The sequence below is a fragment of the Streptococcus sp. Marseille-Q6379 genome, assembly GCF_965119505.1.
Window position 1 is genome coordinate 230686 of sequence record NZ_CBCPLV010000002.1, and the last position, 57671, is coordinate 288356.

General features: G+C 38.5%; 60 protein-coding genes and 1 pseudogene (1 of these 61 running past the window's edge). 10 read left to right on the top strand and 51 right to left on the bottom strand.

Annotation, left to right across the window (positions count from 1 at the left end; translation table 11 throughout):
* Positions 1 to 157 precede the first annotated feature (157 nt).
* The 10 genes from dprA to ACWPVZ_RS07840 all read right to left on the bottom strand — a co-directional run bounded on the left by dprA (position 158) and on the right by ACWPVZ_RS07840 (position 8386).
* Positions 158 to 997: a DNA-processing protein DprA gene (dprA, locus tag ACWPVZ_RS07795; protein ID WP_454381754.1), complete on the bottom strand. Its 840-nt coding sequence runs from the start codon at positions 995 to 997 to the stop codon at positions 158 to 160.
* 68 nt (positions 998 to 1065) lie between these two features.
* On the bottom strand, positions 1066 to 1986 hold the full coding sequence (locus ACWPVZ_RS07800) for an ROK family protein (protein ID WP_454381756.1): 921 nt from the start codon (positions 1984 to 1986) through the stop codon (positions 1066 to 1068).
* A 10-nt stretch (positions 1987 to 1996) separates the two neighbouring features.
* On the bottom strand, positions 1997 to 2764 hold the full coding sequence (locus tag ACWPVZ_RS07805; RefSeq protein ID WP_454381758.1) for a ribonuclease HII: 768 nt from the start codon (positions 2762 to 2764) through the stop codon (positions 1997 to 1999).
* Entirely contained in the window at positions 2751 to 3605 is an 855-nt protein-coding gene (gene ylqF, locus ACWPVZ_RS07810) for a ribosome biogenesis GTPase YlqF (protein WP_014634567.1), read from the bottom strand. The genes ACWPVZ_RS07805 and ylqF overlap by 14 nt, the downstream gene beginning before the upstream one ends.
* A gap of 128 nt (positions 3606 to 3733) precedes the next feature.
* Positions 3734 to 4423: an XRE family transcriptional regulator gene (locus tag ACWPVZ_RS07815; RefSeq protein ID WP_064524338.1), complete on the bottom strand. Its 690-nt coding sequence runs from the start codon at positions 4421 to 4423 to the stop codon at positions 3734 to 3736.
* A gap of 94 nt (positions 4424 to 4517) precedes the next feature.
* The gene (locus tag ACWPVZ_RS07820) at positions 4518 to 5033 is read right to left on the bottom strand and encodes a 3H domain-containing protein (RefSeq protein ID WP_454381760.1); all 516 of its coding nucleotides are present in this window, start codon (positions 5031 to 5033) and stop codon (positions 4518 to 4520) included.
* Positions 5034 to 5055: 22 nt separating this feature from the next.
* Positions 5056 to 5583, bottom strand: coding sequence for an ECF transporter S component (locus tag ACWPVZ_RS07825; RefSeq protein ID WP_107373125.1), 528 nt, complete (start codon positions 5581 to 5583; stop codon positions 5056 to 5058).
* 111 nt (positions 5584 to 5694) lie between these two features.
* Positions 5695 to 7257 carry a signal recognition particle protein gene (gene ffh, locus ACWPVZ_RS07830; RefSeq protein WP_037603167.1) on the bottom strand — a complete coding sequence of 521 codons (1563 nt, stop codon included), beginning with the start codon at positions 7255 to 7257 and terminating at the stop codon, positions 5695 to 5697.
* 32 nt (positions 7258 to 7289) lie between these two features.
* Entirely contained in the window at positions 7290 to 7622 is a 333-nt protein-coding gene (locus tag ACWPVZ_RS07835; protein ID WP_002883908.1) for a putative DNA-binding protein, read from the bottom strand.
* A gap of 65 nt (positions 7623 to 7687) precedes the next feature.
* The gene (locus tag ACWPVZ_RS07840; protein WP_454381763.1) at positions 7688 to 8386 is read right to left on the bottom strand and encodes a GntR family transcriptional regulator; all 699 of its coding nucleotides are present in this window, start codon (positions 8384 to 8386) and stop codon (positions 7688 to 7690) included.
* Positions 8387 to 8554: 168 nt separating this feature from the next.
* Between ACWPVZ_RS07840 and guaA the strand changes: the two genes are divergently transcribed.
* Entirely contained in the window at positions 8555 to 10117 is a 1563-nt protein-coding gene (guaA, locus tag ACWPVZ_RS07845) for a glutamine-hydrolyzing GMP synthase (RefSeq protein ID WP_070577341.1), read from the top strand.
* 289 nt (positions 10118 to 10406) lie between these two features.
* Here guaA and ACWPVZ_RS07850 read toward each other — a convergent pair whose 3' ends face one another.
* The 10 genes and pseudogenes from ACWPVZ_RS07850 to glmS all read right to left on the bottom strand — a co-directional run bounded on the left by ACWPVZ_RS07850 (position 10407) and on the right by glmS (position 18566).
* On the bottom strand, positions 10407 to 10991 hold the full coding sequence (locus tag ACWPVZ_RS07850) for a GNAT family N-acetyltransferase (RefSeq protein ID WP_073689976.1): 585 nt from the start codon (positions 10989 to 10991) through the stop codon (positions 10407 to 10409).
* Positions 10992 to 11273: 282 nt separating this feature from the next.
* Positions 11274 to 11744 (bottom strand): annotated as a pseudogene (locus ACWPVZ_RS07855) (zinc-binding dehydrogenase); the annotation flags it as partial.
* 57 nt (positions 11745 to 11801) lie between these two features.
* Positions 11802 to 12083, bottom strand: a complete 282-nt coding sequence (locus tag ACWPVZ_RS07860; protein WP_037600001.1) for a DUF5960 family protein — start codon at positions 12081 to 12083, stop codon at positions 11802 to 11804.
* A complete protein-coding gene (locus ACWPVZ_RS07865; protein WP_048675615.1) occupies positions 12061 to 12438 on the bottom strand; it encodes a hypothetical protein in 378 nt (125 codons plus the stop codon). Before ACWPVZ_RS07865 ends, ACWPVZ_RS07860 begins: the two co-directional genes overlap by 23 nt.
* Positions 12435 to 13850 carry a Y-family DNA polymerase gene (locus ACWPVZ_RS07870; protein WP_454381767.1) on the bottom strand — a complete coding sequence of 472 codons (1416 nt, stop codon included), beginning with the start codon at positions 13848 to 13850 and terminating at the stop codon, positions 12435 to 12437. Before ACWPVZ_RS07870 ends, ACWPVZ_RS07865 begins: the two co-directional genes overlap by 4 nt.
* A 113-nt stretch (positions 13851 to 13963) precedes the next feature.
* On the bottom strand, positions 13964 to 14815 hold the full coding sequence (locus tag ACWPVZ_RS07875; protein WP_145516822.1) for an amino acid ABC transporter substrate-binding protein: 852 nt from the start codon (positions 14813 to 14815) through the stop codon (positions 13964 to 13966).
* Positions 14816 to 14827: 12 nt separating this feature from the next.
* A complete protein-coding gene (locus ACWPVZ_RS07880; protein ID WP_087009873.1) occupies positions 14828 to 15457 on the bottom strand; it encodes an amino acid ABC transporter ATP-binding protein in 630 nt (209 codons plus the stop codon).
* A gap of 8 nt (positions 15458 to 15465) precedes the next feature.
* Positions 15466 to 16107, bottom strand: a complete 642-nt coding sequence (locus ACWPVZ_RS07885; protein WP_014634576.1) for an amino acid ABC transporter permease — start codon at positions 16105 to 16107, stop codon at positions 15466 to 15468.
* 200 nt (positions 16108 to 16307) lie between these two features.
* A complete protein-coding gene (locus tag ACWPVZ_RS07890; RefSeq protein ID WP_002891088.1) occupies positions 16308 to 16640 on the bottom strand; it encodes a zinc ribbon domain-containing protein YjdM in 333 nt (110 codons plus the stop codon).
* A gap of 117 nt (positions 16641 to 16757) precedes the next feature.
* Complete coding sequence (gene glmS, locus ACWPVZ_RS07895; protein WP_060972995.1) at positions 16758 to 18566, bottom strand: glutamine--fructose-6-phosphate transaminase (isomerizing); 1809 nt, start codon at positions 18564 to 18566, stop codon at positions 16758 to 16760.
* Between the two features lie 207 nt (positions 18567 to 18773).
* Between glmS and ACWPVZ_RS07900 the strand changes: the two genes are divergently transcribed.
* Positions 18774 to 19682, top strand: coding sequence for a LysR family transcriptional regulator (locus ACWPVZ_RS07900; RefSeq protein ID WP_004182422.1), 909 nt, complete (start codon positions 18774 to 18776; stop codon positions 19680 to 19682).
* Positions 19683 to 19775: 93 nt separating this feature from the next.
* Here the strand turns inward: ACWPVZ_RS07900 and ACWPVZ_RS07905 are convergent, their stop codons facing one another.
* Positions 19776 to 20489, bottom strand: a complete 714-nt coding sequence (locus ACWPVZ_RS07905) for a glucosaminidase domain-containing protein (RefSeq protein ID WP_454381768.1) — start codon at positions 20487 to 20489, stop codon at positions 19776 to 19778.
* Positions 20490 to 20661: 172 nt separating this feature from the next.
* On the opposite strand from ACWPVZ_RS07905, the gene ACWPVZ_RS07910 reads away from it, so the two are divergent.
* Complete coding sequence (locus ACWPVZ_RS07910; RefSeq protein WP_454381769.1) at positions 20662 to 21669, top strand: YeiH family protein; 1008 nt, start codon at positions 20662 to 20664, stop codon at positions 21667 to 21669.
* Positions 21670 to 21723: 54 nt separating this feature from the next.
* On the opposite strand, the gene ACWPVZ_RS07915 is transcribed toward ACWPVZ_RS07910, so the two are convergent.
* From ACWPVZ_RS07915 to ACWPVZ_RS07925, 3 genes are all read right to left on the bottom strand, one after another.
* A complete protein-coding gene (locus ACWPVZ_RS07915; protein WP_195413583.1) occupies positions 21724 to 22035 on the bottom strand; it encodes a hypothetical protein in 312 nt (103 codons plus the stop codon).
* Between the two features lie 144 nt (positions 22036 to 22179).
* Positions 22180 to 22578 carry a hypothetical protein gene (locus tag ACWPVZ_RS07920; protein WP_004182418.1) on the bottom strand — a complete coding sequence of 133 codons (399 nt, stop codon included), beginning with the start codon at positions 22576 to 22578 and terminating at the stop codon, positions 22180 to 22182.
* A gap of 219 nt (positions 22579 to 22797) precedes the next feature.
* The gene (locus ACWPVZ_RS07925) at positions 22798 to 24342 is read right to left on the bottom strand and encodes a zinc ABC transporter substrate-binding protein AdcA (RefSeq protein ID WP_347100034.1); all 1545 of its coding nucleotides are present in this window, start codon (positions 24340 to 24342) and stop codon (positions 22798 to 22800) included.
* Positions 24343 to 24499: 157 nt separating this feature from the next.
* Here ACWPVZ_RS07925 and ACWPVZ_RS07930 point away from each other — a divergent pair, with 157 nt between their 5' ends.
* Positions 24500 to 25321 (top strand): PrsW family intramembrane metalloprotease, encoded by an 822-nt coding sequence (locus ACWPVZ_RS07930; protein ID WP_073686288.1) that lies wholly within the window; start codon positions 24500 to 24502, stop codon positions 25319 to 25321.
* Between the two features lie 55 nt (positions 25322 to 25376).
* Here ACWPVZ_RS07930 and ACWPVZ_RS07935 read toward each other — a convergent pair whose 3' ends face one another.
* The 16 genes from ACWPVZ_RS07935 to ACWPVZ_RS08010 form a co-directional block, all read right to left on the bottom strand.
* The gene (locus ACWPVZ_RS07935; protein WP_454381770.1) at positions 25377 to 26774 is read right to left on the bottom strand and encodes a C69 family dipeptidase; all 1398 of its coding nucleotides are present in this window, start codon (positions 26772 to 26774) and stop codon (positions 25377 to 25379) included.
* Positions 26775 to 26791: 17 nt separating this feature from the next.
* Positions 26792 to 27703 carry a DNA-binding protein WhiA gene (gene whiA, locus ACWPVZ_RS07940; protein WP_004182012.1) on the bottom strand — a complete coding sequence of 304 codons (912 nt, stop codon included), beginning with the start codon at positions 27701 to 27703 and terminating at the stop codon, positions 26792 to 26794.
* Positions 27700 to 28674, bottom strand: coding sequence for a YvcK family protein (locus ACWPVZ_RS07945; protein ID WP_145516815.1), 975 nt, complete (start codon positions 28672 to 28674; stop codon positions 27700 to 27702). The genes whiA and ACWPVZ_RS07945 overlap by 4 nt, the downstream gene beginning before the upstream one ends.
* Complete coding sequence (gene rapZ, locus ACWPVZ_RS07950) at positions 28671 to 29561, bottom strand: RNase adapter RapZ (RefSeq protein WP_060971235.1); 891 nt, start codon at positions 29559 to 29561, stop codon at positions 28671 to 28673. The genes ACWPVZ_RS07945 and rapZ overlap by 4 nt, the downstream gene beginning before the upstream one ends.
* Complete coding sequence (locus ACWPVZ_RS07955) at positions 29542 to 30312, bottom strand: DUF1003 domain-containing protein (RefSeq protein WP_037600718.1); 771 nt, start codon at positions 30310 to 30312, stop codon at positions 29542 to 29544. Before ACWPVZ_RS07955 ends, rapZ begins: the two co-directional genes overlap by 20 nt.
* Before the next feature lie 125 nt (positions 30313 to 30437).
* On the bottom strand, positions 30438 to 32417 hold the full coding sequence (locus ACWPVZ_RS07960) for a CAP domain-containing protein (RefSeq protein WP_454381771.1): 1980 nt from the start codon (positions 32415 to 32417) through the stop codon (positions 30438 to 30440).
* 263 nt (positions 32418 to 32680) lie between these two features.
* Positions 32681 to 33172, bottom strand: a complete 492-nt coding sequence (gene queF / locus ACWPVZ_RS07965) for a preQ(1) synthase (RefSeq protein ID WP_003097375.1) — start codon at positions 33170 to 33172, stop codon at positions 32681 to 32683.
* A gap of 122 nt (positions 33173 to 33294) precedes the next feature.
* Entirely contained in the window at positions 33295 to 34011 is a 717-nt protein-coding gene (gene queE / locus ACWPVZ_RS07970; RefSeq protein WP_454381772.1) for a 7-carboxy-7-deazaguanine synthase QueE, read from the bottom strand.
* Positions 34004 to 34447, bottom strand: a complete 444-nt coding sequence (queD, locus tag ACWPVZ_RS07975; RefSeq protein WP_022496684.1) for a 6-carboxytetrahydropterin synthase QueD — start codon at positions 34445 to 34447, stop codon at positions 34004 to 34006. The genes queE and queD overlap by 8 nt, the downstream gene beginning before the upstream one ends.
* On the bottom strand, positions 34447 to 35100 hold the full coding sequence (queC, locus tag ACWPVZ_RS07980; protein ID WP_004182407.1) for a 7-cyano-7-deazaguanine synthase QueC: 654 nt from the start codon (positions 35098 to 35100) through the stop codon (positions 34447 to 34449). The genes queD and queC overlap by 1 nt, the downstream gene beginning before the upstream one ends.
* 176 nt (positions 35101 to 35276) lie before the next feature.
* Entirely contained in the window at positions 35277 to 35657 is a 381-nt protein-coding gene (locus ACWPVZ_RS07985; protein ID WP_002891112.1) for a RidA family protein, read from the bottom strand.
* Between the two features lie 108 nt (positions 35658 to 35765).
* A complete protein-coding gene (locus ACWPVZ_RS07990; RefSeq protein WP_201709711.1) occupies positions 35766 to 36173 on the bottom strand; it encodes a hypothetical protein in 408 nt (135 codons plus the stop codon).
* A 26-nt stretch (positions 36174 to 36199) separates the two neighbouring features.
* Positions 36200 to 37546 (bottom strand): asparagine--tRNA ligase, encoded by a 1347-nt coding sequence (gene asnS, locus ACWPVZ_RS07995; protein ID WP_107373141.1) that lies wholly within the window; start codon positions 37544 to 37546, stop codon positions 36200 to 36202.
* 36 nt (positions 37547 to 37582) lie between these two features.
* The gene (locus tag ACWPVZ_RS08000) at positions 37583 to 38764 is read right to left on the bottom strand and encodes a pyridoxal phosphate-dependent aminotransferase (protein ID WP_201709710.1); all 1182 of its coding nucleotides are present in this window, start codon (positions 38762 to 38764) and stop codon (positions 37583 to 37585) included.
* A 4-nt stretch (positions 38765 to 38768) separates the two neighbouring features.
* A complete protein-coding gene (locus ACWPVZ_RS08005; protein ID WP_201709709.1) occupies positions 38769 to 39251 on the bottom strand; it encodes a cell wall elongation regulator TseB-like domain-containing protein in 483 nt (160 codons plus the stop codon).
* 157 nt (positions 39252 to 39408) lie between these two features.
* Positions 39409 to 41895 (bottom strand): bifunctional DnaQ family exonuclease/ATP-dependent helicase, encoded by a 2487-nt coding sequence (locus tag ACWPVZ_RS08010; RefSeq protein WP_454381773.1) that lies wholly within the window; start codon positions 41893 to 41895, stop codon positions 39409 to 39411.
* Positions 41896 to 41990: 95 nt separating this feature from the next.
* Between ACWPVZ_RS08010 and ACWPVZ_RS08015 the strand changes: the two genes are divergently transcribed.
* Positions 41991 to 42626 (top strand): MBL fold metallo-hydrolase, encoded by a 636-nt coding sequence (locus tag ACWPVZ_RS08015; RefSeq protein ID WP_201709707.1) that lies wholly within the window; start codon positions 41991 to 41993, stop codon positions 42624 to 42626.
* 105 nt (positions 42627 to 42731) lie between these two features.
* Here the strand turns inward: ACWPVZ_RS08015 and ACWPVZ_RS08020 are convergent, their stop codons facing one another.
* The 8 genes from ACWPVZ_RS08020 to ACWPVZ_RS08055 form a co-directional block, all read right to left on the bottom strand.
* Positions 42732 to 43688 carry an ABC transporter permease gene (locus ACWPVZ_RS08020; protein ID WP_060971361.1) on the bottom strand — a complete coding sequence of 319 codons (957 nt, stop codon included), beginning with the start codon at positions 43686 to 43688 and terminating at the stop codon, positions 42732 to 42734.
* Position 43689: 1 nt separating this feature from the next.
* Positions 43690 to 44757 carry an ABC transporter permease gene (locus ACWPVZ_RS08025; RefSeq protein WP_004184109.1) on the bottom strand — a complete coding sequence of 356 codons (1068 nt, stop codon included), beginning with the start codon at positions 44755 to 44757 and terminating at the stop codon, positions 43690 to 43692.
* Positions 44750 to 46288, bottom strand: coding sequence for an ABC transporter ATP-binding protein (locus tag ACWPVZ_RS08030; protein ID WP_454381774.1), 1539 nt, complete (start codon positions 46286 to 46288; stop codon positions 44750 to 44752). The genes ACWPVZ_RS08025 and ACWPVZ_RS08030 overlap by 8 nt, the downstream gene beginning before the upstream one ends.
* 115 nt (positions 46289 to 46403) lie before the next feature.
* Positions 46404 to 47468 (bottom strand): BMP family lipoprotein, encoded by a 1065-nt coding sequence (locus ACWPVZ_RS08035; protein WP_338390383.1) that lies wholly within the window; start codon positions 47466 to 47468, stop codon positions 46404 to 46406.
* Between the two features lie 67 nt (positions 47469 to 47535).
* Positions 47536 to 47934, bottom strand: coding sequence for a cytidine deaminase (locus tag ACWPVZ_RS08040; protein ID WP_004184113.1), 399 nt, complete (start codon positions 47932 to 47934; stop codon positions 47536 to 47538).
* On the bottom strand, positions 47921 to 48583 hold the full coding sequence (gene deoC, locus ACWPVZ_RS08045) for a deoxyribose-phosphate aldolase (RefSeq protein WP_048790410.1): 663 nt from the start codon (positions 48581 to 48583) through the stop codon (positions 47921 to 47923). The genes ACWPVZ_RS08040 and deoC overlap by 14 nt, the downstream gene beginning before the upstream one ends.
* A gap of 34 nt (positions 48584 to 48617) precedes the next feature.
* A complete protein-coding gene (locus ACWPVZ_RS08050; protein WP_454381775.1) occupies positions 48618 to 49895 on the bottom strand; it encodes a pyrimidine-nucleoside phosphorylase in 1278 nt (425 codons plus the stop codon).
* Positions 49892 to 50482 (bottom strand): class I SAM-dependent methyltransferase, encoded by a 591-nt coding sequence (locus ACWPVZ_RS08055; protein WP_048790412.1) that lies wholly within the window; start codon positions 50480 to 50482, stop codon positions 49892 to 49894. Before ACWPVZ_RS08055 ends, ACWPVZ_RS08050 begins: the two co-directional genes overlap by 4 nt.
* 112 nt (positions 50483 to 50594) lie before the next feature.
* On the opposite strand from ACWPVZ_RS08055, the gene coaA reads away from it, so the two are divergent.
* Together coaA and rpsT are read left to right on the top strand one after the other, a co-directional pair.
* Positions 50595 to 51515 carry a type I pantothenate kinase gene (gene coaA / locus ACWPVZ_RS08060; protein ID WP_037597889.1) on the top strand — a complete coding sequence of 307 codons (921 nt, stop codon included), beginning with the start codon at positions 50595 to 50597 and terminating at the stop codon, positions 51513 to 51515.
* 69 nt (positions 51516 to 51584) lie between these two features.
* The gene (gene rpsT / locus ACWPVZ_RS08065; protein WP_037597891.1) at positions 51585 to 51821 is read left to right on the top strand and encodes a 30S ribosomal protein S20; all 237 of its coding nucleotides are present in this window, start codon (positions 51585 to 51587) and stop codon (positions 51819 to 51821) included.
* Between the two features lie 85 nt (positions 51822 to 51906).
* Here rpsT and ACWPVZ_RS08070 read toward each other — a convergent pair whose 3' ends face one another.
* The 3 genes from ACWPVZ_RS08070 to ACWPVZ_RS08080 all read right to left on the bottom strand — a co-directional run bounded on the left by ACWPVZ_RS08070 (position 51907) and on the right by ACWPVZ_RS08080 (position 55855).
* Entirely contained in the window at positions 51907 to 53322 is a 1416-nt protein-coding gene (locus ACWPVZ_RS08070; RefSeq protein WP_454381776.1) for a sensor histidine kinase, read from the bottom strand.
* Complete coding sequence (locus ACWPVZ_RS08075) at positions 53312 to 53986, bottom strand: response regulator transcription factor (protein ID WP_049546057.1); 675 nt, start codon at positions 53984 to 53986, stop codon at positions 53312 to 53314. The genes ACWPVZ_RS08070 and ACWPVZ_RS08075 overlap by 11 nt, the downstream gene beginning before the upstream one ends.
* A gap of 198 nt (positions 53987 to 54184) precedes the next feature.
* Positions 54185 to 55855 carry a formate--tetrahydrofolate ligase gene (locus ACWPVZ_RS08080; RefSeq protein WP_247924893.1) on the bottom strand — a complete coding sequence of 557 codons (1671 nt, stop codon included), beginning with the start codon at positions 55853 to 55855 and terminating at the stop codon, positions 54185 to 54187.
* 195 nt (positions 55856 to 56050) lie between these two features.
* Here ACWPVZ_RS08080 and ACWPVZ_RS08085 point away from each other — a divergent pair, with 195 nt between their 5' ends.
* The 3 genes in view from ACWPVZ_RS08085 to ACWPVZ_RS08095 are tightly spaced (at most 28 nt apart) and all read left to right on the top strand, a layout consistent with a single transcriptional unit that may run on beyond the window.
* Positions 56051 to 56734 (top strand): phosphopantothenate--cysteine ligase, encoded by a 684-nt coding sequence (locus tag ACWPVZ_RS08085; RefSeq protein ID WP_037600832.1) that lies wholly within the window; start codon positions 56051 to 56053, stop codon positions 56732 to 56734.
* A complete protein-coding gene (gene coaC, locus ACWPVZ_RS08090; RefSeq protein ID WP_037600829.1) occupies positions 56727 to 57272 on the top strand; it encodes a phosphopantothenoylcysteine decarboxylase in 546 nt (181 codons plus the stop codon). The genes ACWPVZ_RS08085 and coaC overlap by 8 nt, the downstream gene beginning before the upstream one ends.
* A 28-nt stretch (positions 57273 to 57300) precedes the next feature.
* Positions 57301 to 57671, top strand: partial view of an ECF transporter S component gene (locus tag ACWPVZ_RS08095; RefSeq protein WP_084914458.1) — the 5' portion only. It continues 202 nt past the right edge of the window; the window shows 371 of its 573 coding nt (coding positions 1-371); the start codon lies at positions 57301 to 57303; its stop codon lies off the right edge, out of view.

The window sequence follows — 57671 nt, forward strand, 5'->3', positions numbered from 1 at the left end:
CTTATAATGTTATAAACTGGCTGCGCCACTAATCTGTCTAAAATCTAGTCACAAGACATTAAAAAATGTAACATCTTGGACCGAGCAACTAACATAATACCGTCCTTTTCTTTAACTGTCAATAAAAAACTTTTTCCCTATAGGAGAACTTTGATTTTCAAGAAAACTCTGAAAGGATGTCAAACCCTGTCATGATGCACTTTGCGCCCTCTTGAATTAAGTGATGGCATCCGTCTGACTTTCCATCTAAAATATTTCCTGGAATAGCAAAAACATCTCTACCTTCTTCCATGGCACGCTCACAAGTAATAAGACTTCCCGAGCGAAGCTTAGCTTCAACCACCATAACTCCTTGACACAATCCAGAAATTATCCGATTTCGTTCAGGGAAATGGTATTTAAGTGGCTGTTCACCCGGTCCATATTCTGAAAGAACTAAATGATTTTTGGACATATAGTCCTGCAAAGCTTTATTTTCTTTTGGATAATAAACATCAAGTCCTGTCCCGATAACTGCAATGGTGTTTCCTTTATTTTTCAAGGCCTCCATATGTGCACAAGTATCAATCCCACGCGCCAAACCACTCACAATAGTAAAGTGATTCCCAAGTTCACTAACAATTTTTCGAACAGACTGTTTGCCTATTTCGGAGCACTTTCTTGCCCCAACAACAGCTAGCTTTGGTTTACTTAGCAAATCAATATTCCCTTGATAAAAGAGGAGGACAGGTGGATTATAGCTATGCTTCAGCTCAATGGGATACTCCTTATCAAAAATTGATAAGGTCGGAAAACGTTGAAATTCTTCCTTAAGCTGCTTAATATCTAAATTCTTGTATTTTTCCATAAAGAGAACGGCATTTTTAGACTTAGATACCACTGCCATATCACGTAAGCTCAGTTTTTTATCTTGATTTTTTTGATAGTCTAAAATATTAAGAATATTTAAATTTGTCAATCCAGCTGCTTTTAGTTTAAAAAGTTCAAAGTTATTCATGTAACTACCTCCATTTCATTATTCGCAAGAGAAATAGAAAAAAAGCCCCTTCATGGAACTTTTGTTAATTATAAGGCATTTTCAGAAGTAAAATATGATGCCGCTCCTAAGAGGTTACTGTCGTTATGGAAATGACAAGCTTGAATTGTTATCGGCTCAAAACCTAATTCTGGCTTTTCATTAAATAACTCTTCATAAGCATTAACAATACCTTCTATCAAAGCATTTTGGCTGCTGATACCTCCACCGATAACAACTTTCTCCAACCTGAAGAAGCTCTGCAAATTTAGCACAAGAACGGCAATTTCATAACAATAGTCTTTAAATAAAAGATTTAGATCTTCCGATTGATTTTCCCCTATAGCTGAGAATACGGCTGGACCATCATCTTGAATCAATCCAAGTAATTGACTGGCTTCATGAACAAAGCCTACTGCAGACCCCTTATTATCGACAAGGCTTACTAAGCCATGCATAAATAATTCCCACTGGAAAGGTAGAGAGGTTTGACTCTTGCTTTGGGGACTTGGAGAACGCAAATATCGGGTAACCGACAGAGGAGTTAACAAATCCCCCTGTGAGACAATGCCTAAGCCAACACCGGTACCTAAAACCAAGGCAGCACCACAATCCAAATCCTGTAAGCTACCATATCTTGCTTCAGCCAAAGCTGCCGCATCAGCATCATTGAAAACCTTTACAGGCAGTTGAAATGTTTTTGACAAGCGTGTCCCCAGAGGAATGGCTGTCAAATAAGGAATAAGACCACCCTTGAAAACAAAACCTCGTTTACTATTAATTTCGCCCGGGCATGCAATGGCAATACCAGAAATACCATTCTTAAATGATGAAATAATACTCTCTAAAGTTATCCAGAAATTATCTAGGGACGATGGTGTCGGCACTTTAGATTGGTTGCTAATTCTAAAATCATCATCAACTAACCCAAACTTGATAAAGGTCCCTCCAATATCAATAGCTAAAATCACGCCACTTCACTTACTTTTTTATGATTGACTTTATTGGTTCGAAACTTCTTCTATGAATTGGTGTAACACCAAATTTATCTATGCCAGACAGATGATTTTTGGTGCCATAGCCTGCATTTTGGTCAAAGGCGTAGCCAGGGAACTCCTTATCATAATCAGCCATCATCTTATCCCGAGTTACCTTTGCTACGATCGAAGCTGCTGCGATAGATAAAGAATTAGCATCCCCTTTTATGATTGATGTTTGTCCTATTGGCAAGTCCAAAGTCATGGCATCAATTAACAAATGTTCTGGTTTGGGACTCAATTTTTCAATAGCTTCAGCCATAGCAAGCTTGGTTGCTTCATAAATATTGACATCGTCAATCACATGATTGTCCTTTATACCAATCCCAACAGCTACTGCTTCCTCCATTACCTGCTTATAGATAGCTTCATGTTTAGATTTTGGAATCTTTTTACTGTCATTGAGACCCTTTATTTTGCAAAGCTTTGGTAAGATAACCGCTGCAGCTACAACTGGGCCAGCTAAAGGACCACGTCCAACTTCATCAACACCTGCAATGAGTTCAATTCCCTGAGCATAAAGCGATTTTTCATAACTGAGCATCATCTCTAAGCGTTCTTCCTCAGCAATCTCAGCTTGTATAGCTTTACGGCGTTGCTTAATGGCAGTCTGTACACCAGCTCGACTATCTTCCTCAAAACTTGCCCATCGGTGATCGTCAAGGTCTGTCAAAGTGGCCAATTGCTCTTTGACTTCTTTAATTGTCGCCATCAGTATCGACCCCAACAATATCAAGTGTGTAACGTCCTAGTTTTCCATCACGAACTTCTTTGACAAATAGATTATAGAAACGGTCATAATCTTCACGGAAGCCAAGTTTTCGAGTCATTTCCATAATGATTTCTGGTGCCTCTTCTTCAAGGTCAATCCCTTTAAAGCGTTCCTCTAAACGTTCAGGATAGTAAGTTTTAAAATAGTTAAGGCCAAAAATCGTAACTTCATCCATTGGCAAAAGCTGGTCCTTGATAGCTCCGGTCAAAGCAAGCTTCAAGCCGACCAATTCATCTTCAAACTTAGGCCACAAAATTCCAGGAGTATCCAGAATTTCCAAGTCCTTATTAGACTTCAACCACTGTTGACCTTTTGTCACACCAGGTTTATTTCCTACAACGGCAATTTTTTTACCAGCCAAACGATTCATCAAGGTAGATTTCCCTGCATTTGGAATCCCAATAATCATGGTTCGCAAGGTCTCTTTCTGAATACCACGTTCACGTAGTCGTTGAATCTTGTCAGCCATAAGACTCTTAGCAGCATCTGTCACCAATTTAACTGTAGATTGTTCCTTGGAATTGATGGCCAAGGTTTTAATCCCTTGACTCTCAAAATAGCTACGCCACTCTTTTGTACGATTACTATCAGCAAGGTCAGCCTTATTGAGAATTAAAAGTTTTGGTTTATCGCCAACAATTTTAGTTAGCATGGGATTTTGACTTGACAGTGGCAAACGTGCATCCACTAAAATTGTTACAAAATCAACATGCTTAAGATTTTCCTGAACTTGTCGACGGGCTTTGGACATGTGACCAGGGAACCATTGAATAGTAGCCATGTTTATCTCTCCTCTTTATTTTCTTAGTAAAATATGATTTAAACTCTTTAAAAAAAGCCAAAGACTTGGCTTTACTTTACTTATATTATATCAGATTTAGTTTAAGATGCCCAATCGATAAAAGTTGACTAAGCCTCAACAGGCATAAAGTTACCGACAATTTTACCAATAATTCGAGGATCTTCGTCATAGGGTGCGAACTTATCACCATAACGTTTATTGAGAGAAACTAAACGTAGCCCATCTTCCTCGCGATAAACTTTTTTGATATAGGTTTGACCATCCCAGTCTACAGCATAAACAGCTCCATCATAATCAAAACCTGTTTGTTTGATTAGCACTACTTCACCATTTAGGTAGGTAGGTTCCATAGAGTCTCCAAATACCCATGATGCAAAATCATGATCCAATTCTTCATCATAGAAAACTTCATCATAATTGCCATCACCAAAGTAAGTGTAACCAGTTCCGGCTGATAAACGCTCGAAAACTTTGTAAGAGTAAAGCGGAACAACAGGTGCTTTTTGCTTTTCTGCTTCTTGCTCTTCTAGGAGAGCCTTAGTGAGTCGCAAAGCTTCTTGGCGATTTTCCTCATTTAATTCCAAGTAGACTTCTACAATCTCATGCTCAGAAAGAAAATAGGTCTCAGCTACACCAAAAAGTTCGGCCAATACCGATAGATTTTTTTGATTTGGTTTCGTCTTACCATTTTCCCAGTTAAAATAAGAGGAGCGAGAAATTCCTAGATGCTTAGCCACTGCTGCCTGACTCATTCCTTGTGCTTCTCGAATTTCCTTAAGTCGTTGTCCTGAAAACATAGCTACCTCCGTAAGTTAATAAACTAACATAAGTTTATCAAAAAAAGCAGTTAACTTCAAGTGAAACTAACTACTTTTACAATTCTCTTTTGTATTATTCTTTAACTAAAAATCCTAGATGGTTTAGTGCCTCTTCTATATAAGCCATATCCTGTTCACTATCTACTTCGACAAGATGGTAATGAACGCCATTTGTTAAATCAGATAAGGGGCGAAAGTCATTTGAAGATGATTGATCTAAAAAATGACTAACATCTCGACGACAAGTCAATTTCAACAAAGTCTGAATTTCTCCGTAAACTGGATGATCTATCATGATATTTTGAATACGTCCTCCATTATCAACAATAGCCAAAAGCTCATCTTCCATATCTGACACAGTATGATTCACCTTAAACAGTCTACGTATATAACAATTGTCATCGCTACTTTTATAGATATAGCCCCTATTAGTTGAAATAATCTGGGCACCATCTGCACGTAAGAGGGCAATATCTTGAACAATGATTTGACGTGTCACACCAAAATGCTCCGCCAAACTTTGTCCATTCATTGCTTCTTTAGCTCCCTTTAAGAGTGCCAATAATTCTTCTTTTCGATTTGAAGCCATAGACAAACCCTCCCTCTTTCAACTAGCGTATTTTTCGAATACTTTTGAAAATCGTTAATGCTATTACATAGTCTATCATACTATGGATAATAGTGCCAAAACCAACTAAAACAAAAAGAACATAGAACAGTTTTTGGAAATCCTCACCAGTTACAGAATAAAAAATCACGCAAGCAAGAACTTCACCTAAGGCATGGATAAGTCCTAAAACAAAGTTGAAAAGTAATGATGATTTATGATTTTCTATCGTTTGTGGAAATTTTTTCAAATAGAGTGAGCCTAAAAAACCAAATATAATATGAGAAAAGGCTCTAAAAACAACCACAATCGGATAGCCCGCCATAAAGTATCCCAAACTAGAAGCTAAGATAACAAAAGCTGCTACCCAGGGCGATATAAACATAGCTAGAAATATTGGAACATGACTCCCCAAAGTATACGAAGCCGGTGGGATGATTAGTTTAATTGGCATAATACTTGGGATAAGGATAGCAATTGCAGTTAATAAAGCTGCAAAGGTCATTTCTTGAATTCTCTTTTTAGGTTTCATTATTTACTCCTTTTACTGTATATACATTAGTATATTACAGTGTATAGTTATATAAGTCAATAATTTTCAGAAAAAAACACTAGAGCAAAGTGCCCTAGCGTTCTAAGTTTCTTATTTACGTTTTTTCTTAGCTTTTTTCATCTTGTTAGCTTGACGCTTCATCGCATGTTTCATGGCAAATGAACCAACCTTACCTTTAAGACCACCACCAAGCATTTGGCTTAGATCCATATTACCAAGATCTGGCATACCTGCGCCACCCATCATGCCTTCAAGAGCAGACATGTCCATATTACCCATATCAGGCATATTTGGCATGTTTTTTGGCAGATTATTTGGGTTAAGACCCATTTGACGCATCATTTGCTCCATATCACCAGACATAACACCTTGCATCATTTGTTTGGCTTGGTTGAAGTCTTTAATAAACTTGTTTACTTCAATAAAGGTATTCCCTGAACCATTTGCAATACGGCGACGACGACTTGGTGTCAAAAGATCTGGATTTTCACGCTCTTCTGGTGTCATTGATGATACAATGGCACGCTTGCGTGCAATCTGTTTCTCGTCTACTTTAACATTAGCCAAGGCTGGATTGTTAGCCATACCTGGCAACATCTTAAGCAAATCCTCCATAGGACCCATATTTTGCACTTGGTCTAATTGGTCGATGAAGTCATTGAAGTCAAAGGTGTTTTCACGCATCTTTTCAGCCAACTCAAGAGATTTTTTCTCGTCGTACTCTTGAGAAGCTTTTTCAATAAGGGTAAGAAGGTCACCCATACCTAAGATACGGCTTGACATTCGGTCTGGGTGGAAAGTCTCAATATCTGTGATTTTCTCACCAGTACCTGTGAATTTAATTGGCTTACCAGTAATCTCACGAATAGAAAGAGCCGCACCACCACGTGTGTCACCGTCAATTTTAGTAAGAACGACACCTGTGATATCTAGTTGTTCATTGAACTCCTTGGCAACGTTAGCAGCTTCCTGACCAATCATGCTATCTACAACCAAGAGAATTTCGTTTGGATGAGCAAAATCTTTAATATCATGCAACTCCTGCATGAGAGTCTCGTCAATCTGCAAACGACCAGCCGTATCAATCAAGACATAGTCATTTTTATTGGCACGCGCTTGTTCCAAACCATTTCTGACAATCTCAACCGCCGGTGTCTCTGTACCCATATCAAAAACAGGAACATTGATTTGTTGTCCCAAAGTCTTCAACTGGTCAATGGCTGCTGGACGATAGATATCCGCCGCAATCATCATCGGACGGGCTTCTTGTTCTTTAATCAGCTTATTAGCCAATTTACCAGCAAAGGTCGTTTTACCAGCCCCTTGAAGACCAACCATCATAATGATTGTTGGAATCTTTGGAGATTTCTCAATTTCAGATGTTTCAGACCCAAGAATATCTGTCAATTCTTCATTAACAATCTTGATGATTTGTTGCGAAGCATCAAGAGTATCAATGATTTCGTGACCTACAGCACGTTCACGAACACGTTTAATGAATGTCTTAACAACTGGTAGGGCTACGTCTGCTTCAAGAAGTGCCAGACGAATCTCTTTAGTGACTTCTTGAACTTCTTTCTCTGAAAGTTTTCCTTTACGTCTTAAATTTTTGAAAACGCCTTGCAAGCGTTCCGTTAAGCTTTCAAAAGCCATATATCATTTCCTCTCTTACTTTCTGCTTGGGTCTAATCTCTATTATCGATACTGCTGAGCACAGCAATTTGTTCCTGAAGATAGCTATCGTCTGGGTATTTTTCCATAATATCATCAAAAATTTGACTACGAACGATGTAATCTGAATACATATGTAGTTTCATCTCGTAAGCTTCTAAAATCTTCTCAGTACGCTTGATGTTATCATATACAGCCTGACGACTCACACCAAATTCCTCAGCAATTTCTGCCAAACTATAATCATCCGCATAATATAGCTCAATATAGTTCATCTGCTTATCCGTTAACAAGGCTGCATAGAACTCAAACAAGGCATTCATGCGATTGGTTTTTTCAATTTCCATAAGCTCCATTTTACCATAAAATCATGGTGTTAGCACCATTCTTGTGCAGAAAAAAGCCGTGACTGTTAATTGTTCTCCAAATAAAATTCAAAACGGTCGCCAACATAGTAACTTCGTACATATTCGAAAGCCTGCCCGTCTTGGAGGAAGGAAATTTGTGTCAGACTCAAGAGAGCATCGCCAGTCTTAACCTTGAGGTGCTTGGCTAAACTACTATTGGCCAAACTTGCTGATATGGTCTGCTGACTTTTCCCTATTTCATAGCCATTATCAGTTAAGGTCTTGAAGAAGTGTTCGGTAATTTCTGATTCCTTAAAACCTCGGATAATTTTCTCAGGGATACTGGCAATCTCATAGGCAACTGGTAGATCGTCTGCAAAACGAACACGTTCCATACGAATGACATAGGACTGCGGTAAAACACCTAAATTCTTGATTTCAAACTCATTTGGATGTACACGTTGATAAGAAATAAGCTCACTAGATGGTTTCTTGCCTTGGGATTTGACAATCTCAGTAAAACTCGTAGTTCCACGCATCTTTTCCTTAACTCGACTGCTAGCCACAAAGGTTCCACTGCCTCGTTTGCGTTCTAAAATCCCCTCATCCACTAAAAGTGTTATCGCCTGGCGCACAGTCATCCGACTCACATCAAAAGTCTCGCAAAGATCTCGCTCGCTAGGGAGACGTTGCCTGATTTTCCAAGTACCATCATCAACATCTTCCTTAATCTTATCATGTATGCGAATATACGCTGGTAACATCTAATCCCCCCTTCTGTACCCCTATTTTACAAAAAAAGTAACAGAATTGTAAAGATGAGTATGATACTTACAGTTTCTCGTATAAATCTAGGTGCTAAGTCCATAAATTTGTGATACAATGATTGCATAAGAAAGAGTCCATGTGTGACGTAAAAAGAAAGGGTAATAATGACTGACATTTCTACTTTGAATGATGTGCAGAAAATCATTGTTCTAGACTATGGTAGCCAATACAATCAGCTGATTGCACGTCGTATTCGTGAATTTGGTGTTTTCTCTGAATTGAAGAGCCATAAAATTACCGCTGATGAAGTCCGTGCCATCAATCCTATCGGTATCGTACTTTCTGGTGGTCCTAACTCTGTTTATGCCGAAGATTCATTTGGTATTGACGAAGAGATTTTGGAACTTGGTATTCCAATTCTTGGTATCTGTTACGGAATGCAACTTTTGACCCACAAACTTGGTGGTAAAGTTGTTCCAGCTGGTGAAGCAGGTAACCGTGAGTATGGCCAATCAACACTTCGCCTTCGTGCCCAATCAGAACTCTTTGCAGGAACTCCTGAAGAACAAGTTGTTCTTATGAGCCACGGTGATGCAGTTACAGAAATTCCAGAAGGTTTCCATCTTGTTGGTGACTCAGTAGATTGCCCATTCGCCGCAATGGAAAATACTGAGAAAAACTTCTACGGTATCCAATTCCACCCAGAAGTTCGTCACTCTGTATATGGTAATGATATCTTGAAAAACTTTGCTTTTGGTATCTGTGGTGCCAAAGGTGACTGGTCAATGGCTAACTTCGTAGATATGCAAATTGCACAAATCCGTGAAACAGTTGGTGACCGTAAAGTCCTTCTTGGACTCTCAGGTGGGGTTGACTCATCTGTTGTTGGTGTCCTTTTGCAAAAAGCTATCGGAGATCAATTGACATGTATCTTCGTTGACCACGGTCTTCTCCGTAAAGGTGAAGGTGACCAAGTTATGGAGATGCTCGGAGGTAAATTTGGCCTTAACATTATCCGTGTTGATGCTTCTAAACGCTTCCTAGACCTCTTGGCTGGTGTTGATGATCCTGAGAAAAAGCGTAAAATCATTGGTAACGAGTTTGTTTACGTCTTTGATGACGAAGCAAGCAAACTTAAAGGTGTAGACTTCCTAGCTCAAGGGACACTTTACACTGATATTATTGAATCAGGTACTGAGACAGCTCAAACAATCAAATCTCACCACAACGTTGGTGGTCTTCCAGAAGACATGCAATTTGAATTGATTGAACCACTTAATACCCTCTTTAAAGATGAAGTTCGTGCCCTTGGCACTGAAATGGGAATGCCTGATGAAGTCGTTTGGCGTCAACCTTTCCCAGGACCAGGACTTGCCATCCGTGTTATGGGTGAAATTACTGAAGAGAAACTTGAAACCGTTCGTGAGTCTGATGCTATCCTTCGTGAAGAAATTGCCAAAGCCGGCCTTGATCGTGATGTATGGCAATACTTCACTGTTAACACAGGCGTTCGTTCTGTCGGTGTTATGGGTGATGGCCGTACTTACGACTACACTATCGCTATCCGTGCTATCACTTCAATCGACGGTATGACAGCTGACTTTGCGAAACTTCCATGGGAAGTTCTTCAAAAGATTTCTGTTCGAATCGTTAACGAAGTTGACCACGTTAACCGTATCGTCTACGATATTACAAGTAAACCACCTGCAACAGTAGAGTGGGAATAAAATATAAACCTAATTTAAAGTGACTTGATTGATTTAACAGCATTTTAAATTGTTTTAAAACGCTAAAATCTAATTACTTATATTTGGTTCCCCACCAAATACCCCACCAGAATTTCTTTCTGGTGGGTATTTTTTATATCTTAATTACAAAAATAGAGCAATAAGCAATGATATGGGGTCAGAAAATTTTTTCCTTTTCTGCTGTTCAGTACTAACTCTTACATCATACCTAGATAATGGGGTAAAATCAAAGCTCTCTGATTATTATTTATTTGTAAAAAAATTCACTTTAATCATTTGCTATATTTCCTTCGTTCACATTTAGTCCATAAATTTCAAAATCATGATAGAATCCATTATAGAACTCGAATTGGGAGATTTCGCTTTCCTTTTTAAAACCTAAACTGATTGGTATAAACTTACTTTTAACATTATCAACATCTATATAAATCAAAAGCTTATCAATTTTAAATTTGGATGGAATGATTTTTATTAATTTTTTTAAACCCTGTTTTACAAAACCTTGATTTTCATATTTTTCTGATATCCAATATCCAATTTCGGCTTGATGTTTTTGTAAATCAATATTATGTATATCTATCATCCCTACTGGTTTCTGATTGACGCAAATTGTTAACATAAATAACTCATTGCGCTCCATTTTTTCACGTGCATACTTTATAAACGCTTTTTCATTTTCAAGACTTTTCATATTTTCCACCCAAGGAAGCCACTTAGCAAGACGTTCTCGTTCAGTAGAAACAGTCTCATATAACCCTTCACTATGGCTATCCGATATATAAAAAAGTTGGCATCGTTTCCCACGTGATTTAAACTCTATGAATAGTTCCGAGTCCAAGTTGGTAGAATCCATTTCATACTCCTTGTTATAAATGATAATATTCTTTAACTCTTTATTTACGAAATCATTATATAACTTTTTTGCTACTTTTCATATGAATAAAATTTTGTCTATCTTTTTAAGGTCAGAGCCTATTACAACAACAGACGAATTAAGGTAAAACTAAAGGACCTAGTCCTATATAGTAGAGAACTAAATCCTTCACTTAAATTATTTGTCTAACTTTCTGGTATCAGTGCAAGTCTACACCACTCGACTCTTCACATAGTCAGGATAGCATAGATAGATGTTTGCTTACTTAGTGAAATCCAATACTTTACGTCCTTGAATTTCACCTTTTTCCATTTTATCAAAGACTTCTACCGCTGTATCAACAGGAACAGTTTCAACAACCGGTACTACCAATCCTTGTGCACCAAAGTCGAAGGCTTCTTCTAAGTCTTTACGTGTACCTACAAGAGATCCAACAACACGGATACCATCTAGAACTGTTTTGACAATTGAGAGGTCCATATATTCAGATGGGAGACCAACCGCAACGACTGTTCCACCAGCACGTACACTATCGATAGCCTGATTGAAAGCAACCTTAGAAACAGCTGTTACAACAGCACTGTGTGTACCGCCAGTTTTTTCTTGGATATAGCCTGCTACATCTTCAACTTCTTTACCGTTCACCACTAAATCAGCACCAGATTCTTTAGCCAAATCAAGTTTATCTTGGTTGATATCAACAGCCACTACTCGTGCATTGAAAACTTTCTTGAAAAGTCTCTATACAAATTCGATAAGTACTATTTTTTCTGCTGATATAGCTATATTTCAATCATTCCCAAGATATCTATACTGTCTCACAAGTGTCTTGGAATCCGGTAGGCTGACTTCAAAATGGAAATAATGATTGCGTCCATCTCTGGCATTCTCTTTATTTAATAAAAAATAATTCTTTTGACTGATGGCCATCTCCCTCATAATATCATCCGTCAAAAAGGTTAAGGGAATATCCATGGCAGAATAGCGATAAAAGTCCTCTTCAAATTTTAAATAGCTAGCAGAAAAATAATCAATTTGAAGTTTATCATCATAAATTTTTCTCTTCCTCATCTATGTTTTCAACCCCCAAACTAATTTCTAATATATCCTTTGTTAGAATACATTTATGTCGCTTGCAAGATTTTATAGTAACTTGATTAAAATCCAAGTCAACCACATAGCCACTACATCTACAGCACCTACCTTGATCCTTTATCTGGAAATTTCCCAATAATTGACCTGAATAAAGCTGGTTTAATAAAGTAAACTTCTCTAAATCATCCAAATGACTCGTAAGATTTTCTTTAGTCTTATCTTCATGTAGGGAACTTGTGTGTTCCGACAAGAAAAAGCCCATCCACTTCATCATTCCCCTATCTTTATGTTCCCTAGCTGATTGAAAGGGAAGGTAACTACGGTCTATCATTTTAAGCCATCTAATCCCCCAGCCGAGTGTCCACCAATAAGCTTACTTCGAGCAAGACTCCTAGATGCCCCCTGTAAAGAAGTCGCTTTTTGAATGGTCGTAAAGCCAAATTCCTGACGAATACTATCTATAGCTGACTGAAGCCTTTCTTCTTTATCAATGTCATCTGGATTATCAAATAAAGAAAGAATTTGAAACCCTTCATCTACAAAATTTGCATAAGAGACACTCACACTTCGAACAGCCCCTCCTTGATATTTCTTCCTAAAGAGTGCAATGACATGTCCTATTAATATCCTTGTGTTATTAGCAGGTTCAATCTTCATCTGTGCTTGTAGCGAACGCTTGCCCTCTAACTTTGAAAATCCAATGCTAATGGAAACTTGACAAGCTTTCTTATGAGCTCGTCTTAACCTAATGGCTACCTGCTCCGCCATCTCTCTTAGAATCAATTCAATATCAGCTTGACGCTCATAGTCTCGTGGTAAGATTTGAGAATTTCCTAAGCCATGTGACTTTGGTTTATAAGGTTTATGAACATTACTCTCATCAATACCGTTAGCATGAAAAAAGAGGTCTAAACCTACAATACCTAACTCCTTTTTAAGAATATCAGGATTGCTATTAGCAAGTTCTCGAATGGAGCAAATTCCCAACTTGTTTAGCCGCTTCTCCATCCGCTTACCAATCCCCCAGAAATCAGTCATATGGGGAATATTCCAAACCTTACTCTCGACATCTTCATAGGACCAGTTGGCTCTCATAGTAGCCGTATGTTTAGCCTCATTATCAAGAGCTAACTTAGCCAATAAGGGATTGCTGTTAGACATTCCAACTGTCGAGTAAATGCCTGTCTCCCTCCAAATATCTCTTTGAATACGCCCTGAAATCATATCTAACTTATCTTTTCTAGTAACAGTCCTATCGGGAATAAAGTAATTCAGTGACGATGTGAGATCAATGAAACCCTCATCAATGGAATAGGGAAGAATATCTTCAACACTGGCATAATTCTGGAAAATGTGTTGAATCTGGATATTCTTTTTTATATAGAGATCCATTCTAGGAGGAACGATAAAGGTAACCTTGGCCCAAGATTCGATGTAATCTACAAAATCTCTATCCGTTGGAAGTCCCTGCTTTTTGGCATTATAATAATGAAACTTACGAGAATGAATGTCAAAAGGTAAGTCATAAGAACGACTAACATTTGACTTGCCAAAAACTTGCTTAAATATAGGGGAAGAGGCTAGTATCAAACCATTCGCATTTTCAGCCCTACTCATCACACATAGAGAGGTCTTAAGAGGGTGCAGTCCACGTTCAACACACTCCACACTTGCATAGAAAGATTTCATATCTACAAAAGCAATATCACTTTGCGGTTCTCTTGAATAATCAAAATATCCCATGCTTGCCCTTTCGTTAGTTTATAAACTAACACTAGTATAAATTATAACTTCTTATATTTCAAGTATTTTCCATAAAAAAATAACAACATCCCTTCTAGAATGTTGTTATCCTTCTATTTTTTCCCTTTAACTTGGTCTGTGGCAACATCTTCGCCAAACCACTTGTTAGAAATCTTTTGGAATTCTCCTTTTTTATAAAGGGTTCTAAATCCTTGATTGATTTTTTTGATCAGTGTCTTATCTGCTTTACGAGCACCTACAGCAAAGCTTTCACCTTCATAACCAGCAGGCATAACATTATACTGATCCAGAACCCCTGATTTTTCTAAGTAGTAATTAGCATACACACGGTCAATCAATAGACCGTCAATACGTCCACTATCAAGGTCAATCAAGGCTTGAGTAAAGGTCGAATATTGGACTGCTTTTTGGTTGGCAACGATATCCTTCAAAATCTTCGGAGAAGCATTGAAAGCATCATAACCGGAAGACCCTGCTTGGGCACCTAAGGTTTTACCTGACATTCCAGCAACAGAATCAATTCCCGAAGACTTTTTGGTTACCAGTACTTGTTCATTGACCATATAAGGTTCCGTGAAGTCCGCAGACTGCTTACGCTCATCCGTGACCGAATAACCATTCCAAATGAGGTCAATTGTCCCATTCTTCAGTTCTGTTTCTTTCATATCCCAGTCAATAGCCTGCCATTCAACATCGATACCATACAATTTAAAGACTGCAGTTGCAAGATCAATATCAAAACCAACATAGCTACCATCCTTTTCCTCATATCCCATAGGAACAAAGGTCGCATCAAAACCAATTTTGATTTTCTTTTCTTTGGTATAGGTTTGCCACTGATCTTTCTGAGTTGCAAAATGTGAGCGCGAGCTACAAGCTGATAGCGCAAACAAAGGCAAAATGACAAGACAGCCAAGCAAAACTGTTTTTACTATTTTTTTCATGGAAAATCCTCACTATTTTGGATTGATAGTGACAATCTCATCGGCGATGTGCTGTGCAAACTGCATATCGTGAGTGATAACAATTTGCGTAATCCCAGTCTCACGATTCTGCAAAATCAATTTCTCCACTTCTTGACGCAACTCAGGGTCAAGAGCTGATGTTGGTTCATCATAGCCGACAATTTTCGGATCAATCATCATAGCACGCGCAAATGCAACACGTTGTTTTTGTCCCCCAGAAAGAGAGTAAGGATAAGCATTTCCGTGAGCTCCAAGGCCTAAACGGTCAAGCAGAGTTTGAGCTTTTTTCTGAGCATCCTCCTTAGACATTCCCATCGTCTTAATTGGCGAAAGCGTTAGATTGTCTAAGACTGTTAAATGTGGAAACAGTTGGAAATCTTGGAAGACAAAACCGAGCAAATTACGACTTTCCATCTGATCCAAAGGAATCTCTTCATTTTCATAAATAATTTGTCCTGAATCAATGGTTTCAAGTCCTGCTAGCATACGCAAGAGAGTCGTTTTACCACCACCAGATGGTCCAACAATAGCTAAGATTTTTCCCTCTTCGACAGTTAGGTTATAGTTATCAAAAATTTTGTGTTGACCAAATTGCTTGGAAATATTTTTTAATTCTAACATAAGGTCTCCTATTTATAATAGTTGAATTTCTTTTCGATGTTTTTCGAAGCCACAGTCACAACACCCACAAGGATAAGATAAATAGCTCCGGCCACAAACATCGGTGCTAAGGTCGCATCACGGTTCGCAGCGGTACGACTTTCCAAAAGAAGGTCTCCAACCCCAAGAACATAAACCAATGATGAATCCTTAACCAAGTTAATAATCTCGTTAAAGATACTTGGCAAGACAATCTTGACTACCTGAGGAAGGATAATGTAGCGGATGGTTTGGAAAGGACTAAGTTTAAGCATTTTTGCTGCTTCGTATTGTCCTTTCGGAATAGCCAAGATTCCTCCACGGAAAATCTCTGCGAAATAAGCTGCATAATTAAGCGTAAAAGCAAGAATAGCAGCTGGTAGACGATCGAAGACAATCCCAACACTTGGAAGAACGTAATAAACGAAGATCAATTGTAAAAGGAGAGGCGTTCCACGCATAATCCAAACGTAAAGGGTTAATAACCAATTTAAAGGTTTGAATTTAATCTGCATTAAGAAAGCAAGTACAATCCCTAATGGAATCGACAGTACGATAACAATGAAAAATACTTGAAGTGTGACTACCGCACCGTTCAAAAGGGCTGGTAATACTTCCAAAACGTATGACATATAAACTCCTATAATTATTTAGTATTATTGAATATTATACCAATTTTTTTGAAAAAATGATATAAGATTTTGAAAATAGTAAAAAGGAGTGTGACTAGACCCAATTTTCAAAATGAGTTCATAATCACACTCCTGGGAGACTTAAATAGTCTGTCCTGAGAAACAAACAATACTTAAGTCTAGCATCCCTAAAGCTTATTTTAGATTTTCTTAACAAATTCAGATTTAAGTTTCATAGCGCCAAAACCATCAATCTTACAATCAATGTTATGGTCACCTTCAACCAAACGAATATTTTTAACACGTGTGCCTTGTTTAATATCTTTTGGCGCACCTTTCACTTTCAAATCTTTAATAACTGTAACAGTATCACCGTCAGCAAGACGTGTTCCATTGCTATCAAGAACCACAAGTCCTTCTTCTTCTGCAACTTCGTTTGGATCCCACTCATAGGCACATTCAGGACATACAAGCAAGATTCCATCTTCATAAACATACTCTGAGTTACATTTTGGACAATTTGGTAATGACATAATTCTCTCCTAAGATTGTGATATAGATACTATTCTACTTTAGATTTCCCAATTAAGCAAGGGTAAAAAGGATAAAAACAAACAACATCCCTTACATTGTAAGAGATGTTGGTATTTTTATTCAACAGTAACTGATTTAGCCAAGTTACGTGGTTTATCGACGTCGAGTCCACGATGGAGTGTCGCAAAATAAGCAATCAATTGTGTCGGTACAACCATTGAAATTGGTGACAAGTAAGGGTGGACATTATTAAGAACGATGTCATCACCTTCTTTAGCAACATTTTCCTCAGCAATAGTCAACACTTTAGCACCACGAGCAGCTACCTCTTGAATATTACCACGAGTGTGGCTAGCAAGAACAGCGTCAGACAAGAGCGCAATAACAGGTGTACCATCTTCGATCAAAGCAATCGTTCCGTGTTTCAACTCACCTGCTGCAAAACCTTCACATTGGATATATGAGATTTCTTTCAATTTAAGACTGGCTTCCATAGCAACATAGTAATCTTGACCACGACCAATATAGAAAGCGTTACGTGTTTCTGCAAGAAGAGCTGCTACTTTCTCGTCAATAACTTCTTTTTCAGAGAGTGTTGATTCGATAGATTGTGCTACAAGTGACAATTCATGTACCAAGTCGAAAGCTTTAGCTTTTTCATTACCATTAGCTTCACCGACTGCTTTAGCCAAGAAGGCAAGAGCTGCAATCTGAGCGGTGTAAGCTTTAGTAGAAGCTACGGCAATTTCTGGTCCAGCATGAAGAAGCATTGTGTGGTCAGCTTCACGAGAAAGGGTAGATCCCGGAACGTTTGTCACTGTCAAACTTGGAATACCCAACTCGTTAGCTTTAACAAGAACCTGACGGCTATCTGCTGTTTCACCTGATTGACTAATAAAGACAAAGAGAGGTTTCTTGCTAAGGAGTGGCATACCATAACCCCATTCAGAAGAAATACCAAGTTCAACTGGTGTATCTGTTAATTCTTCAAGCATCTTCTTAGAAGCAAAACCAGCATGATATGATGTTCCTGCCGCAAGGATATAGATACGATCAGCCTCTTGAACAGCCTTGATAATATCAGCATCTACAGTCACTTGTCCCTTGTCATCTGTGTAGGCTTGGATAAGCTTACGCATCACTGTTGGTTGCTCATCGATTTCTTTGAGCATGTAGTAAGGGTATGTGCCTTTACCAATATCAGAAAGGTCAAGTTCAGCTGTATAGCTATCACGTTCTTTAACAGTACCATCATAATCTTGGACTTCGACACTATCAGCTTTCACGATAACTAACTCTTGATCGTGAATTTCCATGTATTGATTAGTTTCGCGAATCATAGCCATGGCATCTGAGCAGACCATGTTATAGCCATCACCAAGACCAATCAAAAGTGGTGATTTGTTTTTTGCCACGTAAATTGTTGAGGCATCTTCAGAATCCATGAGAGCGAAGGCATATGATCCACGGATAATGTGAAGAGCTTTCTTGAATGCTTCAAGAGTTGACAAACCATCTTCTTCAACAAATTTTCCAATCAAGTGAACTGCAATTTCAGTATCGGTTTGACCTTTGAAATGATGACCAGAAAGGTATTCTTCCTTAATTTCAAGATAGTTTTCAATAACACCATTGTGAACCAAAACAAAACGTTCTGTTTCTGAGCGGTGTGGGTGAGCATTATCCTCTGTTGGTTTACCGTGAGTTGCCCAACGAGTATGTCCGATACCTGCAGTACCTTCTACTCCTTCAGTTTTAGCAGCAAGTTCCGCAATACGGCCAACAGCCTTAACCAATTGACTAGATGCTTCGCCAGCTACAAAGATACCAGCCGAATCATAACCACGGTATTCTAGCTTTTCAAGTCCTTGAATCAAGATATCAGTTGCATTTGTGTTACCTACAACACCAACAATTCCACACATATTTTCAATAATAACCTCAGATCAAAGAGGTCATGTCTCCTTCATTTAAAATTGGTATAGTCAATAAGCTCTTTAAAAAGCTTAACGAGGACAGTATATTCGATATATTTGACATTGTCAAGCATAAAAATTGGTATAGTCCTAAAAAGACCTTTTACTCGCCTCTTATCCTAAGGAATAATCCTTAAAATATGCTATAATAAGGCTATGCGAATTCAACAATTACATTATATTATCAAAATCGTCGAAACCGGCTCAATGAATGAAGCTGCAAAACAACTTTTCATTACGCAACCAAGTCTTTCAAATGCTGTTCGTGATTTGGAAAGAGAAATGGGAATTGATATCTTTATCCGTAACCCCAAGGGAATCACTTTAACCAAGGATGGAGTTGAATTTCTCTCTTATGCACGTCAGGTAGTGGAACAAACGAATCTCTTGGAAGAACGCTACAAGAGTCACACAGAAACACGTGAATTGTTTAGTGTTTCCTCTCAACACTACGCTTTTGTTGTCAATGCCTTCGTTTCACTTCTCAAGAGAGCTGATATGACACGTTACGAGCTCTTCTTACGCGAAACACGTACTTATGAAATCATTGAGGACGTTAAGAACTTCCGTTCAGAGATCGGTGTTCTCTTCCTTAACAGCTATAATCGAGATGTCTTGACTAAGATGTTTGATGACAACCGCCTCACATATACCAGTCTCTTCAAAGCTAGACCCCATATCTTTGTCAGCAAGTCAAACCCATTGGCTAAGCATGAAGTTGTCTCTTTGGAAGATTTAGAAGAATTTCCATACCTTAGCTATGATCAGGGGATTCATAATTCCTTCTACTATTCTGAAGAGATTCTCTCTCAGATTCCCCATAAAAAGTCTATCGTGGTTTCAGACCGAGCGACACTCTTCAACCTATTAATCGGTTTGGATGGTTACACCATTGCTACAGGTATTTTAAATAGTAATTTGAATGGTGATAACATTGTCTCTATCCCACTTGGTATTGATGATGAAATTGATATTGTTTACTTGAAGCATGAAAAGGCAACCCTCTCTAAAATGGGAGAAAAATTCCTTGATAACCTCGTTAAAGAAGTCACTTTTGACAACTAATAGATGTTAGTCCCCAGCACATAATGTTGGGGACTTTTTATCGCCAAAACTATCCAATTCAAAGCACAAAAAAGAGCCTTTCGACTCTCATCATTATTTATAATTTTTATAGCTTGCCCAAGCTTCATCTATAGATAAGGTATCAGCATCTGTATATGAGCCTCTATAGCTGTTCCAAACAAGGCCACTTGTTGAACCAGTTGCTTGGGTAACTGGAGCTTGATCATAGGCAGTCAAACCATAGTATGCAATAATGCTATTTAATTTAGAAGCGTAAAGACTATCTGTAGCATAAGTCCCTGTCAGTGCCTGAGTGGCATCTGCATAACTACTTGTATTTGATTTCCAAGTACCTGCATAAGTAGATGACGTCATCAAAGCAGCATAATCTGCTAGGGAATCACTCAGACTTCCATAAGAACGGAAGGCTTCATCAATCTCATAAGTCTTTCCTGTACCGTCATCTTCCCAAGTACGCATAGTAACGGAGTTTCCATTATAAGAGCCCTTAATCCCAAAGAAGTTGTAATAAGGAGCTTGACTCAGACCTGACTGCCCAGAATTCGATTCAAGAATAGCTTGAGCAATTAGAACAGAAGCATAGATATTATAGTCTTGACCAATTTGTCTCGCAGTTTCACCGATATTACCTATAAAAGCAGTAGTCGTTTGGTTATAAGCAGCTTCAGCTTTAGCGTTGACACTGTTATCATTTTTTCTATCGGTTGTAAAAGCTAAGACTAAAAATAATGAACAAATAAAAGCTCCCACAATAAAAATCAAATACTTCTTTAAATGACGATACATACAACCCTTCCCTCATAAAAATTTCAATTATAATATTTTAATACTATTCTATCAGAAATAACACCACTTAGCAAGTTATAGGGATAGTTTCCCCTCAAAACTATCCCTAACAACACCTTTACATATCCTAAATAATAAGATACAATATGGGTAATTTTTAAGGAGATGAAAAATGAAAATCAAATCATTCTTACCTGGTATAAGTATTGCAATACTTATTTCGCTTGTAGCCTGGACTCTTGGAGTCTTATTTCCTATTATTGGAGGACCTGTCATTGGTCTTTTCATTGGCCTCTTATTTGGCATTGTAGTGGCAGACTCTGAAAAGCTCAAAACTGGGATGCAGTTTACATCAAAAAAAGTATTACAATACGCTGTTATTCTTCTAGGATTTGGGCTAAACCTTTCTCAAGTTTTCCAAGTTGGCTTAACCTCACTTCCTATCATTTTAGCCACTATTGCTACGGCACTCGTTACTGCTTACTTCATCCAAAAGCTATTTAGGTTAGATAGCGAAATTACTACTTTAGTAGGGGTTGGTTCTTCAATCTGTGGAGGTTCTGCTATTGCTGCAACTGCACCTGTAATCAAGGCAAAAGATGAATCTATTGCAACAGCAATCTCGGTAATTTTCTTTTTTAACATCTTAGCGGCTTTAATCTTTCCTCACTTGGGATCTTGGTTGGGACTTAGTAATCAAGGCTTTGCCATATTTGCTGGAACAGCTGTCAACGATACTTCTTCTGTAACTGCTACAGCTAGTTCTTGGGATAGCTTACATGGAACATCTATCCTAGAGCAAGCAACAATTGTTAAATTAACTCGAACACTTGCTATCATCCCTATAACTCTTGGTCTATCTGTATGGCAGTCACGAAAAGATAATACAAAGGAAGCATTCTCGCTAAGCAAAGCAGTGCCTAACTTTATCCTTTGGTTCCTTTTGGCCTCACTGATTACAACTGTTGCAATGTCACTCGGTGTAACACCTGCCGTCTTTTCACCATTAAAAGACCTTTCAAAATTTATGATTATTATGGCAATGACAGCTATCGGTTTCCAAACAAATCTCAAAAAACTAATCACTAAAGGAGGCTCAGCACTTCTAGTGGGAGGAGTCTGTTGGTTATTAATTAGTCTTGCTTCTCTTCTCATGCAAAAGATATTAGGACTTTGGTAAAAGACATCTAAAAAACTCACAATCTGGCTAAGACTGTGAGTTTTTATTATAGAATCATTTTTTATACTCAAAGACATAGGTTTGGATAACCTTATCCCCATCGTTTGTTACTTTCAAATCAACATTGTAGCTCTTAGTTTCACCGCTAATATCCTGAACCTTATAATCACCATCTTTTTTTACCGAAGAGGTAGTCTGTCCTGAATAATGCTTAACTTCAAGACCTGAAGCTCTATCTAGAGAAAAATTAATGAGCCCGTTTAAAGAATATAGCCCATACAAAATAAGACATAAAAAGCTCAGCGACACAAGGCTCACCAAATAATATTTAACAAAATCCCCCAATTTCAACCCCTGCTTACTCACTTAGTTATTATCTTCCTTTAACTTAACATTCTTTTTATTAGAGTATTTTCAAATTTTATTTTACACACATTTGGGTATTTTGTCAAATTATTTGATATTTAAAATAGAATCTAATTTTTCTATATACTAAAAGCCGTTAGTCATCTAACGGCAATTTTTTATTTCTGAAATAACGTATTCAAGACGGCTATAGAGACCAAGTAATAAGTCGTAACTTCGATTTTCATTTTCTTTCAAAACAGTGAAAACTGTTGTACTATAGGTAAATTCAAAGAAGTCATCTAATTCCTTGAGCCAGTCATCAATAACCCCTAAATTTTGATCAATGATTGCAAACAAACTTGGCTGATACCAGATTGTACCTTCGATATAAAGGTTTTTGTCAGATAATTTAGATAGGGATACTTTCAAGTCAGCAAGCTCTCTTTTAGCAAGATTTGGTTCAATCTTTAAATCAAAAAGCAAGCGTGCATCATGATTTAGAATATCGAGTTCTGCTTGAAGCAGTTGAATATAATGTATCGCTACTAAATACTGGTTCATGGGTCTCTCCTGATCATCTGAAAATCGTACTATTATTGTACCACTAAAGAATGAAAAAATGTAGTAATTATTTAATTTTTTACAGGATTTTTTTAGAAAAAATACGATGCTTTAAATTTCTGTTTAAAACTAATGACACTAACAATTTTCTAAGAGTTTAAGAAATGAAAGATTTTTTTAAAAAAAGAAAAACACTCACGAATGAGTGCATTTCTAGTATTAATGGCTAACCATTTCTTGTGCAATTTCAAAGCCACTAAGTTTTCCAGGATAGTAAGTAGGCCAATTATCCATTTCTTTTAGAATCTCATCTTGGCTACTATTTCCAAAGAAAATATGGAAATGTGCTGAACTTGTTGGATCTATTTGATGATCTGAAAATTGGACATACTGGTAAGGGTTATCTGCTGCTTGACTGTCAGTTGCTGTAAAGAGATAACGGACACCTTTTTTACCAGAAGTATAGGTCAAAATCTTATAACCATCATAACGATAAGTGTGTGTCACACTGCTTCCATCAGTCTTAGTGAAAGTCATGGTCATCTTTTTACCATCAATAGCAATTTTAGAAACATCTGTTTGATAGCCCTTAGTGTAGTATTCTTTATACTCTTGTGCTGTTTTATCCTTATTCAATAGAGATTTGTATTCAAATACTTGATCTAAAGTACCATCTTGAAGATAAGGATAAACCGATTGCCACTCACCAGACCAATCCGAAAGTTCTCTATCTTTAACATCTTTGTCATCGAAGTAACCATTTTGAACCGTTTTCTTGTCATCACTTCCCGTTTCAGGTTGGATAGCTTTACCTTCAACGTCCGTTGTTAAACGAAGATTTTTTAGGTTCTCAGTCATAACACTGACATAGTCTTCACCTTTTTTCAACTGTTCCTTAGTTAGTGATTCAATTGGATTTAAAACCGCTGTCTTAACTCCTACTTCGTTAGCTAAGGTTTTAGCAACACTACTTGAAGCATTTTCCTCAAAATAGATATAGTTAATATCATATTCTTTGACATACTTAGAAAGGCTAGCGATACGTTTTGCAGAAGGGTCGGACTCAGCTGAAACACCTAAAATTGGTACCTGTGTCAAACCGTAATCTAAGGCAAGGTAGGCAAAAGCTGCGTGCTGAGTAACAAAACTTTTCTGTTTTGCTTGACTAAAGGCTTCAGTATACTCCTTATCCAAAGTCTTTAATTTTTTAAGGTATTTCTCGGCATTGGTTGTAAAGACTGCTTTTTTATCTGGATGCTGAGCAATCAAACCGTCTCTAATAGTTTCAACTAATTTTTGAGAACGTTTAGGTGAGAGCCAAACATGGGGATCATATTCGTGGTGATGTTCTTCTCCACCATGATCATGATCTTCTTCCTCTGTTCCAGGTAAAAGAACCATGCCTTGACTTGCCTTAATGACTTTTGTATTTTTTGTGTTGATAGACTTTTCAACTTTTGGAACCCAGGTTTCCATATTTTCATTTAGGTAGACAAAAGTGTCTGCTTTTTCAATGTCAGCGACATTCTTAGTAGATGGTTGGAAATCGTGGGCTTCACTTCCAGCAGGAATGAGATAAGACACCTCTCCCTCATCTCCTACAACCTGCTTGGTAAATTCATAAACAGGGTAAAAGCTCGTCACAACTTTCAAATCACCATTTCCTTTTGAACCGTGGTGACTAGTCGTATAATAAATACCTGCACCAGCAGCTAAAACAACTGCTGCTAATCCTGCTAGGCCAAAAATGCGTTTCTTTTTCATGATATTCCTTTCAAAATACTTAACCAGTTAATAGTTTACTGGTTAAGTATACCACACTTCATTTATTTTGCAAGTCCTAAAATAAAAAAATTGAAATATTTCGACGAGAAAGAATTATTTGATATACTGGAAATATCATTTGGAAAGTAGGTTATACATGTTTCGAAAATTAATCCTATATCTTTTTTTATTGCTTTCAGCCATAGGCCTGACTTATGATACGCAATCATACACTTCAGGCGCTTTGTCTGGTTCGGCATACGGTATTATTGGACTATCAACACTGATTGCCTTATGTTATATCGTACCAGGAATATTTCTGATTCTGTACTTAGGCAAGAGATGGCAGGTGAAACCACTTGTTCTCATATTTGCTCTAATTGGTGGAGTCTTTATCACAGGATGGATAGCTGGTTATGCCAATACCATTTCTCACGACTGGGTGACTGCCCATCTTTCTTCAAAGAGCTTCTTCTACCGCTTTGAGGATGCCCTTATGGCTCCCCTAGTTGAAGAACCCCTAAAACTGGCAGCTTTTCTCTTTGCTATCTATATGGTACCAACGAAAAGTTACAAGGGGATCTTGCTTGTTGCTATTACGGCAGGTCTTGGCTTCCAGATTAGTGAAGACTTCTCCTATATTCTTTCAGATTTGCCTGATGGTTTTTCTTATACGATTTCAGGTATTCTTGGACGAACTATTGGTGCCGTATCGTCTCACTGGCTTTACACATCCTTCCTTGCTATGGGACTAGTCCTTATATGGCGTTCCCGTCAAAAACTCATTAATTCTAAATACAGTCTTATTGGTATACTTTATGCTTGCGGTGCTTTTGCTGCACACTTTGCTTGGAATTCACCTCTTCGAAATTTAGAAAGCGATTTGCCATGGGCATCAGGCCTTCTCATTTCACTCAATCTTTTCTTCTTTATTACGCTTTATCAGCTCCTCTCGAAACTGGATAAAGAAAACAAGTAATGTTTACAATACTAAAAAACCTTTCCAATTTTATGGAAAGGCTTTTTTGATGGCTTTAATCACTCATAGAAAAACGATTGGTCATCAAATTACTTGCATCATCTAAGACTTTTGCCAATAGATTATCTGTTTCTGACTGAATCTTATCACTAATTTTTTGATTTTCAGCTTCAAAATCAATACTCTCACCATTTGCTAAAGCAGTATCTACATGATTAATCATAGCATGGCCAAGAGCCATAGTTGTTTCTACATAAGCATCCAAATCAGCTTCATGCTGTTGGAAATGAGGATCACAGATAGCGGCAATCAAGCGATTACTCCAGTAGAAATTACCTGTATCCACTTTATCAGTTGTTTGACGGAAATAAGCAGGTGTTGTTCCGACTTGAGTCCAGAATGGCACCATTGTACCAAATGGCATTGATCCATAGGCTAACCACTGAATTCCTGTCGTTTCTGATGGTTTGTTAGGACGCATTTGCAAGAGTGCTGTTTGACTAGTACGGTTGATACCGATTGGACGGAATTGGCGTTGACTCACCGCATCTCCTTGAGGTCCATAAGGATCGTAAGGTGTATCTTGGTAATGAAGACTCAAGACATATTTAACATCTTCAACTGTAATTTTGCGGTATGGTTTTTGACACCATGGAATAAAGAATGATTTTGGATCATAATCTTTTTCTGGGTTCAAGAATTTCTGCATTGCCCAGGCACGTGGTGTATTATAATGACGATCCTTATCTCGTTGGCTACCAAAAGCATAACGTGGATTAAAGTGTTCATTAGAATAAGTCAAATCCAAGTGATGTTTATTAATAAAATCTCGAATGTCTGGTGAGGCTAAATAGTCGTCTGGATTTTCAAACTCATAGTGATCGATGCCAAGTTGGTTTGGGTTAGTAACATAGGCATCGTCTGGAACACGTCTTGCAATCCAATGGTGACCACCTATGGTCTCTAGCCACCAAATTTCTTCAGTATCTGAGAAAGCAATACCATTAGATTCGTAAGTTCCGTAAGTTTCAAGAAGTTTCCCCAAACGAAGGACACCTTCACGTGCCGTCTTGATATATGGCAAGACCAAAGTCAACATATCCTCTTCTCCAAAACCATCTTTAACAAGAGGATCAGCACCAAGTACACGCGCATTGGTGGTGATTGTTTCTGTTGCACTCATGGCAACATTAGCTGAGTTAATACCAGCTTCACCCCAGATACCGTCTTTACCAAGTGCATCTGGAACAGAAGTATAACGTAGAGGATTATCTGGCAAATCAATTGAAAAATTGCTAAGCACAGAGTGGTAGTGATGTGGTTGGTCTTCTGGGGTTACGACGAGAAATTCTTTAGGCGTAAAAACGCCTGATTGAGAATCCTCAGTACGTGCAATCATGGTAGAGCCGTCATATGAGGCTTTCTTACCTACTAAAATCGTTGTACAAGCCATAAAAGCTTCCTTTCTACTTACAAATCGTCCGCAATCTTATTGATTTTTCTGAGACGATGGTTAACACCACTCTTGGTCAGAGGAGGTTCTATACTATCTGCGATCTGCTGGATAGAGTAATCTGGGTTGGCAATACGGAGTTGAGCAATTTGGCGCAGCTCCACAGGTAAAATCTCCAAGCCAACCGTATCCATAATCTTGATAATATTATTAATTGTTTTCATACTAGCACTAATCGTTCTAGCAATATTAGCTGTTTCCGCATTATTGGCACGATTCAGATCATTTCTGGTCTCTCGCATAATTTTGACCTCTTCGAAGGTATCCTTAGAGTTCATTGCACCAATAACAAGTAGGAAGTCCATAATATCCTCAGCTTTTTGAAGATAGGTCACAAAACCATTTTTATGACTCAAAACCTTGGCATCGAGCATAAATTTTTTCATGAGAGAAGCCAAGTCCTCTGCGTGGTCTTGGTAAACGGAAAAAATCTCTAATTGATAACGGCCTTTTTCAGGATCACGAACTGTTCCAGTGGCCAAAAAAGCACCTCGTAAATAGGATCTTCCAGCTTCGTCATCTTCCATTACTGATGTTTCAATGCCTGTTTCAAAGCCAAAGAAAGAATCCGCCAATTGTAAATCGGACAAAATATCATTGACATGGTCAGCTACAAAAACCGTGTAAACACGATTTTTCTTGAGATTAGTCTTGTTGTGATGTCTCAATTCAGGATTACTCTGATAACGACTTTCCATTAATTGGTAGATATGTCTCGCAATCTTTGCATTTTCTGTTGAGATGGAAAGAGTCAATCCTTGGTTGGTCAATCCAACAGAACCAGACATCTTAATCAATGCCGACAATTCAGCCTTGTCTTTGCTTGAAGCTGCAATTATCTCTTCTTTAACCTTAATTGTGAAACTCATGACTTATTCCTCACTAGATGCATGAGCTCATCCACTACCAAGTCACCATGGTGGAAGGCACCACCATTTTCAAGTCGCAAAAAATTAGAAGACACAACTGTTTTTGCTTCACGACGTAAGCCCTCAAAATCATGCTCAACTTGAACAAGGTATTCATCAAATTTATTACTTGCCATGTATTCCTTAGGCACTTTCTTGATATTAACTAAGACATTGTCAATCACATCGGAGCCAAGATGACGATTAAGAACAGCCACATGGTCGGCATCTGAGAATTGCTCAGTTTCTCCGTACTGCGTCATAATATTACAAATGTATGTGACATCAGCCTTGGTCTCAATAAGAGCCTGACGAATCTCTGGTATCACCAGGTTGGGCAAAATCGATGTATAGAGAGACCCAGGACCTAAAACAATCATATCACTATTCATAATAGCATCAACAACCTTACGACTGGCCTTAGGCTCTTCATCATTATAGGTATTGGTCACATAAACGCGCTCAATCATGCCATCGTACTGGGCAATACTACTCTCACCTGCTACTTCATGACCATCTTGAAAAATGGCATGAAGCGTCAAGGCAGTCTCACTGGCAGGATAAATCTTACCTGTGATGTGGAAAAACTTCGTCAGAAGCTGCATGGCATTATAGGTAGATCCCTGCATTTCAGAAATTCCAGCGATGATTAGATTTCCGAGTGGATGACCGGCCAAAGCGCCATCGGTTTTATCAAAACGATATTGGAAAACTCTTTCATAAAGTTTAGGCATATCACTCATAGCTACCAAAACATTACGCAAATCCCCTGGAGGTGTCAGTTGCATGATATCACGCAAATCTCCTGAAGAACCGCCATCATCAGCTACAGTTACCACAGCAGTGATATCAACATCCTTATGGCGTAAACTACGAAGAATGACTGGAATACCAGTTCCCCCACCTATTACTGTAATTCTTGGTTTTTTCATGAACGATTCACCGTCTCCTTACGTCGATCCTTATCACGATGTGTTTCATTGACTGTCCAATCATTTTTTAGATCTTGGGCTAGACGATGTGCAAAAGCTACACTACGGTGTTGACCACCTGTACACCCAACAGCAATAGTAAGAACAGACTTACCTTCTTTTTTGTAGCCAGGTAAGATTGGTTTAATAAGCTGTTTCAAATGATTGTAAAAGTCTTCTGATTCTGTATGCTTCATGACGTAATCAAAAACCTCTTTATCCAAACCTGTGAGGTTACGAAGGGCAGGATCATAATAAGGGTTTGGCAAAAAACGGACATCAAAAACCAGATCTGCATCCAATGGCAGTCCATATTTAAAACCAAAACTCAAAACTTCAATACGGAAAGAAGATTGGTCTTGCTCAGATGAAAACTGTTCAGAAATAGCCTTACGAAGTTGACGCGGAGTCAATTCTGTCGTATCAACTACGTTTTGACTTAAACTCTTAAGCGGTGACAAAAGCTCACGCTCTAACTTGATGCCATCCAAAACACGGCCATCTGCCGCCAGTGGGTGACTACGACGTGTCTCTTTGTAACGAGAAACCAATTCACCATCCGTAGCGTCCAAGAAAAGAATCTTGAAATTAAGTTCCTCATTGCTCTCCAATTTATCCAAAATATCGTTGATTTCATCGAAGAACAAGCGACTTCGCATATCAACGACAAGAGCAATCTTATCTGTCTCTTCACTATGTTTTACCAATTCGATAACCTTTGGTACCAAAGAAGGTGGCATATTATCAATAGTGAAGTATCCAATATCCTCAAAGGATTGAATCGCTACAGTCTTACCTGCCCCGCTCATCCCTGTTACAACAACTAAATTAATTTTTTTCGTTCCCATGAGACTCCCTTTCTAGTCTTTCTTCTTTCAAGACACGAATATCGTCTGACATTTTTTCAACTTGTTGGCTAACCCCCATAATCATTTCTGTCTGCAATTTTTGAATTGTCAAAAGATCTGATTGGTCTTGTTGCACCAAGTGATCAATTTTTTCATGTAAAAGTCGGATTTCTTCCTTTGATTGTTTATTGACGTTATAGTCATTTCGTGCTTGCAATCGATCGTAATCCGATGCCCGATTCTGACTCATCATAATCAATGGTGCCTGAACGGCAGCTAGAGTGGACAAGGCCAAATTCAACAGAATAAAAGGATACTTATCAAAGGCAATCCCAAAGGGTTGAACAACATTCAGCCCCATCCAAATAGCCATAAAAGCAACAAATGACAAGATAAAAGTCCAAGATCCACCAAATCGGGCCACTTCATCCGCCACTTTTTGACCAAAAGTAATTCGACTATCCAATTGTTCCTGGACATCCTGGTCCTCGTAGAGCAAACTCTTGGTCACATCATGAACTGTTTCACGCACGTGCTCATTTTTCTCATTAGCATTTGCGATAATCTCGTCGAGAAAAACTAACCTATAATCCAAAAGGCTAATATTACTAATGAAATCATGTCCTTGTAAATCAGGATAATCTTTTTTCAAAAGCACCTGCAAACGACTATTTAGTCGTTCGAAATAGGAGCCATCGGTTTCATCGAACCACTCTTTAGAGATATAATCCTGAACTCTCTTAACCTGCATATTTTCGCCTTCTTTCTAGGCTCTATTATACCATATTGAAAGCTTAAACGTTCAATAGATAAAGGAAAAGAGTCCAAGACTAACCTCAGACTCCTCATTATTGGGACAATTAATTTAACATCTTCTTATTGGTAATTCAAAGTCCAGTAGTAAGTACCATCACCTGCGACAACACAAGCCACTGCAGCTTGAGTAGCATCTGGACTCATGAGAAGTTCACGAATACCACTGCTCAACCATTTATTTGCAACAACTGAACCATCAGATTCACGACGGTAAACAATACCGTCACTGTTGTAAGTATGTGAAATATCTTTGGCGTGTGGAAGAGTTGTGCTATTGTAAAGATCATCAGACCATGTAAGCGCTGGTAAACCGGCAGCTGTACGTTGAGCATTGATTTCATTAAAGGCAGCCTTAGCTGAATCAACTTCAACATAATCAGAGTTTTCAGTTGGTTCTACATGATAAATAAATTTAACATATCCAAATTCAACATCACTATATTTTTTGTCGTCAACACCGCTCTTGAGATTAGCTGTAATAACATAGTCACGTGCCCAAGCACTGCCCTTAGAAGCGTTGAAGTTGTCAACATCTTCAATTTCCCAAGTTACATTACAATCCCAGCCAGCATTGTCTATGAATTTTGGAGCAAGATTATTAATGACATAGTCTTTGAATTCATCAACATTTTGGAATGGAAGAGCTTCTCCCGCTTTACCAGTACCAACTACATTTTCAGAATACAACTTAACACTTGATGCGTTGTCATCGTACATGTATTCGTCGTTTCCTGCTGGTTTATGGAAATCTGGATCAAGCTCAGGGTCATCATTGGCAGTACCATTGTAGAGTTTCCACTTGCCATCAACCCATTTGTAGTAACCATCGATACCACGCGCATTTTCCTCATCAGTCATAGCGACACGGTAGTAATACGTACCGTTGTCATCTACAAATCGTGGGTCTGAGTGCATGCGATAATCTGTTGGTGGCAATGTTGGTTTTGGCAACTTATCATAGTCAATGTTTGTTTCAGGCGCATATGGTGGTTTTTCAAGTTCAGGAGCTTCAGAACTTGTTTCTGATGTTGAACCTGTCTCTGAAGTTGCTGTTGAAGAAGATTCAGAAGTTACAGTCGAACTTGAGTTACCAGTTGAAGCCGCTTCTGAAGTTGAAGCTACAGTTGACGCTGCTTCTGAACTTGCTGATGAAGTTGAGTCAATAGTTGAAGCTACTTCTGAGCTTGCTGATGACGTTGAAGCTACAGTTGACGCTACTTCTGAACTTGCTGATGAAGTTGAGTCAACAGTTGAAGCTACTTCTGAGCTTGAAGACGAAGTTGAATCTACAGTTGACGCTACCTCTGAACTTGCAGACGAAGTTGAATCTACAGTTGAGGTTAGCTCTGAACTTGCTGATGAAGTTGAATCCACAGTTGACGCTACTTCTGAACTTGCTGATGACGTTGAATCTACAGTTGAAGTTGTTGGAGCTTCAGAATCTGTGCTTGAAGCCTTAACAAGTACCCACTTACCATTTGAATAATAGTAGTAATCGCCATTATCTTTCAAATAATAGTGAGTACCATTTTCGTAACGGTAGTGAGGGTCATTTCTCAAAACCTCATAACCTGTCGTTGGTGTATTGTTAGAACCACTATTGTTGTTATTATAGTCACCACCACGAACCCAGCGTCCGTTATAGTTAACATAGTAGCTACCATCACTCAAGATGTAGTACAAGTAACCATTGCTATAGCGGTAAGTACCTGATTCGTTGTAGTTGTTGTAACCAGGATTATAGTTGTTATAGCCATAATTATAGTTATAATTATAGCCATAGTTATAGTTTGAATAGTAATTATTGTAACCGTAGTTATAGCCATAATTGTAATTATAGCCTGGATAATAACCATTGTATCCGTAGTTATAACTATAGTTTGGATAATAGTTGTTATTCCATGGATTATAAGAATAGTTATTATAGTAACCTCGGCCATAATAACTATCGGCCTGTGCATGATCATTACCAACTACCGTTGGTGCTAATATTGCTGCCCCTAAAACAGCGCACGAAAATAGACGTAAACTTTTTCTCATTGTCTTTATCCCCTTTTTTAAAAACAAATATACCTTTTATAAGCAAGCGCTTACGCTTCTGTTTATACTTTAATTGTAGGAGATAATACTTCTATTGTCAAATTATTTTAATAATAGAAGTTTCTAAGAACAGACCAATAAAAAACTAACAATGACCTTACTTTTACTTGTAAAAAATAATTGATCAGCTTTCTTTTACACCCTAAAGACAGGTGTTTTAACAAAATAAAAAAGCCCTTAACATAAGGACTTTTAGCATGATATTAACGATTATCAATATTTTCTGGGTAAAGATCGTGATTAAAAAGACGTTGCTCTGCCATCTTTTCATACTTAGTTTCTGGACGGCCATAATTATAATAAGGGTCAATAGAAATACCACCACGAGGTGTAAATTTACCCCAAACTTCTAAGTAACGAGGGTTCAAAAGCTCCACCAAATCTTTACCAATGGTATTAATACAGTTTTCATGGAAATCTCCGTGATTACGGTAACTAAAGAGGTAAAGCTTTAGAGATTTAGACTCAACGCAGAGCTGGTCTGGAATATAAGAAATATAGATACTTGCAAAATCAGGTTGGCCAGTAATAGGACAAAGTGACGTAAATTCTGGACAGTTGAATTTGATAAAGTAATCATTATCAGTGTGACGATTATCAAAAGACTCCAAGACTTGTGGAGAGTATTCAAAAATATAAGGTGTCTCCTTATTACCAAGGAGAGTGAGGTTTTTCATTTCTTCTTGTTGTGACATTTTTCTTCCTTCGTTATTAATTTTTCTAGACCTTTATATAGTCGATTTTTAATCTAAATTTCTAATCTTAATCATCAAAAAAGTCAAAATACTATCAATTCTAATCTTATAGACTGTGAAGATTAGACACCACGCTCATTATCATAGAGTAGGGTATGAAGCTGAGGGAGGACACGCACATTCCCCCACGAATTATCAGCAGCTACAGTCTCCCACAGTTCTTTTAGGCGATCTAATTGATGTTGGACAATATTACCCTCTGCTTTAGGTTCAGGATTACCAGCTGAAAGAAACATGACATCTGGCTGATAACGTTCCTGAATCATTTTAGCAAAGGCTAAATCTGCATCATCGAAAACAGGAACCTTGAAGGTAACTTTATCAGGATCAAGCTGAGAAACAATAAAGTCAAGGGTTTCCATATTGACTTCCATCTTGGATGATGGTGGTTTAGGACTTAAGGTTACTTGGTCAATATCCTTTAGCCACTCCTGCCAGCGAGAACCCTGTGTTTCAACGGCCAGGGTTACGCCTCTTGCCTTGAGTTTTGAAACGAGTTCAGCCATATTAGCCGCTAGCAGAGCTGGGTTTCCTCCTGATAGAGTAACATAGTCGTAAGTTCCTAGAGCATCCAAAGCTTCAATGACTTCGTCAGCTGTCATACGAGTTGGTTTCTCTGAACCATCCCAAGTGAAGGCAGAATCACACCAATCACAGTGGTAATCACATCCTGCGGTCCTTACAAACATGGTTTTTTGACCAATTGCTCGCCCTTCCCCTTGAAAGGTTGGTCCAAAAATTTCAAGTACTGGCAGTTTGAGTACACGTTCTCTAGTCATCCAACCACTCCCGTCTAAACTCTGCAAAGGCTGTTGGTGTTTCATAAAGGCGTACATATTCCAAACGAAGCCCTCTCTCCTCTGGCAGATGTTGACTCGTCATCTGGAAAATCCAGAAAACCATATTTTCCGCAGTTGTGTTCATATAAGGCAGAGTCTCATTGAGATAACGGTGATCCAGATGAGGTTCCAAATGATCCTTGTAAATGCTCTTAAGGTCACCAAAATCATAGGTCATGCCACGCTCATCCAAGTAACCACTCACTGCTATTTGAAGATGGTAGGTATGACCATGAAGCGATTTGCATTTGCCTTCATAATGAAAGAGATGGTGGGCAGCATCAAAAGTAAACTCTTTAGAAACCATTGTACGGTGAGAATTGTAAACCAAAGACTCACCTGTTTCTTTTTTGATTTCTTTCGGTGCAAAGAACATTAAGCTTCTCCTCTTTCTGCTAGATATTTTTCAAGTCCTTTTTGACGCAAATGGCAGGCAGGACATTCCCCACAACCAGTCCCAATAATACCGTTATAACAAGTCAGCGTTTTTTCACGAACGTAGTCGAAAGCTCCAAGTTGGTCAGCCAAAGCCCAAGTCTCAGCCTTATCTAACCACATGAGAGGAGTTTGGATAACGAAATCATAGGCCATGGCAAGATTAAGTGTAACATTAAGCGATTTGACAAAAACATCACGACAGTCTGGATAACCGGAAAAGTCTGTCTCACAAACTCCCGTAACAATGTCAGTGATACCACGTTGCTTAGCCAGAACAGCTGCAAAAGAAAGGAAGAGATGATTACGGCCATCTACAAAGGTATTAGGAACTTCTCCTTCTTCTGCCTCAATCTCAATATCAGATGTTAGGGCATTTTCAGTAATTTGACCAAGCAAAGACATATCCAAAACATGGTGTTTGAGGCCTTGTTCTTGTGCAATCTCTTTAGCTACTTCAATTTCCAAGCTATGGCGTTGTCCGTAAGCAAAAGTAACTAATTCAACTGTTTCATAATGTTTTAGAGCCCAAAAAAGGCAGGTAGTAGAATCTTGACCGCCACTAAAGACGACCAAAGCTGATTGACGTTTCATAATATTCCTCTTTATTCGTGACGTTTGAGACACATAAAAAGGCTCCTTGAGGGAGCCAAAAAAAAACGCCAGTAATGGTTTTTTTTAGCGATGGTGTCTCCCAAACATCGAAAATGATTTATCTTTAATAGTTTATCATAGTTGAGAAAAAAAGAAAAGAGCCAAGGCTCCCTTCCTTAATCAATCTCAGCGATAACTTCGATTTCAATTTTAACATCTTTTGGCAAACGAGCCACTTCTACTGCAGAACGTGCTGGGAAATCAGATGTAAAGGCAGTTGCATACACTTCGTTAAATGGAACGAAATCGTTAATGTCACTTAGGAAGCAAGTTGTTTTGACAACGTGGTCAAAGTCTGTACCAGCTTCTGCCAAAATAGCCCCAACATTTTTAAGAACTTGTTCTGTTTGTTCTTGAATTGTTTCGCCAATGATTTCACCTGTTTCTGGTGACAATGGTACTTGACCAGAAGCGAACAAAAGATTGCCAACGATTTTACCTTGAACATAAGGTCCGATTGCTGCTGGTGCTTTATCAGTATGAATAGTTTTTGCCATGATAGTTCTCCTTTGAGTAATATGTTGCTATTATAACAAAATATTCTGAAAATTGAAACATATAATTCCAAAAAGAAAAGAATCAGCACTAGGCTAATCCTTCTCCTACTATTTCAGATACTTTTTGACATAGCTATAGTAGTCTGGTTTTTCTTTTTTATTAAGTGCAAAGAGCATTTGACCCTTAATAGGTTCTTTCTCATCATTTGGTTGTAGAAAAAGAGCAACCTCTTTGGATTTAGTAGGGAAAAATACCGTATAAGACGTCTCTTTCCCCTGATCTATTACTTTTAGCGAATAATAGGTAAAGTCATCTTTAGACTTGGGACCATCCACTGTATAGTTATAATTCTGCTCACCAATCTTGACCTTATCTTTCTTGAAGGCAATCGTATAATCCTTCTTTAAGGCATCTTGTGCCTGCCATTCACCCTCTAGTGAGGGTGCAGGCTTGCTACAAGCTACCATCGAAACCATACAAAGTAAGGCCAAAAGACCAAGAAACCATCTTTTCATACTTTTGCACTCCTAGAGAATTTTACTTATGGTTTGATACGGTGCAACATACGTGGGAATGGAATAGCTTCACGAATGTGTTTTGTGCCAGCTACGAAAGTAACCATACGTTCAATACCGATACCAAAACCACCATGTGGTACTGAACCATATTTACGAAGGTCAAGGTAGAATTCGTATTCTGAACGGTCCATTCCGAGTTCATCCATTTTTGCTACAAGGGCATCGTAATCATCTTCACGCATTGAACCACCGATGATTTCACCATAACCTTCTGGAGCCAAAAGGTCTGCACAAAGAACGCGCTCTGGATTACCAGGAACAGGTTTCATGTAGAAGGCCTTAAAGCTTGCTGGGTAATTAACGACGAATGTTGGAACACCAAAATAGTTTGAAATCCAAGTTTCGTGCGGTGAACCGAAGTCATCCCCATGTTCGAGGTGCTCGTAATCTGTATCTTCATCATTTTCATGTGCTTGAAGAAGGTCGATAGCTTCATCATAAGACACGCGCTTGAATGGCTCAGCAATGTATTTCTTAAGAAGATCCACATCACGTTCAAGGATATCAAGAGCTTGTGGCGCACGATCAATCACACCTTGAATAAGTGCTTTAACATAAGCTTCTTGCAAGTCAAGTGACTCATCATGTGTCAGGAATGAATACTCAGCATCCATCATCCAGAACTCAGTCAAGTGACGACGTGTTTTTGATTTTTCAGCACGGAAAACAGGACCAAAGTCAAAGACACGACCAAGAGCCATTGCACCAGCTTCAAGGTAAAGCTGACCAGATTGGCTTAGGTAAGCAGGAGTACCAAAGTAATCTGTTTCAAACAATTCTGTTGAATCTTCAGCAGCATTTCCTGACAAAATTGGACTATCAAATTTGATGAAACCATTTTTATCAAAGAATTCGTATGTTGCGTAAATAATCGCATTACGAATTTGTTGGACAGCCATTTGTTTACGTGAACGCAACCAAAGGTGACGATTATCCATCAAGAAGTCAGTTCCGTGTTCTTTTGGTGTGATTGGGTAATCATGTGATTCACCGATGACTTCTACTGCTGTCACATCCAACTCGTAACCAAATTTTGAACGTTCGTCTTCTTTAACCACACCAGTCACATAAACTGATGTTTCTTGGCTAAGGCGTTTAACAGTATCAAATTTTTCAGTACCTTCTTCTTCACCATATTTTTCGATGAAGTTAGGCTTGAAAGCCACAGCTTGGAAGAAGGCAGTCCCGTCACGCAATTGAAGAAAGGCCAATTTTCCTTTACCTGATTTGTTAGCTACCCATGCACCGATAGTGATTTCCTCACCCACATGTTTAGGCACATCAATAATTGAAACTAATTGTTTAGACATGTAATTACTTCTCTTTTCTTTTAATCTATATTAATTCTATTTTTCCATAAAGGCTTTGATTCGGCGGACTGCTTCTTTCAAAGTATCCAAGTCTGTTGCATAGCTAAGACGAATATTTTCAGGTGCGCCGAATCCTGCACCTGTTACCAAAGCCACTTCAGCCTCTTCAAGAATAGCATTTGTAAAATCATTGATATCTGTATAACCCTTGATTTCCATCGCTTTTTTAACATTAGGGAAGAGGTAAAAGGCACCTTGAGGTTTGATGACTTCAAAACCAGGTACTTCAGCTAGGAGTGGATAAATTGTATTCAAACGTTCTTCAAAGGCCTGACGCATTTCTTCGATAGAAGACTGATCACCAGTTAATGCTTCAATAGCAGCGTATTGAGAAACTGCTGTAAGATTTGATGTTGTTTGGCTAATAATCTTCGCCATTCCTGAAATAATTTCTGGATCTCCTACAGCAAATCCCACGCGCCAACCTGTCATAGCATAGGTCTTGGAAACACCATTAATCACAATTGTTTGCTTACGAATTGCATCTGAAAGACTAGAAATGGGTGTGAAAGTGTTGCCATTATAGACCAAACGGCCATAGATATCATCTGCTAAAATCAAAATATCGTGCTCAACCGCCCAGTCACCGATTGCTTGCAATTCTTCCTTGCTGTAAATCATTCCTGTTGGATTTGATGGAGAATTAAGCAAGACAACCTTAGTTTTTTCAGTTCGAGCAGCTTCAAGCTGTTCAACCGTTGCTTTAAAGTGATTAGCTTCAGTCGTTTGGAAAGTAACCGGAACACCCTCAACCATTTTAACTTGGTCTACGTAAGAAACCCAGCAAGGTGTTGGAATAATGACTTCATCACCAGGATTAATGACCGTAGCAAAGAAAGCATATAAGATAAACTTAGCACCAGTGCCGACAACAACCTCATTTGGTTTCACAGCATAACCATAGAAATTTTCCATGTAAGTGCTGATCGCATCCTTGAGTTCCGGAAGTCCAGAAGCCACGGTATAAAAACTTGCTTTACCATTTTCAATAGAAGCAATGGCCGCATCTTGAATGTTCTTAGGTGTTACAAAATCTGGTTCACCAAGTGTCAAACTCAAAATATCACGTCCTTGAGCTTTAAGAGCTTTAGCACGCGCACTGGCAGCTAAAGTGACACTTTCTTCCATTTGTAATACACGATTTGATAATTTTGTCATTTCATTATAGTCCTTCCACTTTAATAACCTGACCTGAGATAAAATCAACCAGATAATACTGGGTTCCCGACTTCACTTCCCAAATAGGAGTTTTGCCATATTTTCCTAGGTGGACATAGGATATCTCCTTAGCACCATAGGCCTTAGCAGCTTTTTTAGCCACTGACTTACTAATACCATCAGATTGCTTGTAGATATCAACCACACCTGAATCAGGACTCATGATAACAGCCAGCTTCTCACCTTTACTAGACTTTCCAAGAAGTCCGTAATAGGTAGACTCACCATGGTAAATATCAAATTCAGTAACAGTCCTTATGCCTGCTTTGCTCTCTGCTATGGCAATAACCTTCTTTTCAGCGTCTACGTAAGGCTTAGTCGCTACAATAAGAATAGCAGTCACAGAGGCAATTAAGGTCACAACGATTACAATTATTCCAAAAATGAGCTGTTGCTTTTTTGTCCAAGGTGAACGTTGTTTACGCATAATGCCTCCTAAAAAAGTTTCTGAATTTATTATATCAGAAAATGATAAATCTTTACATAGCAATATAGCTAGTATTGAGCAATTAAGTCTATCTTTTTTATAACTCAGTAAAATTCATAAAGCCTGAGTAATCTTAGAGAAGATTTGTTTAAAAAAGTTAACTTTCCTTTTCTAAGAAATCCTTAATATCCTCTTCGACTTGCTCAAACTTAGCATACTTAAGCACCACTTCTTGTGTGACTTCTTTTAGAAATAGTTTTCCATAGCTCTTAACGAGTGGGCGATTATCCATAAGAAGAATAGCTGAACGCTGTTCTGGGCGTCTTTGGGCACGTCCGATAGCTTGTTTGAAACGTAAAACCGTCATTGGAAGACTGTAACTCTCAAAGGTACTCTTTCCTTGCTTAGAAAACCAAGATTCAATCTTTTGATAGAAAGGATCCTTAGGATTGTCAAACGGCAGACGTGCAATAACCTCAATTACCCTATCTTGTTGAGCAAAGTCAACGCCTTCCCAGAATGACCCCATACCAAGAAGGAGATTGGTCTCACCTCTATCAAAACGTTTTTTGACATTAAAAGCTGTCCCATTTTTCTCTTGAGTTAGGTGACGAACTTCCCTATGATCCAATAAATCCGAAACAGCCATCATACTCTTTCGAGACGTGAATAGTACTAAAATTGGATATTCCATTTCAGATAGCTTCTGGAGACGCTTTGCAAGAGCAACCTCATACTCCTCCTCAGAAGAAACTCCAATCATAGGCATGCTTTGATCAATCCAAATAGCTTGATTGGGTAAAGTGTCCATTGGAAGGCTAACCTTGCGTACCTGTTTTAAGCCCAACAAATCAGCCACATCAACATCAGGTCCTACATCAATAGTTGCTGAAACAATTATCACTTTTTGAGCACTTGGTAGATAAGCTGAAAGTTCTAAGAGTTCTTGACGTGACGCCTTTAAATAAGTCACACGATGTTCCTGATAGTAGTCTGTTTCAAGCCAAAAATGGCTGTAAAGGGGTGTCTTCAGTGGAGACAACATCTCCATCAAATCATTTTCACCTTCCAGTTCAGAAATGGTTTGTAGCAAACGGTCTAATTGTTGGCGATTATACTGCTTCTGAGGAAATTGTTGGTGTTCTTGGATTAGATGGCTAATTTCAAACTGCAAATTTTCGAGCAAGCGTTGTTGAAGTAAGGTTTGATTACCACTATCAAGAATACGATGGATATGTTGCAAAAGAACTGTAAGATTGACTTGATGACGTGAAAATTGTTCCAAAGCCAGAACCATCTTTTGTCCCTCATCAATCACAAGAGTTTTTCCTCGAACAAAATCATGATCATCTTCCATACGCGTCAAAAGATAAGCATGATTGGTCACAACTACCCTAGCTTCTTGGGCTTTTTGGTAGGACTGTTGCCAAAAATCATATTCAGCAAAAAGACTGTCCACCTTTAACTTACCATCGTGCTTAATCTCATCAAAATAAGCCATATAGCGCTGTTTTTGTCTGATTTCATCAAGATCTCCTGTCTCCGTTTCAGTCAACCAAACTAAGAGTTGCATTTTGTAACGATTAATCAAACGGTTACTGTCCTGACGAAGTAAGGTCTGGTAAAAGGCATCTAACTTGATATAATTCTGAGGTCCTTTGAGACTATGAAAGTTAATATTAAAGACATCCGATAATGCTTTAGCTTCCTGATTCATAATCTGATTTTGAAGAAGCTTGGTTGGAACAGCTACTACTACTTTATCGACATCAGATTGTGCTAACAAGGGAAGCAAATAGCCATAGGTTTTCCCAATTCCAGTCTGAGCCTGAATCATGGAAATAGCAGTATTATCAAGCTCCTTCCTTACTGTCTCAGCAAACTCTCTTTGTTTAGGTCTTGACTCTAAATCTAAGAGAGCAATATTGGTAGCAAAATCTTGAGACAGTTTTCGTTCCGCCTTATAAGCCACAGGTCTACGAAGAACAATTCCAGATTCTTCAAGCATGACATATTCCTTTGAAAGACCTAAATTTTGACCTCTTATGGCATCACGAATAACCAACTCAGTCTCAAAAAGAAGATTATCTGAAAAAGTCAAAAGTATCTCAATGGTCTGTCTAGGTAGGCTGGCAATCTTATCCATCAAATGAAACAAAAGCTGTCCGGTCGCTCTCGCATCTTCAATAGCGGTATGGGCTTGAGCTAAGTCAAGATTAAGAACCTTGGATAAATGAGATAACTTATACTGTTCGAACGTTGGATAAAAGACCTGAGCCAATTCGACCGTATCAACACGAGGCGTCCTTAATTCGAAACCTTCCATAAAAAGTGCCTCTGCAAGCAAATTGGCATCAAATTTAACATTATGGGCAACAAAAATACAGTCCTCAATCAGTTCAAAAATTGTTCTGGCAATTTCTGAAAAATCTGGGGCTTGGGCCAACTGCTGATCGGAAATTCCTGTTAAATGAACAATGTGCTCATCGAGTTCTTGGTGTGGGTTAACATCACTCGCAAATTCGTCAACCACCTGACCATTTTGCATGATAACAATTCCCACCTGTATAATACTAGCCGTTGACGAAGCGGAGGTTGCTTCCAAATCAACAATGGCATATTTATTCGTGTTTTTTTCACTCATAGTGACCTTATTATAGCATATACAAAGCACCAAAAAAAGACAAAGCCATCATTCTGATATTGGAAAAAGCCTGAAATTCGTGCTACACTAGAACTATGAAAATAAGACGAATTTTAAATCCTGTTGCCCAGGAAAACACCTATATTTTAGAAAACGATACAGCCTGTCTAGTCATTGATCCAGGAAGTGATACTTCTGCTATCTTAGCTGAACTTAAAGCAATCGACAAACCAGTTGCTGCTATCCTTTTGACACATACACACTACGACCACATTATGAGTGTTGAGGCAGTCCGTCAGGCATATAATCATCCTCCTGTCTATGTTGCTGAAGCTGAAAAAGACTGGTTGATGAGTCCTATTGATAATTTATCTGGACTCCCACGTCACGACGATATGGAAGACGTTATTGTCAATCCTGCAGAACACTACTTCGATTTTACTGAAGATTATAACATCAAGAACTTTCAGTTTAAAGTTGTTCCAACTCCAGGACACTCTATTGGAGGTGTTTCTTTTATTTTTAATAGAGAAGAAACTGTATTTTCTGGTGATGCCCTCTTTAAAGAAACAATTGGACGCTGGGATCTTCCAACAGGGAACCACGAACAATTACTCACTAGTATTCAAGAGCAACTTTTTACACTTCCTAACCACTACAAAGTTTTCCCAGGACATGGATGGGATACCACTATTGGTCATGAGAAGGTCTTTAACCCACATTTTTCATAAAAACAAAAGCTTGTCAGACCTACTTTAGTGAGTATTGACAAGCTTTTTTTACTCGAATAAAAAAGAAGGCCGATAGACCTTCTTATCTGAGACACTGTAGAGTGCCTATTTAGATTTGATATAGTTAACACCATCTGCTTTAGGTGCAACGGCTTTACCGAAGAAAGCAGCCAAGACAATAATTGTCAAGATATATGGTGCAATTTGCAAATACACATTTGGTACATGTGAAATGAGTGGAAGCTGTTTTCCAATGATTGCCAATGATTGTGACAATCCAAAGAACAAACTTGAGAGCATAGCTCCAATTGGGCTCCAACGACCGAAAATCATAGCAGCCAAGGCGATGAAACCAGGACCTGCAATTGTTGTAACGGCAAAGTTGTTTGAGATTGATTGTGCATAAACCGCACCACCAACACCACCAAGGAAGCCCGAAATCATGACGCCATAGTAACGCATACGATAGACGTTAATCCCAAGTGTATCTGCTGCCTGTGGGTGTTCACCAACTGAGCGAAGTCGCAAACCAAAGCGTGTCTTAAAGATGAGCCACCATGATGCTACTGAAACCAAGATAGCAACATATGCTACCAAAGAAACATTAGTGAAGAAAACTTTACCCAAGAAAGGGACATGATCCAAGATTGGGAAGGATACAGTCTTAAAGTTATGACTGATAGCAGGTGTTTGACCAGCACCATAGATAACACGTGTCAAGAACACTGCCAAAGATGGTGCGATAAGGTTCAACACTGTACCAGAGACAACATGGTCAGCTCGGAAGTTAATTGTCGCAACAGCATGGAGCAATGAGTAGAGAACACCAACCAGACCTGCTACAATCGCAGCAATCCAAGGTGTCGCATCTCCAAAACTTTCTGCAAAAGTCAAGTTAAAGAGAACACCTGCGAAAGCACCAATTACCATAATTCCTTCAAGGCCGACATTTACGATACCGCCTCGTTCAGAGAAAGTTCCACCGATACTTGTAAAAATCAATGGTGCTGAATATTTCAACATAGAGGCAACAATTAAGGCTATAATTGTAATAAAGTCCATATTAGTTTTGTCCTCCTTTAGCTTTCACTGATTTATGACGAGGGCGAACCCAATATCTAATGATGTAATTAGCACCAACAAAGAAGATAATCAAGGCTGAAACAACATCGATAATTTCAGGTGGAACACCAATCATACCACTCTTACCAATAGACAAAACACCATAAAGAAGGGCGGCAAATGGGATACCGATAGGTGAGTTAGACGCTAAAAGCGCAACCGCCATACCGTTCCAACCGATAGCCAATGAAGCGTTTTGAACGAAGACATTTTGGAATGTACCAAGTCCTTCTACTGTACCTCCAAGACCACATAGAGCACCTGAGATAATCATTGACATGATAATAACACGTTTAGATGACATCCCTGCATACTCTGAAGCATGAGGATTAAGACCTACAGATGTGATTTCAAAACCAGTTGTTGTTTTCTTAAGCAAGAACCAAACTAAGAAGGCAGCTGCAAGAGCCAGGAAGAAACCAATATTGAAACGCGAACCACCAGTTATTTGAGATAAATACTCTGTTTGATAACTAGCTGAGGCTACAACCTTGTTAGAAGCTTCTGAAGAACGCAACATATCAGCTGTAAATCCAAAGCGAATAATATTGTTTGCTACATACAAAATGATGTAGTTCATCATGATGGTAACAATGACCTCACTAGTTCCCAAGTAAGCACGGAGAATACCTGGAATAGCCCCAGCGATACCACCTGCAACCAGACCGATAATGACTGTACAGATAACTGAAATCACCTTTGGTAAGTCAGGGAATGACAAAGCAAACCATACGGCAGAAACCCATCCTGCCAAGGCTTGTCCTGGCAAACCAACGTTAAAGAAACCTGCCTTAGATGCAACAGAGAATCCTAGTGCAATCAGAATCAGCGGACTCATGGCGCGAAGAATTTCACCAATATTTTTCAATGAGCCGAAGGCCGTTGTGAAAAGATCATAGTAAGCCCAGAATGGATCGTAACCGAAAATCAACATCAAAACGGCTCCAATCAGCATTCCCAAGAGGACAGCAATTAAAGGAACTGCCCAATTTTGTACTTTTTTAGACATTTGCTTCCTCCTTATTCAATTGTCCACCAGCCATAAGAATACCAAGATCTTGCTTATTCGTTTCAGCAGGATCTAGAATTCCCTGAATTGCACCATCATAGATAACCGCAATTCTGTCTGACATATCAAGAATTTCATCCAATTCAAAGCTGACAACAATCACAGCCTTACCTTTATCACGTTCTGCGATAATACGTTTACGGATGTACTCAATGGCACCAACGTCAAGACCTCGAGTTGGTTGACTTACAATAAGAAGTCCTGGGTCACGGTCAATCTCACGAGCGATAACAGCTTTTTGTTGGTTACCACCTGACAATTCACCACCAGCAATTAACTCTCCTGTACCACGAACATCAAACTCTTTCATCAATTCACGCGCTTTAGCATTGATGACATTATAGTTCAAGATACCATTCTTAGAATTTGGCTCTTTGTAGTAGGTTTGAAGAGCGATATTTTCAGCAACTGTCATTTCAAGGACCATACCATCACGGTGACGATCTTCAGGAATATGACCAACACTCATTTCAGTAATCTGACGAGTTGTCTTATGAATAATCGATTCACCCTTGATGGTTATATCACCTGACTTAACTTTACGAAGTCCTGTAATCGCTTGGACAAGTTCTGTCTGACCATTGCCATCGATACCGGCAATACCGATGATCTCACCAGCACGAACATCTAATGATAGATTTTTAACAGCAGGAATTCCTCGGTTCTCGTTAACCACCAAATCTTTAATAGAAAGAACAACTTCTTTTGGATTTGAAGGAATTTTCTCTGTCTTGAAGGAAACCTGATGGCCAACCATCATTTCGGCCAAGTCAGCATTTGTTGACCCTTCAATCGTTACCGTATCAATTGATTTACCACGTCTAATGACAGTGACACGGTCAGAAACTGCTCGAATTTCATCCAACTTATGGGTAATCAGAATAATTGACTTGCCTTCCTTAACCAAGGTCTTCATAATGTTTAGAAGTTCAGTAATTTCAGACGGAGTCAATACCGCAGTCGGCTCATCGAAGATCAAAATATCAGCCCCACGATACAAAGTCTTAAGGATTTCAACACGCTGTTGAGCACCAACAGAGATATCTGCAACTTTGGCAGTTGGATCTACCGCAAGACCGTATCTTTCAGAGAGTTCAGTAATTTCCTTGATAGCCTTCTTCATATCAAGGACACCACCAGCTTTAGTTACCTCACTACCCAGGATGATATTTTCAGCAACTGTAAAAGCTTCAACCAACATAAAGTGTTGGTGAACCATCCCAATCCCCAGTTTCGTTGCTTTAGATGGTGAATCAATCGTCACCTCTTGTTCTTTAACCTTAATGGTACCACTCGTAGGTTGCAAAAGACCTGAAAGCATATTCATTAAAGTTGACTTACCTGCACCATTTTCACCGAGGAGGGCATGGATCTCTCCTTGTCTCACATCAAGATTGATATGGTCATTTGCCACGAATTCACCAAATTTTTTGGTAATATCGTGCATCTCAATGACATTTGGCTTCGTCATACAATCTCCTTCCAAGAATAATTTTTATTTCAGCAAAGGGGATCATTAACTGCTTCCCTTTGCTGAGACAAAAATTTGTCTCAGTCTAAGTTCTATAAAGACTTATACTTAACTATTATTTGCTAAGACCATCAGTTGGTTTCAATTCACCATTCTTGATTTGTTCTTTAGCTTTTTCTACTGAATCCTTGATATCTGAAGGAAGATTAGACGTTACAATGTCAACACCACCGTCTTTGATACCGTAAGTCTTAGTTTTACCACCTTCGAATTTATCGCCTTTGACTTGTCCGTTAGCAATATCTTTAACAACTGTACCAACTTGTTTGATTGTTGAAGTCAAAACAAAGTTAGATTTTTTCTTGTCTGAAGATGTATAATTACCTTCTGCTGTTTGGTCACGGTCAACACCGATTACCCATACTTTCTTATCGCTTTCAGCATCAAGTTTTTCGTTAACTTCTTTAGCAGCTGTGAAGACACCAGTACCAGTACCACCAGCAGCTTGGTAGATTACGTCAACGCCTGAAGCATACATTGTTGAAGCGATTGTTGTCCCTTTAGCAGCATCAGAGAATGATTCAGCATATTGAACTTGTACATCGATGTCAGGTTTTACTGACTTAGCACCAGCTGTGAAACCAGCTTCAAAACGTGTAATTGTATCTGATGTTTGACCACCGATGAAACCAACTTTATTTGTTTTTGATTGCATAGCTGCTGCGATACCTGCAAGGTAAGCACCTTCATTATCGGCAAACAAAACGCTTTCAACGTTCTTTTGGTCTTTAATAACATCGTCAATAATTACATAGTTCACATCTTCGTGTTCTTTAGCTGCATCTGCTACTGCATCATGAAGAGCAAAACCAACACCAAAGATGAGGTTGTAGCCTTGACTTTGTGCTGAAGACAAGTTTGTTGCAAAGTCAGACTCTGAACCAGATTGGAAGTAATTGTAGCCAGAATCTTTTTCAAGTTTGTTAGCTTTACCCCAAGCTTGAAGACCTTCCCATGCTGATTGGTTAAATGATTTATCATCAACCCCACCAGTATCTGTAACGATAGCAGCTTTAACTTTTGAATCAGCTGATGATCCACCGCGTCCGCCACGTGCACATGCTGCAAGACCAAGTGCTGCTACAGCAACAAGGCCAAGTCCGATAATTTTCTTGTTCAATTTCATCTTGAACACTCCTCCTATAACTTGCAAGAAAACTTGCTTAATAAAGAATAAAACAACTAGACTATTGTAAGTCCGTAAAAGAGTATGGTAACAACTCTCCGACTGTCATCTCGACTGTCGAGTTATCTTCAGCGATAAGAATCACTTTAGAATCAGATTTTAAAAATTCAACCATTACTTGGCGACAAGCACCACATGGTGAGATGGGATCTTTGGTATCTCCGTAGACTGCAAGACATTCAAAATCTCTGTACCCTTCGGATACCGCCTTAAAAATGGCTGTCCTTTCTGCACAATTGGTCAATCCGAATGAGGCATTCTCAATGTTACAGCCTTTAAAAATTTGCCCATCCTTTGTAAGCAATGCTGCTCCAACTCTAAAACGAGAATAGGGAACATAGGCATTTTCAGCTGCTTCTTGTGCAGCTTTTATTACTTGCTCTTTTTTAGTAGCTATCATGGCTTTCTTGACCTTTCATAATGGCAACTCCTGACGAAGTACCAATACGGGTTGCACCAGCTTTGATAAAGGCTTGAGCTGCCTCAAGTGTGCGTGCTCCACCAGATGCCTTGACTCCCATAGTAGGACCAACAGCCTCTCGCATAAGTTCAATATCTTCAATTGTTGCGCCACCAGTAGAAAAACCAGTAGAGGTCTTCACAAAATCTGCACCTGCCAGTTTTGCTAATTGGCAAGCTTCGACCTTCTCTTCATCGGTCAGAAGACAAGTTTCAATTATAACCTTTACAAGTTTTCTTCCACTAGCTTCAACAACAGCTTTAATGTCGTCTTCGACTAATTTAAGATTTCTAGATTTAAGAGCACCGATATTAATTACCATATCAACTTCATCTGCACCATTGGCAATAGCATCCTTGGCTTCAAAAGCCTTAACTGCAGAGGTCGATGCTCCCAAAGGGAAACCAATAACTGTACAAACTTTAACAGAACTATCTCTAAGCAATTCAGCTGCCGTTTTAACCCAAGTTGGATTAACACAGACACTGGCAAACTCATACTTCTTAGCCTCATCAATTAGGGAAAGAATCTGTTCTTTATTAGCATCAGCTTTTAGTAAGGTATGGTCAATATAGCTATTAACAGACATAAACAAAACTCCTTGATTAGTATAAAATTAAGGCTTAGCGAATTATCTTTAATATTTCTGTCGTTTCTTTACATTCACTATCAATAATAACATTTTTTTCAAATTCAGTCAGCATTTTTTCAGATAAAATTTCTTGACTATAGACCTTGGCAATAAGGTCTCCTTGAGCTACTGCATCGCCAACTTTCTTTTCAAATACAATTCCTGTTTCATAATTAAGACTATCTGACTTCGTAGCTCGACCTGCTCCTAATTGCATGGCAAATTTTCCAAATGCCATAGCAGGTAACTCTTTAATGTAACCTGTTTCATGAGCATGAATATCTGTCACGACAGGAGCACTGCTATGACGATAAAGATCAGTCAAATCACCACCCTGAGCTTGAATGAGTTCTTCAAACTTAGAAAGGGCTTTTCCACCCACTAAGTGCTGACGAATCTCTTCCTGACTAGCTTCAACTTGGGCTAAATCTAATAGTATCTCAGCTAACTCACAGATAAAGTCAGTGATGTCTTCACGTCCCTTACCTTGCATAATTTCAATAGCCTCAGTGATTTCTAAGCGGTTACCAATAGCTTTACCTAGTGGCTGGCTCATATCTGTAATAACTGCAATTGTTTCACGATTAACCTCATGTCCTAATGCAACCATGGTCTCTGACAATTTTTCGGCATCAGACATGTTTTTCATGAAAGCACCTTGACCAACAGTAACATCCAGTAAAATCTTATCAGCACCTGCTGCAATTTTTTTGGACATAACAGAGCTTGCGATTAGAGGAATGGAATCTACTGTTGCAGTGACATCACGCAAGGCATAAAGAAGTTTATCAGCCTTAACTAAATGCTCAGACTGACCAATGAGGGAGATTCCAATGTCTTTAACTTGCTGAATGAACTCTTCCTTACTACGCTCAACCTGATAGCCTTTGATAGACTCTAATTTGTCAATCGTTCCACCTGTATGTCCAAGACCACGACCACTCATCTTAGCTACTGGAACACCAAAGCTAGCTACAAGTGGCATAAGGATGATGGTTACCTTATCACCAACACCACCGGTCGAATGTTTATCCACCTTAACACCTGGAATTTCTGACAAATCATATTGTTCACCTGAAGCAACCATATCAGTGGTCAAATCATGGATTTCACGAATAGACATACCTTGATAATAAATTGCCATCGCCAGTGCAGCTATCTGATAGTCTGGAATTTTCCCAGACACATAGCCATTAATGAGATATGAAATTTCTTCTGTGCTTAACTCGCCACCATCTCTTTTCTTTTCAATTAAATCAACTGTTCTCATATTTTCTCACTTCTAAGGATATAGTATCCTTTATCCTTTTTAACGACTTCAGCATTACCAAACACATCCTCCATCTTAGCTTTAGCTGACGGAGCTCCTTGTTTTTTTTGAATAACAATAGTTAAGTTCCCACCTTGATTGAGATAATCATATGCCTCCTCAATAACTTGATGAACCACCTTCTTTCCAGCACGGATAGGTGGATTAGAAATAATATAGTCAAAACTTCCAGTAACATTTTCATAGATATTCGATTGGAAAATAGTAGCTTCAACCTTATTTCGTTCAGCATTTTGTTTCGCTAAATCAATTGCCCTACTATTGATGTCAATCATTGTGACTTTGACTCCTTGTACCTTAGCCAAACTAATACCAAGAGGACCGTAGCCACAGCCCACATCTAATAATGTGTTTCCAGCTTCCAAATCTAAGGCACTCAAAAGCACTTGACTTCCAAAATCAATCATTTTTTTAGAGAAAACCCCAGCATCCGTATAAAACTGAAAACTTTCTCCTAACAAATTTACCTTTAAATCATGAATATCGTGAGCCGCATCTGGCGTCTCAGCATAATACATTTTTGACATTATTTTTTCCTTCTAGATAGTCTTTTCCCTTTATCGTATCATAAATACCAAAGTAAGGCTAGTGATATGATAAGGCTTACATTCCGGCTTTTTTTCTGCTATAATGTTAGCTATGTTAAATGAATTTATCAATTTCGAAACGATATCACGTAAGGAGTGGCAACGTCTTCATAAAGAAGGTAATGCCCCATTGACTGCGGAAGAACTTGATTCCATTCGTAGCCTTAATGATAAGATCGATGTGCAAGAAGTTAGTGATATTTATCTTCCCCTTATCAATCTCATTCGTATCTATCAGAAAACGGCCAATGATTTAACCTTTTCTAAGAGTATCTTTTTACAAAAATCACAGACTAATCGTCCATTTATTATTGGGGTATCTGGTTCAGTTGCTGTTGGCAAATCCACTACCAGTCGTTTGCTTCAACTCTTGTTACAACGTACCTTCCCCCAATCTAAGGTTGAACTTGTAACAACCGATGGCTTTCTCTATCCTAACCAAGTCTTGAAAGAAAAAGACATCCTTAACCGTAAGGGTTTCCCTGAATCCTACGATATGCCGCTTCTTCTCAATTTTTTAGATACTATAAAAAATGGTGGTGATGTCAATATTCCTGTTTACTCCCATGAAATTTATGATATTGTACCAGGTCTTACACAAGAAATCAGACAGCCCAATTTTTTGATTGTCGAAGGGATTAATGTTTTCCAGAATCCTATTAACCAACGACTCTACATGAGTGACTATTTCGATTTTTCTCTTTACATTGATGCTGAAGTTAATAATATCGAATCATGGTATCTCGAACGTTTTCAAACCCTTCTTGAGCTCGCCAAGAAAGATGAAAATAACTATTACCATCGTTTTACTAAATTTAGTAAAGATGAAGCCTTATCTTTAGCACAAAAAACTTGGCGTGATATCAATTTAGTTAACCTGGAAAATTATATCGAACCTACACGAAGCCGAGCCGAACTGATTCTTCATAAGGGAGACAATCATAAAATCGACTTCATCCACTTAAAAAAATAGAAAAAGCTTGCCAAGGGGTCTAAAATAACGTATAATGACATAGTTAGATAAATTTTGGAGGTGAAAACATTGGCAAATATTAAATCAGCTATCAAACGCGCTGAACTTAACGTTAAACAAAACGAACAAAACTCAGCTCAAAAATCAGCTTTGCGTACTGCTATCAAAGCATTCAACGCTAACCCAACTGAAGAAGCTTACCGTGCTGCATCTGCTAGCATCGATAAAGCCGCTTCTAAAGGTTTGATTCATAAAAACAAAGCAAGCCGCGATAAATCACGTCTTGCAGCTAAATTGGCTAACTAATTGAAAGCTCCATTTAGGAGTTTTTTTTATTACCTTATAACATAAAAACCTGCTAGACGATAAGCTAGCAGGTTTTCTTTATTAATTAAACTCCAGTAATTTTAACTTCAAAAATAGTCCCCTTCGGATGATTGTCCTTGACAATTATTGTTCCTTTAAGAGCTAAAACAATTTGTTGCGCTAGTGATAAGCCCAGTCCAAACCCACCTTTTTGTCTGGTTCTAGCCTTATCTACTCGATAAAATCGATCAAAGATTTTTTTCTTATCACTATCTGATATACCAGGACCATTATCAGCTACCGAAATATAAAGATGGCGCTCATTAGTGCGAACAGTAAAGGTAACATGTCCATCATCTTCCGTATATTTAATAGCATTATCAAATAATATGGTCATTAGCTGCTTCAATAGCGTTTTATCAGTATGGATTGGACGACTAACTTGGTTTTGGGCCGTAAATCCTTTCTCGTTTTCTTCAGCAATCATGGCATAATTGGTAAATACTGTATCAAAGAAAGCAGGTTCTAAGGTTTCGATTTCCGGCTTAATACCATCGTCACGACGAGCCAAGTTCAAGAGATTTGTCGTCAACAGACGCATATTACGTACTTCATCAAGACTTGAAGCAATATTCTCTGAATTATCTAAAATGGTGCTCTCAGGCTTGCGGAAAAGAACTTCTAATCGGTTTTGAATCACAGCAAGCGGTGTCCGTAACTCGTGACTGGCATTTTCAACAAATGCCTTCTGCTTCTCCAGACTTTCCTGGATAGGACGTCTTGACCACTTGGCCAAATACATACTAGCCGCAACAGATAGGAGCCAGAAGAAACTCATCATGATGACAATGAGCTTGACATAACGTTCAGTGGCTTCTTCCAATTGAGTTGTATTAATCGCAATAACAAGGTACTTAGCATCAGGATAGAGACTATTATCTACTTTTTCAGTAATCAGGCGATACTTTTCGGTTTGATCGAAATAATTCTGAGCGCTTCCCTTGCTGATAACATCAATGTTATTTTTATCTATTGGTAAATTGGATAAGCTAGAAAATTTGTCAACGACATTGAGGACTTTTCCATTCTTATCAAGCACTAAGACACTGGTATTCGCCGCAACAGATAAATCGTGTGGGGCATCTTCCATCTTTGATTTCTTCTTAGATTCTTTTTTAGAGCCACTCGAGTCAGGTGTTTCATCTGTCGACCCTTTAGTATCATAGGCTTGGTAGATGGTTGTCGTATTATTTTGATCTACCTCAGAAGTCAGAAAAAGTTCCCGTTTTAGCATTTCCATTTCTAAATAAGAATTGGTCTTAGTTGCTGCCATTTTCAGACTAGAGTCCACATTGGAATAAACACCGTAACTCAGAATCTGCAAAATCATGACAGTCATGACAAGGAAAATACCAGAAAAAGTGGCAAAGAAATGAATAAAAGACTTAAATCCTTCTGACTTCATTCTCCTAAAGAGATAATTGAAAAATTTAGTCAGCATTCTTCAAAATGTACCCCACACTTCTCAAGGTTTGGAGGTTGGCAGCAAAGTCTGTTCCTTTAAGTTTCTTACGAATTTTAGAAACGTATACTTCAACAACTGATACCGTAGTATCACTATCAAATCCCCAAAGACGATCAAAAATTTGTGACTTAGGCAAGATCACATTCTGATTTTGTAAGAAATAAACTAATAAATCAAACTCTTTACCAAGAAGTTCTACCTCTTTATCCCCCACAAAGGTTGAATTTGTAGCAAGATTGACACGAACATCACCGAAAGAAAGTGTGTTTTGGTCAAATTTACCAGAGCGTTTCAAAAGTGCCTGAATACGCATCTTCAACTCTTCTAAGTAGAAAGGTTTGGTTAGATAGTCATCTGCCCCCAGTTCAAAGCCGTGTCCCTTATCGTCTAGACTTTCCTTAGCAGTCATGATAAGTACAGGAGTTGTTACACCTTTATCACGTAATTCTCTAAGAACAGTGAAACCATCTTTTTCAGGTAACATTAAGTCTAAAAGAATCAAATCATAGACGCCACTTTCAGCTTCGTAGAGGCCTTCATCACCATCAAAGACCTGCATAACATCAGCAAAGTCATCTAAAAAATCAAAAACTGAGTTGGACAAACTCAAATCATCTTCTACTAGTAGTATTTTAATCATAGTTATCCCCCTTGTTAGGTGTCAAAGATACAAAGAACACTTTGACTAAGTCTTATCATTATATCTAAAATACACATAATCATCTAGTGCTTTGATCTTCTTTTATTTAGATTCAGTCTACTATACTTTCCTTAAGTTTTTCATAACTGAAACGAAAAAACAGCACCAATAGGTACTGTTTTATATCGATATTTCTTCTTAGAACAAACCAACAGCTGTTCCGTCTTCAGCTACGTCCATCTTGAGGGCTGCTGGTGCTTTTGGAAGACCAGGCATGGTCATAACATCACCTGTAAGAGCTACGATAAATCCAGCACCTGTTTTAGGAACAAATTCACGGATAGTGATATCAAAGCCTTCTGGTGCTCCAAGTAAGAATTGGTTATCTGAGAAGCTATATTGTGTTTTGGCCATACATACTGGCAATTTATCCCAACCGAATTCTGCAAATTGTTTAAGTTGGTTCTTAGCTTTTTTCTCGAAGACAACTGATTTACCACCATAGATTTCAGTAACAATCTTAGTGATTTTTTCTTCCAAGCTATCATCATCAGAATAAAGACGTTTATAGTCAGCATTCCCATTTTCAACAGCATCAACTACCGCGTTGGCAAGGTCAATACCACCATCAGCACCATTAGCCCAAACGCTAGCCAATTCAACAGGAACATCGATTTCTGCACAAAGTTCTTTAAGGGCTGCAATTTCAGCTTCTGTATCAGCAACAAACTCGTTAATAGCAACGACTGCAGGAAGACCGAATTTACGAACATTTTCCACATGACGTTTCAAGTTAGCGAAGCCATCACGAACAGCTTGAACATTTTCTTCAGAGAGGTCCGTTTTGGCTACCCCACCGTGCATTTTAAGGGCACGAAGTGTCGCAACAATAACAACAGCATCAGGAGTTGTTGGGAGGTTTGGAGTCTTGATATCAAGGAATTTTTCAGCACCAAGGTCAGCACCGAAACCTGCTTCCGTAATTGTATAATCTGCCAAACGTAGCGCTGTAGATGTAGCTAGAACTGAGTTACATCCATGAGCAATGTTGGCAAATGGACCACCGTGTACCAAAGCTGGTGTCCCATAAATTGTTTGTACCAAGTTAGGTTTGATGGCATCTTTAAGAATAAGTGTAAGCGCACCTTCGATTTCAAGATCACGCACATAAACAGGTGTACGGTCATAACGGTAAGCAACTACAATGTTAGCCAAACGTTCTTTAAGGTCTTTAATATCAGTAGCTAAGCAAAGAATCGCCATGATTTCAGATGCAACAGTAATATCAAAACCATCTTCACGTGGAATACCGTTAAGGGGACCGCCAAGACCAACATTTACATGACGAAGCGCACGGTCATTAAGGTCAACCACACGTTTCCAGATAATACGACGTTGGTCAATACCTAGTGCATTTCCTTGGTGAATATGATTATCAAGGAGAGCAGACAAAGCGTTATTAGCTGTGGTGATAGCGTGCATATCCCCTGTAAAGTGAAGGTTAATATCTTCCATCGGAAGGACTTGTGCGTAACCACCACCTGCAGCACCACCTTTAATCCCCATAACAGGACCAAGAGATGGTTCACGAAGGGCAATCATTGTTTTCTTACCAATTTTGTTAAGAGCATCTGCAAGACCAATTGACATGGTTGATTTCCCTTCACCAGCTGGTGTTGGGTTGATAGCTGTCACCAAAATCAATTTTCCTGGCTTATTGTCTTTGACAGCATTGATTTTATCAAATGACAATTTTGCCTTATATTTTCCGTAGAGTTCCAAATCGTCAAAGCCGATTCCAACTTTTTCAACTACTTCTGTGATTGGTTTTAATTCTACACTTTGAGCAATTTCGATATCTGTTTTCATGAGACACTCCTCTATATTTTTCTAAAATCTATTATATCAGAGTTTAATAAAAAACGCATTATTTTTGGTTAATTACTTTTCAATGTTCGGTTTTTGTTTTGTTATAAATCGTTATAACTTTAATTTATAGGGGTACGCCTCAAAAAAATACTTACTTTTATTTACTAAAGACCCAATTTTTAGTACAATACTACTATGAAAATTTTGATTACATCGGGTGGTACCACTGAAAAGATTGATGCTGTACGTGGAATCACAAACCATTCAACAGGTTATCTAGGAAAGGAAATCGCTGAACTTTTCTTGGCTAAGGGTCACCAAGTAACCTTAGTAACGACCAAGACAGCGGTTAAACCAGAACCGAAAGAAAATCTAAAGATTACAGAAATTACGAACGTAGAAAGTCTTCTCAAAAAGATGGAGCCACTCGTCAAAGAGCACGATGTTCTTATACATAGTATGGCAGTCTCTGATTATACTCCTATTTATATGACGGATTTTGCTGAACTGGAGGACACCGAAGATCTCGCTCAATTCTTGCATAAATCTAACACTGAAAGCAAGATATCATCGGCTTCTGATTATCAGGTTCTTTTTCTTAAAAAAACACCGAAGGTCATTAGCCTCGTCAAACAATGGAATCCTGATATTCAATTGATTGGCTTCAAACTTTTGGTTAATGTAAGAAAAGAAGAGCTTTTTGAGGTTGCTCGTGCAAGTCTGAAACGCAACAAAGCTGATATTATTGTTGCCAACGACTTGAGTGATATTACTCCAGATCAGCATATTGCCTATCTTGTTGACGAAAAAAACGAGGAGAAAGTTACGACTAAATCTGCAATTGCTCAAGCTTTATTTGAAAGGATATGCCATGACTAAACGTATCATCCTTGCTGTTTCAGGATCAATATCCGCCTATAAAGCAGCTGATCTAACAAGCAGGTTAAAGAAAAAAGGTTATGACGTTCACGTCATTATGACTGAAGCTGCTCAAGCCTTTATCACCCCTCTGACACTTCAAGTTCTCTCGAAGAACCCCGTTCACACTGATGTCATGGAAGAAAAATTAGCTGAACGTATTAATCATATTGACTTAGGAAAAGAAGCTGACCTCTTTATTGTAGTTCCAGCTTCAGCAAATACCATTGCAAAATTAGCACATGGTATGGCTGATAATATGCTTACTGCTACTGCTTTAGCTTTACCTAACACTACCCCAAAACTAATTGCCCCTGCAATGAATACGAAAATGTATGAAAATCCATTGACTAGGAAAAATTTAGATACTTTGCATGACCTTGGCTACCAAGAAATTCTTCCAAAATCAGGATTACTGGCTTGTGGAGATACGGGACGCGGTGCCTTAGCTGATATCGATGACATTATTGAATCCATTGACAATGCTTTAACAAAATAGCCTTGTAGAGAATAAAAAGGAGTTTATGATGAATAAGAAAAATAAAGCAAACCAAACAGCGCAGTTAGCGCTCTTGATAGCGACTATGGTTGTTATCGAAGTACTTAGTCAAACCATCTTTGCCGCTTTTGTACTTCCAATTAAACCAACCCTAACGCACATCCCAGTTATTATTGCTAGTATCGTCTATGGTCCTAAAATTGGAGCCTATTTGGGTGGTTTCATGGGAATTATGAGTATTGTTCGTAACACAATCATTTATACGGTTAGTAGCTATCTCTTTAGTCCCTTTGTTGAAGGGGGAACTTGGGCATCTGCAGTCATTGCCATCGTCCCTCGCATCCTAATCGGTATTTTCCCCTACTTTGTCTACAAGTTACTTCAAAACCGTCTAGGTTT

Excerpts from the sequence above, each read along its gene's own strand:
- dprA (WP_454381754.1), bottom strand. The coding sequence starts at position 997 with ATGAATAACTTTGAACTTTTTAAACTAAAAGCAGCTGGATTGACAAAT.
- ACWPVZ_RS07805 (WP_454381758.1), bottom strand. The coding sequence starts at position 2,764 with ATGGCGACAATTAAAGAAGTCAAAGAGCAATTGGCCACTTTGACAGAC.
- ylqF (WP_014634567.1), bottom strand. The coding sequence starts at position 3,605 with ATGGCTACTATTCAATGGTTCCCTGGTCACATGTCCAAAGCCCGTCGA.
- ACWPVZ_RS07815 (WP_064524338.1), bottom strand. The coding sequence starts at position 4,423 with ATGTTTTCAGGACAACGACTTAAGGAAATTCGAGAAGCACAAGGAATG.
- ACWPVZ_RS07820 (WP_454381760.1), bottom strand. The coding sequence starts at position 5,033 with ATGGCTTCAAATCGAAAAGAAGAATTATTGGCACTCTTAAAGGGAGCT.
- ACWPVZ_RS07825 (WP_107373125.1), bottom strand. The coding sequence starts at position 5,583 with ATGAAACCTAAAAAGAGAATTCAAGAAATGACCTTTGCAGCTTTATTA.
- ffh (WP_037603167.1), bottom strand. The coding sequence starts at position 7,257 with ATGGCTTTTGAAAGCTTAACGGAACGCTTGCAAGGCGTTTTCAAAAAT.
- ACWPVZ_RS07835 (WP_002883908.1), bottom strand. The coding sequence starts at position 7,622 with ATGGAAATTGAAAAAACCAATCGCATGAATGCCTTGTTTGAGTTCTAT.
- ACWPVZ_RS07840 (WP_454381763.1), bottom strand. The coding sequence starts at position 8,386 with ATGTTACCAGCGTATATTCGCATACATGATAAGATTAAGGAAGATGTT.
- guaA (WP_070577341.1), top strand. The coding sequence starts at position 8,555 with ATGACTGACATTTCTACTTTGAATGATGTGCAGAAAATCATTGTTCTA.
- ACWPVZ_RS07850 (WP_073689976.1), bottom strand. The coding sequence starts at position 10,991 with ATGGATTCTACCAACTTGGACTCGGAACTATTCATAGAGTTTAAATCA.
- ACWPVZ_RS07860 (WP_037600001.1), bottom strand. The coding sequence starts at position 12,083 with ATGAGGAAGAGAAAAATTTATGATGATAAACTTCAAATTGATTATTTT.
- ACWPVZ_RS07865 (WP_048675615.1), bottom strand. The coding sequence starts at position 12,438 with ATGATAGACCGTAGTTACCTTCCCTTTCAATCAGCTAGGGAACATAAA.
- ACWPVZ_RS07870 (WP_454381767.1), bottom strand. The coding sequence starts at position 13,850 with ATGGGATATTTTGATTATTCAAGAGAACCGCAAAGTGATATTGCTTTT.
- ACWPVZ_RS07875 (WP_145516822.1), bottom strand. The coding sequence starts at position 14,815 with ATGAAAAAAATAGTAAAAACAGTTTTGCTTGGCTGTCTTGTCATTTTG.
- ACWPVZ_RS07880 (WP_087009873.1), bottom strand. The coding sequence starts at position 15,457 with ATGTTAGAATTAAAAAATATTTCCAAGCAATTTGGTCAACACAAAATT.
- ACWPVZ_RS07885 (WP_014634576.1), bottom strand. The coding sequence starts at position 16,107 with ATGTCATACGTTTTGGAAGTATTACCAGCCCTTTTGAACGGTGCGGTA.
- ACWPVZ_RS07890 (WP_002891088.1), bottom strand. The coding sequence starts at position 16,640 with ATGTCATTACCAAATTGTCCAAAATGTAACTCAGAGTATGTTTATGAA.
- glmS (WP_060972995.1), bottom strand. The coding sequence starts at position 18,566 with ATGTGTGGAATTGTTGGTGTTGTAGGTAACACAAATGCAACTGATATC.
- ACWPVZ_RS07900 (WP_004182422.1), top strand. The coding sequence starts at position 18,774 with ATGCGAATTCAACAATTACATTATATTATCAAAATCGTCGAAACCGGC.
- ACWPVZ_RS07905 (WP_454381768.1), bottom strand. The coding sequence starts at position 20,489 with ATGTATCGTCATTTAAAGAAGTATTTGATTTTTATTGTGGGAGCTTTT.
- ACWPVZ_RS07910 (WP_454381769.1), top strand. The coding sequence starts at position 20,662 with ATGAAAATCAAATCATTCTTACCTGGTATAAGTATTGCAATACTTATT.
- ACWPVZ_RS07920 (WP_004182418.1), bottom strand. The coding sequence starts at position 22,578 with ATGAACCAGTATTTAGTAGCGATACATTATATTCAACTGCTTCAAGCA.
- ACWPVZ_RS07925 (WP_347100034.1), bottom strand. The coding sequence starts at position 24,342 with ATGAAAAAGAAACGCATTTTTGGCCTAGCAGGATTAGCAGCAGTTGTT.
- ACWPVZ_RS07930 (WP_073686288.1), top strand. The coding sequence starts at position 24,500 with ATGTTTCGAAAATTAATCCTATATCTTTTTTTATTGCTTTCAGCCATA.
- ACWPVZ_RS07935 (WP_454381770.1), bottom strand. The coding sequence starts at position 26,774 with ATGGCTTGTACAACGATTTTAGTAGGTAAGAAAGCCTCATATGACGGC.
- whiA (WP_004182012.1), bottom strand. The coding sequence starts at position 27,703 with ATGAGTTTCACAATTAAGGTTAAAGAAGAGATAATTGCAGCTTCAAGC.
- ACWPVZ_RS07945 (WP_145516815.1), bottom strand. The coding sequence starts at position 28,674 with ATGAAAAAACCAAGAATTACAGTAATAGGTGGGGGAACTGGTATTCCA.
- rapZ (WP_060971235.1), bottom strand. The coding sequence starts at position 29,561 with ATGGGAACGAAAAAAATTAATTTAGTTGTTGTAACAGGGATGAGCGGG.
- ACWPVZ_RS07955 (WP_037600718.1), bottom strand. The coding sequence starts at position 30,312 with ATGCAGGTTAAGAGAGTTCAGGATTATATCTCTAAAGAGTGGTTCGAT.
- ACWPVZ_RS07960 (WP_454381771.1), bottom strand. The coding sequence starts at position 32,417 with ATGAGAAAAAGTTTACGTCTATTTTCGTGCGCTGTTTTAGGGGCAGCA.
- queF (WP_003097375.1), bottom strand. The coding sequence starts at position 33,172 with ATGTCACAACAAGAAGAAATGAAAAACCTCACTCTCCTTGGTAATAAG.
- queE (WP_454381772.1), bottom strand. The coding sequence starts at position 34,011 with ATGACTAGAGAACGTGTACTCAAACTGCCAGTACTTGAAATTTTTGGA.
- queD (WP_022496684.1), bottom strand. The coding sequence starts at position 34,447 with ATGTTCTTTGCACCGAAAGAAATCAAAAAAGAAACAGGTGAGTCTTTG.
- queC (WP_004182407.1), bottom strand. The coding sequence starts at position 35,100 with ATGAAACGTCAATCAGCTTTGGTCGTCTTTAGTGGCGGTCAAGATTCT.
- ACWPVZ_RS07985 (WP_002891112.1), bottom strand. The coding sequence starts at position 35,657 with ATGGCAAAAACTATTCATACTGATAAAGCACCAGCAGCAATCGGACCT.
- ACWPVZ_RS07990 (WP_201709711.1), bottom strand. The coding sequence starts at position 36,173 with ATGAAAAGATGGTTTCTTGGTCTTTTGGCCTTACTTTGTATGGTTTCG.
- asnS (WP_107373141.1), bottom strand. The coding sequence starts at position 37,546 with ATGTCTAAACAATTAGTTTCAATTATTGATGTGCCTAAACATGTGGGT.
- ACWPVZ_RS08000 (WP_201709710.1), bottom strand. The coding sequence starts at position 38,764 with ATGACAAAATTATCAAATCGTGTATTACAAATGGAAGAAAGTGTCACT.
- ACWPVZ_RS08005 (WP_201709709.1), bottom strand. The coding sequence starts at position 39,251 with ATGCGTAAACAACGTTCACCTTGGACAAAAAAGCAACAGCTCATTTTT.
- ACWPVZ_RS08010 (WP_454381773.1), bottom strand. The coding sequence starts at position 41,895 with ATGAGTGAAAAAAACACGAATAAATATGCCATTGTTGATTTGGAAGCA.
- ACWPVZ_RS08015 (WP_201709707.1), top strand. The coding sequence starts at position 41,991 with ATGAAAATAAGACGAATTTTAAATCCTGTTGCCCAGGAAAACACCTAT.
- ACWPVZ_RS08020 (WP_060971361.1), bottom strand. The coding sequence starts at position 43,688 with ATGGACTTTATTACAATTATAGCCTTAATTGTTGCCTCTATGTTGAAA.
- ACWPVZ_RS08025 (WP_004184109.1), bottom strand. The coding sequence starts at position 44,757 with ATGTCTAAAAAAGTACAAAATTGGGCAGTTCCTTTAATTGCTGTCCTC.
- ACWPVZ_RS08030 (WP_454381774.1), bottom strand. The coding sequence starts at position 46,288 with ATGACGAAGCCAAATGTCATTGAGATGCACGATATTACCAAAAAATTT.
- ACWPVZ_RS08040 (WP_004184113.1), bottom strand. The coding sequence starts at position 47,934 with ATGATAGCTACTAAAAAAGAGCAAGTAATAAAAGCTGCACAAGAAGCA.
- deoC (WP_048790410.1), bottom strand. The coding sequence starts at position 48,583 with ATGTCTGTTAATAGCTATATTGACCATACCTTACTAAAAGCTGATGCT.
- ACWPVZ_RS08050 (WP_454381775.1), bottom strand. The coding sequence starts at position 49,895 with ATGAGAACAGTTGATTTAATTGAAAAGAAAAGAGATGGTGGCGAGTTA.
- ACWPVZ_RS08055 (WP_048790412.1), bottom strand. The coding sequence starts at position 50,482 with ATGTCAAAAATGTATTATGCTGAGACGCCAGATGCGGCTCACGATATT.
- coaA (WP_037597889.1), top strand. The coding sequence starts at position 50,595 with ATGTTAAATGAATTTATCAATTTCGAAACGATATCACGTAAGGAGTGG.
- ACWPVZ_RS08070 (WP_454381776.1), bottom strand. The coding sequence starts at position 53,322 with ATGCTGACTAAATTTTTCAATTATCTCTTTAGGAGAATGAAGTCAGAA.
- ACWPVZ_RS08075 (WP_049546057.1), bottom strand. The coding sequence starts at position 53,986 with ATGATTAAAATACTACTAGTAGAAGATGATTTGAGTTTGTCCAACTCA.
- ACWPVZ_RS08080 (WP_247924893.1), bottom strand. The coding sequence starts at position 55,855 with ATGAAAACAGATATCGAAATTGCTCAAAGTGTAGAATTAAAACCAATC.
- ACWPVZ_RS08085 (WP_037600832.1), top strand. The coding sequence starts at position 56,051 with ATGAAAATTTTGATTACATCGGGTGGTACCACTGAAAAGATTGATGCT.
- coaC (WP_037600829.1), top strand. The coding sequence starts at position 56,727 with ATGACTAAACGTATCATCCTTGCTGTTTCAGGATCAATATCCGCCTAT.